Here is a 54647-nt window from a genome sequence, read left to right on the forward strand (position 1 = left end):
CCTGAAGACGCAATCAAGTACCGCAAGGCCGCCTTCACGGTCATGGCTTCGCACTTCGGCCGCCTCGGCCCGATGGTGCAGGGCAAGGTGCCCTTCGATGCCAAGGTCGCCGCCGACAACATCGCGATCGCCACGACCCTGTCGACCCTGCCGTTCGCCGGCTTCGTCCCGGACAGCGACAAGGGCGACACCAAGGCCAAGCCGGAAATCTGGTCCGACCAGGCCAAGTTCAACGCCGCCGCCAAGAAGATGCAGGACGCGATGGCCGCGCTGAACGTCGCCGCCAAGTCCGGCAACGCCGACCAGTTCAAGGCCGCCTTCGGCGACACCGGCAAGACCTGCAAGGGCTGCCACGACGATTTCCGCAAGGAGTGATCGCGACGGGCTCCGGCCCGTTTCGCCTCCTGCACAAGGCCCGTCCTCGACGGGCCTTTTTTCATGGCCGCTGCTCAGCCGGCGCTGCGCAGCACCACCTCGCCCAGCGGGGTGTCGAAGGTGGCCGAGAGGGCCGGCGCCTCGGCGCCGTCCTCGCCCTGCACGCCACGCAGGCGCATGACGTCGCGGGCACGGGCGGGCAGGCCACGCACGGCCAGCCGCCGCAGCCGAACGGGGCTGTCGGGCAGGTGGTCGCAGGGGTGACCGGTCATCCACTGGATCAGCACCGGCACGGCGCCGCCCAGCAGCGTCGTGCCGTCGTCGCGCAGCACGATCTGCCAGCGCAGCGGCGTGGCCGAACCGGGTACCGCACGTTCGGTGGCCACGGTGGTGCCGGGTTGCAGCCCGACGGTGATCAGGCCCCAGCGGTGCATGTCGATCTGCGGCGAGCGGCCGACCCACGCGACCAGCTCGGGCGCGTCGGCCAGCCGCGCCTGCAGCGCCGCGTCGTCGAGCCCGAACCAGCGCGGGCGGGACGGCGGCGGCGCGTCCGGGTCGATGGCGATCAGTTCGAGGCAACACCGCGCGTGGCTCGGCGAGCTGACCTGCAGCAGCCGGTTGTGCGTGCCCATGAAGGCATGCCGGCCGCCTGCGACGGGTTCGGCGCCAAGGCGCTCGGCCAGCCAGCGCGCGCCGCTGTCGAGATCGCGGCAGGCCAGGACCAGGTGATCGGGTTCGACGTGCATGGCCTGCGCTTCAGGTGAGCCGGACGGTGCCGGCGATCAGGCCGCAGACATCGCCGCCGATCCAGACCACGTCGCCGTCGGCACCGCCTTCGGCCTCGACATGGATGCGGCCATCGCGGCCCAGCGCACGACCTTGTCCGGCCACGTAGCGCGTCGGCGCGATGCCCGCGCCGATCAGCCATTGCGCGATGCCGGCGTTCAGGCTGCCGGTGACCGGGTCCTCGGGCACGCCCAGTTCGGGCACGAAGGCGCGCACCTCGAAGTCGAGTTCGCCGCCCGGCGGGTAGGCGCCGACGACGCCCAGTTCCAGGCCACGCATGTGCAGCGGATCGGGCCGCAGCGCGTTCACCGCCGCGGCGTCGTGCAGCAGCGCGGCGATCCAGGGCGGGCCGTTGTCGACCCACTGCACCGCGCGCACCGCCTCGGCCGGCAACTGCAAAGCGGCCAGCACCTGCGCATGCACGGCGGCATCGACAGGACCGCTGCGGCGCAGCGGCGGTGCGGCGAAGGCGAGCCGCGTGCCACCGTCCGCACGCGTCTGGCGGCGGATGCGCACCAGCCCGACGCCGCACTGCTGGACGATCTCGCCGTCACGTTGGGGCACGCCGCCGTGGTCCAGCCAGACCTGGCAGCTGCCCAGCGTCGGGTGGCCGGCGAACGGCAGCTCGCGGCCGGGCGTGAAGATGCGCACCCGGTAGTCGGCCGCCGGATCGGTCGGCGGCAGCAGGAAGGTGGTCTCGCTCAGCTGGGTCCAGCGGGCGAAGGCCTGCATCGTGGCCTCGTCCAGGCCCTCGCCGTCGACGACCACCGCGAGCGGGTTGCCGAGCATCGGCCGGGCGCTGAAGACGTCGACCTGGGCGTAGCGGCGCGTCACGTTCGTCATGGTCTCGGGCTCCTGGCTCAGCGTTCGAGATGGCGGCGCAGCACGCCGCCCAGCAACGACACCGCCGCCTCGATCTGCTCGGGGCTCAGCGTCACGAAGGACAGGCGCACGGTGCGCGCGTCGGCATGGTCGGCATAGAAGGCCGCGCCGGGCACGTAGGCCACGCCGGCCTCGACCGCCTGCGGCAGCAGCGCGATGGCGTCGCAGCCCTCGGGCAGCGTCAGCCAGAAGAACATGCCGCCCTGCGGCTGGCTCCAGCGCGTGCCGGCCGGCAGGTGGCGGACCAGCGCCTGCTGCATCGCGTCGCGCTGGGCCTTGTAGCGGGCCCGCACGGTCGGCAGGTGGCGGTCCAGGAAACCGTCGGCGATGACGGTGTGGACGATGCGCTGGTTGTAGCCCGGCGTGTGCAGGTCGGCGGCCTGCTTGGCCTGCAGCAGCTTCGGGTAGAGCGTCGGCGGCGCCACGACATAGCCCAGCCGCAGGCCGGGCGCCAGCACCTTCGAGAACGAGCCCAGGTAGATCGAGCCGTCGGCCCAGCGGCCGGTCAGCGCGGGCGGCGGCGGCGCGTCATACCAGAGGTCGCCGTAGGGGTTGTCCTCGACCAGCGGCACGCCGGATTGCTGCGCCGCCTCGACCAGCGCGGCGCGGCGGGCCTCGCCCATCACGCGGCCGGTGGGGTTCTGGTAGTTGGGCAACACGTAGAAGAAGCGGCCGGCCGGCGCGTGCATCGACAGCGCACGCAGCGACTCGGGCCGGGCGCCTTCCTCGTCGCTGTCGACCGAGATGAAGCGCGGCTCGAACGGCGAGAAGGCCTGCAGCGCGCCGAGGTAGGTCGGCGTCTCGACGGCCACCGGCGCCCCCGGGTCGACCAGCACCTTGGCGACCAGGTCCAGGCCCTGCTGCGAGCCGGTCGTGATCAGCACCTGGCTGGCCTGCACGTCCATGCCCTGGGTCTTCAGGTGGTGGGCGACCCAGTCGCGCAGCGGGCCGTAGCCCTCGCTGGCGGCGTACTGCAGCGCCTCGCGCGGGTGGTCACGCAGCACGCGCTCGCTGGCCTCGCGCATGGCCTCGATCGGGAAGGCGTCGGGCGACGGCAGACCGCCGGCCAGCGACAGGATGCCCGGCTGCTCGGTGACCTTCAGGATCTCGCGGATGACCGACGGGTTGAGCCGTGCGGCGCGCTGCGCCAGGTGCCAGGGCGGGGTCGGGAGGGACGTGTTCGTGGTCATGGCGAGCTCCGGCGAGCCGGGTTCCGTGGTGGGGACGAGATCAGGGGCGGGATTGTCAGCGCGACGGTGTGGCGGCCCGCACCGGCGCGCGCTTGCCGATCAGCACCAGCGCCATCACCGCCAGCGCGTAGCCGAGCGTGACGGCATCGAGCGGCTCGCCGAGCACCGGCACGGCCATCAGCAGCGCGAGGAAGGGCTGCACCAGCTGCACCTGGCTGACCCGCACCATGCCGCCGAGCACCAGCGCGCGGTACCAGGCGAAGAAGCCGAGCCACATCGAGAAGACGCTCAGGTAACCCAGGGCGGCCCAGGATGCGGCGCGGGCCGGCGCCTCGGGCCAGGCCAGCAGCGCGGCGGGCAGCGTCAGCGGCAGCGAACAGGCCAGCACCCAGCCGATGACCTGTTCGGCCGGCCGACGCGCCGACAGCTGCGCGCCCGACACATAGCCCATGGCCGCGCTGGCCACCGCCAGCAGCAGCCACAGGTCGGCCAGCACCAGCGTGCCGCCGCCGGCCTGCCACGCGAAGGACAGCACCAGCGCGCAACCGCCGACCGCGCAGAGCCAGAAGGCCGGCGAAGGGCGCTGGCGCAGCCGGAACGCGGCCAGCGCAGCGGTCGCCAGCGGCAGCACGCCGGTGATGACGGCGGCGTGCATCGCCGGCACCTGGCGCAGCGCCAGCGCGATGAACAGCGGGAAGCCCAGCACGGTGCCCAGCGCGCTGACGGCCAGCGGCGCCCATTCCTCGCGACGCGGCCGGCTCGCGCCCTGCCAGCGCAACCACGCCGCGCTCAGCAGGCCGGCACCGGCGGCACGCGCGGCGGTGACGAAGAACGGCGGCAGCTGCGGCGCGTCCTGCGGGCCGACCGCCAGCCGGGTCATCGGGAAGGTCAGCGCGAAGATCAGCACGCCCAGCAGGCCCAGCCACAGGCCGCGGGTCTCGTCGTGTCGGGTGGGGGTGTTCATGTCGTCGCCCTCAGCCACGCAGCGCGCCACCGAGCGCCAGCCACAGCGCAGTCAGCGCCAGCAGCGTCGCCATCGCCCGGTTGAAGACCAGCAGCCGCCGGCCCTGCGCCAGCCAGTGCCGCAGCAACGCGCCGACCAGCGCATAGCTGAAGTTGCTGGCGAAGGCGTAGAACATCATCGTCGGCACGACCACCAGCAGGCGCTCGCCGAGCGGCCCGGGCAGCACCCAGCCGGCGCTGACGGTCAGCGCCGCCATCCACGCCTTGATGTTGACGAACTGCAGCGCGACGCCCTCGCGGAAGCCGACGTCGAGCTGCGCGGCATCGGCCTCGGACATCTGGCGCGAGCGCCACAGCCGCGACGCCAGCAGCACCATGTAGCCCAGCCCGATCGCCTGGATCGCCCAGCCCAGCGGCGGCCAGGCCCGCACCGCGCCGGCCACGCCCAGGCTGGCCCCGAGCAGCAGCAGCAGCCAGCCGACCGGCACCGCCAGCACGAAACGCATCGCGCGGCGCAGCCCCAGGTTGGCCGCCAAGGCGGTCGACAGCGTGGTGTTCGGGCCGGGGGTGAAGGCCATCGCCGTGATCATCGCCAGCAGCGCAAGGTAGTCGGCAAGCGGCATGGCGAACTCGGGTTGGGGCGACAGGGTGGAAGGCATGCGCCACAGTCTAGGCGCGACGAACGACACACAAGCAGTACAGTTGGACCGATCACAGCGGTGATCTGTATGGCCGATCCTGGCGATACACCCCATCCGCCGGAGCCTGGACATGACCACCGCACTGCCATTGTCGGCCGCGCCCCTGACCCGCCACAGCGGCCAGACCCTGAGCGAACAGCTCGCCGGCCAGGTGGCCGAACGGATCCGCCAGCGCCTGCTGGCCCCCGGCGCGCGCCTGCCGTCGGTGCGCGACGCGGCGCGCCGACACGGCGTCAGCCCGCACACCGTCGTCGCGGCCTACGACCAGCTGCTGGCGCAAGGCCTGGTCGAGGCCCGCAAGCAGCGCGGCTTCTTCGTGCGCGGCCCGCAGGCCGATCCGGCGGCCGCCCGCAGCGGTCCGGCGGTGGCGGGGTCCGGTGCGGCCGGCGAGCCTGGGGCGTCCGGCCCGGCCGGCCCGCAGGTCGCCCCGATCGACGCGACCGCGCTGATCCGCGGCATGTTCCAGGCCAGCGGCGGCAAGCCCGGCCCCGGCCTCGGCACCCTGCCCGCCGCCTGGCTGGACCTGCCGCTGCTGCATGGCGCCCTGCGCCGCGTGATGGCCGATGACCGCCACGCCGGCGCGGCCGCCTCGTCGCTGCTCTATGGCGAGGCGGCCGGCGACCGGCGCCTGCGCGAGGCGCTGTCGCACCGCCTGCAGGACCTGGGCATCCCGGCCGCGCCGGAGCGCATCGTCACCGCCGTCGGCGCGACCCATGCGCTGGAGCTGATCTCGCGCACCCTGCTCGCCCCCGGCGACGCGGTGCTGATCGACGACCCGGGCTGGGCGGTCGAATCGGCCCGCCTGTCGCGACAGGGCCTGCGCCTGCTGCCGGTGCCGCGCGGCGCCGACGGCCCCGATCTGGACGTGATGGACGCGCTGGCCCGCGAGCATCGGCCGCGCCTGTACGTGACGGTGTCGGTGCTGCACAACCCGACCGGCCACACGCTGGGCCTGAACACGGCGCACCGGCTGCTGCAGCTGGCGCAGGCGCACGATTTCCTGATCGCCGAGGACGACACCTACGCCTACCTCGCGCCGCCCCACGCGCCCCGGCTGGCCGCCCTGGACGGCCTGCAGCGCACGATCTACGTCAGCGGCTTCTCGAAGATCCTGGCGCCGAGCTGGCGGGTCGGCTACCTGGCCGCGCCGGCCGGGCTGGTCGACCGGCTGGTCGACACCAAGATGCTGGGCACGCTGACCAGTCCGGCGCTGTTCGAGCAGGCCGTGGCGATCTGCCTCGAACAGGGCCTGCTGCGCCGCCACGCCGAGCGGGTCGGCACCTTGCTGGCCGCCGCCCGGACCCGCAGCGTGCGGCTGGCCGAGTCAGCCGGCTGCCGCTTCCTGACGCCGCCGCAAGGCCTGTTCGGCTGGGTCGAGACCGGCGTGGACACCGAACGGCTGGCCTTGCCGCTGCTCGACGCCGGCTGGCTGATCGCGCCGGGCACGCTGTTCCACGCCAACCGGCGTCCGAGCACCGCCATGCGCATCAACTTCGCCAGCTCGCAGGACAGCGCGTTCTGGAAAGCCTTCTCGGCCGCGCGCATGAAAAACGCCGGCTCGAAGCCGGCGTGATCGTGGGGGGAAGTCGGCCGACGCGCGTTCAGGCGTGTTCGACCAGCGCCTTGCGCATCTTCTTCATCGCGGCCACCTCGATCTGGCGGATGCGCTCGGCGCTGACGCCGTATTCGGCCGCCAGCTCGTGCAGCGTCATGCCGCCGGAGCCGTCGTCGTTCACCTGCAGCCAGCGCTGCTCGACGATGCGACGGCTGCGGGCGTCGAGCACGTCCAGCGCGCGGATCAGGCCAGGGCCGGCCAGCTCGTCGCGGTGACGGGCTTCGAGCGCACGGGTCGGCTCCTGGCGCTCGTCGGCGAGGTAGGCGATCGGCGCGTAGCTCTCGTCGTCCTCGTTCGCACCCGGCTCCAGCGCGACGTCGCCGCCGGCGAAGCGGGCCTCCATCTCGATGACCTCCTCGCGCTTGACGTTGAGTTCACGCGCGACGGTGTCGATCTCGGCGTCGGTCAGGGTGGTGCGGTGGGTCGAACCGTCCTGCGCCTCGGCGGCCTCGCCCTTGAGCTGGCGCTTCATCGAACGCAGGTTGAAGAACAGCTTGCGCTGCGCCTTGGTGGTCGCGAGCTTCACGACGCGCCAGTTCTTCAGGATGTACTCGTGGATCTCGGCCTTGATCCAGTGCATCGCGTAGCTGACCAGACGCACGCCCTGTTCCGGGTCGAAGCGCTTGACGGCCTTCATCAGGCCGACGTTGCCTTCCTGGATCAGGTCGCCTTGCGGCAGGCCGTAGCCGACGTACTGGCGCGCCACCGAGACGACCAGCCGCAGGTGCGACAGGACGAGTCGACCGGCGGCTTCGACGTTCTGCTCGTCGCGCAGCTGGCGGGCGAAGCGCACTTCTTCCTCCGGCGTCAGCAGCGGCAGCCGGTTGACGGCGCTGATGTAGGCATCGAGGTTGCCAAGCGACGGCAGCAGCGACCACGGATCGCGGACGATGACGGCGTTGCTGGCAGTGGAAGCAGACAGGTTCATGGTGGACATAGACGGGTCTGGGCTCCTGGAGTTCCTCGATGTTAGCAGTCGCACCCCGAGAGTGCTAAGCGCCGGACTTCGTCCCTTCCGGCCGAAAATGAACAAGCCATGACCACCGGAGCCTCCACCGTGAACAAGGTCTCGCCGCACCGATCCGCTGCCCTGCAGGCCCTGATGGACCGCGAGCGCGCCGCCTATGTCGCGCGACAGCCGCGGTCGAGGGCGCAGGCCGCGCGCGCGGCCGCTCACCTGATGTTCGGCGTGCCGCTGCACTGGATGCAGGACTGGGGCACGCCCTTCCCGCTGCAGATCGACCGGGCCGAGGGCGCCCGCGTGGTCGACCTGGACGGCCACGAGCGCGCCGACTTCTGCCTGGGCGACACCGGCGCGATGTTCGGCCACGCGCCGCCGGCGGTCGTGCAGGCGCTGGCACGCCAGGCCGCGCGTGGCAGCACGGCGATGCTGGCCGGCGAGGACGCGGCCGTCGTCGGCGAGCTGCTGGCCGCCCGGTTCGGCCTGCCGCAATGGCAGTTCGCGATGAGCGCCAGCGACGCCAACCGCTACGTCATCCGCTGGCTGCGCGCGGCCAGCGGGCGGCCGAAGGTGCTGGTGTTCGACGGCTGCTACCACGGCACCGTCGACGACGTCTTCGTCGACCTGGTCGACGGCCGGCCGGTGCAGCGCCCGAGCCTGCTCGGTCAGGTCCACGACCTGCGGTTGCACACCGTCGTCGTGCCCTTCAACGACCTCGACGCGCTGGACGCCGCGCTGGCCGGTGGCGACGTCGCCTGCGTGCTGGCCGAGCCGGCGATGACCAACGTCGGCATGGTGCTGCCCGACCCGGGCTACTGGCCGGCCGCGCGCGCGCTGATCCGCCGCGCCGGCACCGCCCTGGTCGCCGACGAGACCCACACGCTCAGCGTCGGCCCGGGCGGCATGGCCGGCGCGATCGGGCTGGACCCGGACGCGCTGGTGGTCGGCAAGGCGATCGGCGCGGGCATGCCCTGCGCGGCCTACGGCTTCAGCGCCGAATGGGCCGAACGGGCGATGCGGGCCAAGCGCGACGCGCCGCCCGGCCATTCCGGCATCGGCACGACCTTGAGCGGCAACCTGCTGGCGATGGCCGCGATGCGCGCCACGCTGGAGACGCTGCTGACCGACGCCGTCTACGCGCCGATGCTGACCCGCTCGGGCGAACTGGCCGCCGGCCTGCGCAGCCTGATCGCCCGCCACGGCCTGCCCTGGTGCGTGACGCAGCTGGGCGCGCGCTGCGAGTTCCAGTTCTGCCCCACGCCACCCCGCAGCGGCGCCGAGGCCGAGGCGGCGATGGACCCGGCGCTGGAGGCGCTGATCCACCTGGCGCTGCTCAACCGCGACGTGCTGATCACGCCCTTCCACAACATGCTGCTGTGCTGCCCGGCCACCGGCGACGACGACGTGCGGCGGCTGCTCGACGGGCTGGACACGATCCTGGCCGAGATCGTGGCCTGATCAACGGCCAGCGCGTTCCTCGTAGGGCTCGACCTTGACGGCGTCGAGGTGGTAGCCGCTGACGCCCATCGCCGACTCGTCGCGCCGGACCTTCAGCGTGCCGCTGGCCCAGACCGGCACCATGCCCTTGATGCCCTTGACCGGCTTGATCGGCTCGACGTGGATGATCTGGTTGGCCGGCGGCGGCGGCGTGTGGATGCAGGCGCCGAAGTAGGGCACCAGCAGGAACTCGCGCAGTTCGCCCTTGCTCTCTTCGAGCGGCACCACGTAGCCGGCGATGCGGATGCTGCGGCCGTCCAGCTCGGGCACCGTCGGCGCCTTGTCCCAGGCCGCGCGCAGCTCGTCCATCAGCGCCTGCGTCTTCGGGTCGCCGTCCATCAGGCCCTGGAAGTTGCGGCCCTTGAAGCCCTTCATCGGGTCCCAGTTCTTGGGCATCAGCGCGTCCCAGGGGAGCTCTTTCGGCGCGTCCTTCGGCTCGGCCGCCAGGCTCCACGGCGACGACACGGCCAGGCCGGTCGCGACGGCGACGTGCAGCAGGTGACGGCGGTTCAGCACGCGGACGTGACTCATGAGGGGGCTCCGGAAAGTCGTGATCTTCGGGGATCGGTGCGGACGTTCAAAGCCGGGGCGAAAGACCATCGGCCAGCGACAGCCGGTAGGCGCGCCAGCCGGGCAGCAGGCTGGCGGTCCAGCCACCCAGCAGCACCGCACCGACCCAGCGCCATTCGTCGGCGGCGGGCCAACCCAGGCTCGGGCGCAGGCCCGTGTGCTGCTGGACCAGGTCGGCGCCCAGCACCAGCAGCAGCGCGCCGGCCAGCAGGCCCAGCACGACGCCGGCCAGCGTGACCAGCGCACCTTCGAGCGCCAGCAGGCCCAGCAGCGTGCGCGGACCGCAGCCGACCGCGCGCAGGATCGCCAGCTCGCGCCGACGCTGCGCCAGCCCGGCCAGGATCACCGCGACCAGCCCCGCCAGGCTGACGACCGAGACCAGCGCGCCGACCGCCAGCAGGCCCCGTTCGCCGATGCCGATGACCTCCCACAGCTCGTCCAGCGCGACGCCGGGCAGCACGGCCAGCAGCGGCTCGGCGCGGTGGTTGGCGATCTGGCGCTGGACCGAGAACACCGCCGCGCGCGACTTCAGCCCGACCAGCACGGCGGTGACGCTGCGTGGCGTCAGGTCCTGCTGCGCCAGCTGGTCGAGCGGTACCGCCATCGACGCGACCGGCACGCCGGCCTGCCAGTCGATGTGCAGCGCCTCGATCGCCTCCAGCGAGACGTGCAGCGAACGGTCGACCGGCGTGCCGGTGGGCGCCAGGATGCCGACCACCTTGAAGGGCTTGTCGGCATGGTCGTTGGCCGCGATGGCGCCGTCGCCGTGGCTCAGCACGACGCGCTGGCCCAGGCCGTAGCCGAGCCGGCGCGCGACCTCCGAACCGATCACGACATCGAACACGCCGTCGATGCCGTCGACGAAGGGCCGGCCCTCGCGCAGCTGCAGCGCCTGTTTCTCGCCGTAGCGGAAACGTTCGAAATAGGCCGCCCGGGTGCCGACGACGGCGTAGCCGCGGTGGCTGTCGCCCAGCGCGATCGGCAGGGTCCAGGCGACGGCGCGGTGCTGTTCGAGCATCTGCACGGATGCCCAGCCGATGTTGTTGGTTGCGCTGCCGATGCGAAAGACCGCATACAGCATCAGCTGGACCGGCCCGGTGCGCGCGCCGACGATCAGGTCGGTGCCCGAGACGGCCTGCGAGAAGTTGTCGCGCACCTCGTGGCGGATCCGCTCGATGCCCACCAGCAGCAGCGTCGACAGCGCGATCGACGCCACCACCAGCGCCAGCACGCCGCGCCGGTTCCAGGCGCTGCGCAGCGCCAGCGAGAACATCGCGGCGTTCATGCCGGATCCTCGGCCAGCAGGTCACCGCCGACGTCCGCGCGGTTGATCAACGTCAGGTCGATCACGCGGTCGAAACGCGGCGCCAGCCGGGCATCGTGGCTGACGAAGACCAGCGTGCTGCCGGCCTCGGCGCAGGCGCCCAGCAGCAGGTCCATGAAGGCGTCGCGACGGGCCTCGTCGAGCGCCGAGGTCGGCTCGTCGGCCAGCACCAGCTCGGGCGCGCCGATCAGCGCGCGGGCGGCGGCCACGCGCTGCTGCTGGCCCACGCTGAGGCGGTCGGCCCGGCGCGTGGCCAGCTCGCCGCGCAGGCCCACGCGGTCGAGCAGCGCGCGGGCGGCGCGTTCACGCGCGCGCGCATCGGCACCGGCCCGGCGCGCCCGCAGCGCCGACAGGCGGCAGGGCAGCAGCACGTTGTCGAGCACCGACAGGTAGGGCAGCAGGTTGAACTGCTGGAACACGATGCCGATGTGATCGGCCCGGCGCCGGTCGCAGGCCGAGGCCGGCAACGCGGCCCAGTCCTGGCCCAGCAGCTCGACCCGTCCGGCGCGGGCGCGCTGCACCCCCGCGATCACCGCCAGCAGCGTGCTCTTGCCGCAGCCGCTGGGACCGCGCACGAAGGCGGTCTGGCCGGCGGGCAGGTCGAGCGTGTCGATGTCGAGCACGTCGCGCGGCTCGCCCGGCCAGCCGTGGCGCAGCGCCGCGATGCGCAACAGTGACGCGGGCGGCGGCGCGGGCGGCGGGATCGGTGCGCCCGTCATTCAGCGGCCCCAGCGCAACACGGTGGCCGGGCGCTTCAGCTCGGCCTTGAACTGGCCTTGCGGACCGGCGATCTGGCCGCTGACGCGGGCGATGCGCGGGGCGGCCTTCAGCAGCCCGTCCAGGTCGAGGCTGCGCAAGGCGACCGGGTTGGCGCACGTCCACGTCCAGGTCGCCTCCAGGTCGGCATGGCCGTCGGATGACGCGGTGCCGCCCGCTTCCAGCACGCCGGGTTCGATCTCGAACGCGCCGGGCGTGCAGCCGGCGGCGGCGTCCGGCCTGAACAGCCCTGCCGGCGTGCGCAGACGGCTCAGCAGCGTCTGCGCGGTCTGCTTCTGGGCGGCGGTGCGGGGCGCGTGTTCGAAGCCCACCAGACTGTCCAGCGGCGCCTCAAGCTGCACGGTCAGCGTGGCGGCCTCGATGCCGATCGACAGGGCGATGGCGCCGTGCTGATGGGCATGGGTCTGCGCCTGCACGGCACCGTGCCAGGCCAGCAGCGGCAGCAGCCAGGTCAGCCCGGCACGCGCGGGTCGTCCGAAGGGTTGATCGGTGACATCGGTCATGTGCGTTCTCCAGGGGTTCCAGGCATCGGGGCGCCGAGTGCCTCGGCCAGGGCGCGGGTGTTGTGCGACATCAGCGCCAGCCAGCTGTCGGCCTCGCCGCCGGGCCGCGTCAGCGCGTCGCCGTGCAGGCGCTTGCGGGCGACCACCGCGCCGCTGTCCTGCGCGATCTGGCGCATCAGGCGCTCGTCGCGCAGCGCGTCGACGAAGACCGCGCGCACGCCGGTCTTGCGCAGCAGCGTGACCAGCCGCGCGACGGCCGCCGCCGAAGGCTCCAGGTCGGCGCCGGACGCGGCCAGCGGCGTGACCATGTCCAGCCCGTAGGACGCCGCGAGATAGGCGTAGCCGCCATGCGGCGTGTAGAAGCGCCGCTGGCCTTCGGGCAGGTCCTGCAGGCGGCGACGCGCGTCGGCATCGACCCGGTCGAGCCGGACCAGGAAATCGGCCAGCCGCTCGCGCAGCAGACCGGCGCGGTCCGGCACGCGGCGCTGCAGCGACTGGCTCAGCAGCTGAGCCACCTGGCGCACCCGCGCCGGGTCGTGCCACAGGTGCGGATCGGGCAGCGGCCCGCGCCGCAGCGGCTCGATCGCGTCGGCCGCCGTGACCATCGGCAGCGACGCCGATGCGGCCTCGCGCAGACGCGGCAACCAGCCCTCGAAGCCCAGGCCGTTGACGAACAGCAGGTCGGCATCGACCAGCCGCCGCGCATCGGCCGGCGTGGGCGAGTAGGCGTGGGTGTCGGCCTCGGGTCCGACCAGCGCGCTGACCTCGGCCTGTGGCGGCGCCAGTTCGCGCACCAGGTCGGCCAGGATCGAGAAGCTGGCGACCAGGCGCAGGGGTCGACCGGATGACGATGCCGCACGGGCCATCGGCAACGACTGCACCGACAGCACAGGCAGCACGGACGCGCCCGCCGCCAGCAGCCATGCGCGACGCGTGCGCCCGGACCGATCGACCGCCGTCATGGCTGCACCGCCGTTCCCAGCGGACCGTAGGCGCGCCGGTTGCGCCAGACGCCGTCGACCCGCCCGAACAGCAGCGAGCCGACATAGGCCAGACCGGCCAGCAGCACGATCGCGGGGCCGGACGGCAGTTCGGCATGGAAGGACAGCAGCAGCCCGCCGACACCGGACAGCGTGCCGATCGCCCAGGCGCCCAGCACCATGCCGGTCAGGCTGCGGCTCCAGAAACGCGCGGCCAGCGCCGGCAGCATCAGCTGGCCGATCGCCATCAACGCACCCAGCGCCTGCAGCGCGCCGACCAGGTGCAGCACCAGCAGCGCCAGCAGCAGCGCGTGGCCCCAGCGGCCGGCCCGCGTGCCGCCCGTGCCTGAACTGGCACGCAGGAAGGCCGGGTCCAGGCTGTCGAACACAAGCACGCGCCAGCCGGCGGCCAGCGCCAGCAGCATCAGGCTGGACAGGGCCGCCAGCGCGAGCAGCGCGGTCGCATCGACCGCCAGCACGCTGCCGAACAGCAGGTGGAGCAGGTCAGGCCCGCCACTGCCGCGCGCCATCAGCAGCACGCCGGCGGCCAGGGCGATCAGGTAGAAGGCCGAGAAGCCGGCGTCCTCATGCTGGCGGGTGTGGCGGCTGGCCAGTCCGGCCACGCAGGCCACCAGCGCCGCGGCGACCAGGCTGCCGGCGGTCATCGCCAGCAGCGACAACCCCGCCAACGCATGGCCCACGGCGGCACCGGGCAGCAGCGCGTGGGCCACGGCCTCGCCCACCAGGCTCATGCGGCGCAGCACCAGCAGGCAGCCGAGCGGCGCGGCGGTCAGGGTCAGCGCCAGCGTGGCAAGCAGCGCGCGGCGCATGAAGCCGTAGTCGGCGAACGGCTCGATCAGCCCGGCACCGGCAAGGCTGAGGCTGGCGGTCTCGATCCAGGTGTTCATCGGCTTGCGGGATCGGCTCAGGCCGCGCAGGGCCAGGGTGACCGCCCGGGCGCGACCTGCGGCGAGCGAGCCCGCACCGGTCCCCAGGATGCGCAGCGCGACACGCCGCTGTCCGGGCCGGTGCCTGGCGGGCCAGGCTGCAGCAGCAGGGCCTCGTCGAACAGCGCGGGCAACGGGTGACGCTCGTGCAGCACGGCCACCACCGTGCGGCCTTGCGCAAGGGCCTGTCGCAGCAGCTCGTCCAGCCGCTCGGCCGAGGCCTGGTCCAGGGCGGTATGGGGCTCATCGAGCAGCAGCAGGTCGGCGTCCTGCAGCCAGACGCGCGCCAGCCGGGCGCGTTGCCACTGCCCGGCCGACAGCTCGGCCAGCGGCACGTCGGCCAGCGCGACGAGGTCGAAGCGCGCCAGCACGGCATCCAGCGCGCGACGCTCGGCCGCACCCATGCCGCGCCACGCGCCCAGGCGCGGCCACAGGCCGGTGGCGACATAGCCGCGCAGGTCGATCGGGAAACGGCGGTCGACCGCATCGGCCTGGGTCAGCTCGGCCAGCCGGCCATCGGCAGGGCGTTCGATGCGCCCGGCGCTGGGCCGCAGACGCCCGGCCAGCGCCGCGAGCAGCGTGCTCTTGCCGATGCCGTTGGGGCCCAGCACGGCCGTGGCGCTGCCGCGCGGGAAACGCCCGGACAGGCCGGCCAGCACGGTCCGGCCGGCAGGGGCCAGCGCCAGCTCGTGCAGCGTCAGGGCCGCAGGCGGAAGGACGGTATGCATGGTCCGCCTCAGGACGACCAGACCACGCCGGCCCACAGCGGCACCAGCACGGCGGCGGCGGCCAGCAGGCGCAGCGCGACGGACCAGTCTGCCGGGTCGGTCCGGACGCGGCCGGCGCGGCTGGCCGTCATGCCGGGGCTCCGGGGACGGGGTCGGCAGCGGCAGGGGCCGCCGCACAGTCGCCGCACAGGCCGTGCAGCGTCAGCTCATGGCGTTCGACGACGAAGCCGGCCGGGGCGATCTGCTCGATCTGGCCGGGGCAGCCGTCGAGCGGGTAGACGCGGTTGCAGCGCTGGCAGTGGAAGTGGTGCAGGTGCGCCTGCACGATCCACTCGTAACGCACCGGCTGGCCGGGCAGTTCGAGCGTGCGCACCCGGGCGTCGACCTGCAGGGCCTTGAGATGGCGGTAGACGGTGGCGATGCCCAGCCCGGGCACCGTCGCCTGCGCGGCGGCCAGCAGCTCGGGCGCCGTCAGCGGCCGACCGGCGGCCAGCAGGCTGGCCTGGACGGCGCCACGCTGTCGCGTGCTGCGGGCACCGGCTGGCCGTTCGGAATGTGCGTGGGCAGGGACATGACCGGAGGACATGCCCAGATGATACGGTCCTCTCAATATTAATGAGAACGCCGTATCAACAGCAGGGGAATCCGCCCGTGGATCGGGCGCGGTCCGGCCTCAGCCCTGCAGCGGGCGCAGCGTCTTGCCCTCGACCTTGACGCGCGCGCCGACGGCCGGGGCGGTGGCCTGTTCGACCGTGCGCAGCTCACCGCCTTCGGTGCGGACCTTGACAACGTAGACCGTCTTGGCCTTGACCTGCTTCTCGACCTCGTGGCCGGCGACAGCACCGCCGATGGCGCCCAGCACCGTCATCGCGGTGCGGCCGTCGCCCTTGCCGAACTGGTTGCCGACGGCACCGCCGACAACGGTGCCGGCGACCGCGCCGACGCCGCTGCCTTCACCCTTGCGCTTGACGGCGGTGACCGACTCGACGACGCCGCAGTCGGCGCAGGCCGGCGCAGCGGACTCCACCCGGTCGGACCGCTCGGCCGGCGCCTTGGCGTTGTGCACGGCCTTGCCGGCCGGCTCGACCGCAGCGGCCTCGACCGGCGCGGCGGGCGACTGGCGGCCAGCGAAGTAGGCACCGCCACCGACGGCGAGCAGCGCGATGACGCCGCCGACGATCCAGCCGGTCGGCAGCGAACGTGCGGCGGGGGCGACGGTGGTGGGGTCGAGGGTCTGGGCCATGAGGGAACTCCGATCTGCAGGAACTTCAAGAAACACAAGTACAGGTGATTGGCTTGCGACGCTGACAAACGCAAGCCAGGACGAAGCAACGGCCGCGATTGAAGCGCGGACGACAAGGGCAGGCCAGAAAGAGGGGGAACAGTTGTAAGCGGCTGTCAATCCGGCATGGCCACACTGACATCACGTCACGCTCATGGCCTGATCCAGCGCAGCCCGTCGCCAGCCGATCGGTCGTCTGATCGCTCTGGGCGACAATTCGCCCCGTCCGCCCGCGCTCGGCGGCCAACCCAGCCCACAGAGGAGCCCCATGAACAAAGCCGAACTGATCGAGAAACTGGCCGCCGACCATGGCCTGACCAAGGCCGCCGCCGGCCGCATCATCGCCACCGTGCTGGACACCGTGGTGACGACCGTCAAGAAGGGTGGCAGCGTCACGCTGCCCGGCTTCGGCACGTTCAAGCAGCACGCGCGCGCAGCCCGCAACGGCGTCAACCCCGGCACCGGCGACAAGATCAAGATCGCCGCCGTCAAGCTGCCCAAGTTCACCCCGGGCACCGCCTTCAAGGCCGCCGTCGACCCGAAGGCCGCCGCCCGCAAGGCCGCCAAGGCAGCAGGCGCCAAGCCGGCCGCGAAGGCACCGGCCAAGAAGGCCGCCGCCAAGAAGAAGTGATCAGCCGGTGATCCGGTGATCCGGACCTGACGGTCCAACGACAAGAGGCCCCGAGGGGCCTCTTGTCGTTTCGGGGCCGTGCGGTTCGGCCCGTGTTGATCGGCCTTCCCGCCGATCAGCCCCGCTTGGTGACCAGCGTCAGGATGTCGTAGCTCGCCACCAGTTCACCGTGCTGGTTGGTCACCTCGACGTCCCACGCCACGACGCCCTGGCCGACGCCCTTGGCATCGGTGCGGTTGCGGTCGATCTTGCGCTTGGCGGTCAGGCGGGCCTGGATCGTGTCGCCGATCGGCACCGGCTTGACGAAGCGCAGCGTGTCCAGGCCGTAGTTGGCCAGCACCGGGCCGGGTGCCGGGCTGACGAACAGGCCGGCGGCGGCCGACAGCACGAAGTAGCCGTGCGCGATGCGCTGGCCGAACTGCGTGTCCTGCGCGGCAATCGCGTCGAAGTGCATGTAGAAATAGTCGCCCGAGACGCCGCCGAAGTTGACGATGTCGGCCTCGGTCACGGTACGCCGGTGCGTCAGCAGGCTCTCGCCGATGCGCAGGTCCTCGAAGTGACGACGGAAGGGGTGCACCTCCGTCTCGATGACCTTGGCACCGCGCACGTGTTCGCCGGTGACGGCCGCCAGCATGGTCGGCGAACCCTGGATCGCCGCGCGCTGCAGGTAGTGCTTGACGGCGCGGATGCCACCCAGTTCCTCGCCGCCGCCGGCCCGGCCCGGGCCGCCGTGCTTGAGCATCGGCAGCGGCGAGCCGTGGCCGGTCGATTCGGCGGCGGCCTCGCGGTCGAGGATCAGCATGCGGCCGTGGTGCGCCGCCACCTGCGGGATCACGCGGGCGGCCACCGCCGGGTCGCGCGTCACCAGCGTGCCGACCAGGCTGCCGCGGCCACGCGCGGCCAGCGCCATCGCCTCGTCGAGGTCGTCGTAGGCCATCAGCGTGCTGACCGGACCGAAGGCCTCGAGGTCATGGACCGCGTCGTGCTGCAGCGGCGCGCGGCTGAGCAGCAGCGTCGGCGCGAAGAAGGCGCCCTCGGCCACGCCCTCGCCTTGCGGCGCGAAGCCGTCGGCGGCGCTGCAGACGGTCTCGGCACCCTGCTGCAACAGGGCGACACGCTCGGCCACGTCGGCCAGCTGCGCATGCGAGGCCAGCGCGCCCATGCGCACGGCGGCCAGCGACGGATCGCCCACCACCGTCTTGGCCAGCCGCGCACGCAGCGCTTGAGCGACCGCATCGAGGTGCTGGCGCGGCACGATCGCGCGGCGGATCGCGGTGCACTTCTGGCCCGCCTTGACGGTCATCTCGCGGGCGACTTCCTTGACGTAGAGGTCGAACTCCTCGTCGTCGGGCGACACGTCCGGGGCCAGGATGGCGCAGTTCAGCGAGTCGGCCTCGGCATTGAACGGGATCGACTGGCGCACGATGTTCGGATGCGTGCGCAGCTTCGCGGCCGTGTCGGCCGAGCCGGTGAACGTGACCACGTCGCGGCCGTCGAGCCGGTCGAGCAGGTCGCCGGTGCCGCCGATCACCAGTTGCATCGCGCCGGGCGGCAGGATGCCGCTGGCATCGACCAGCCGCGCCATCGCCTCGGTCACGTAACTGGTCGCGGTGGCGGGCTTGCCGATGCACGGCATGCCGGCCAGGAAACACGGCGCGAACTTCTCCAGCAGTCCCCAGATGGGGAAGTTGAAGGCGTTGATGTGGACCGCGATGCCCTGGCGCGGCACCAGGATGTGGCTGCCGGCGAAGCGGTTGGTCTTGCCCAGCTGCGTGGCCGGGCCTTCGTGGATCAGGTTGCCCGAGGGCAGCTCGTTGCCGCCCATGCTGGCGTACGAGAACAGCGTGCCGGTGCCGCCCTCGATGTCGATGGCGCTGTCCACGCGCGTGGCGCCGGTGTGGGCCGAGATCGCGTAGAGCGTCTCCTTGTGTTCCAGCAGGTACTTGGCCAGCGCCTTCAGGCGCTGGGCGCGCTGCTGGAAGTCCAGCGCCAGCAGGGCCGGACCGCCGACGCGGCGGGCGAAGTCGACCGCCTCGCCGAAGTCGATCGCATCGGCATGGGTGCGCGCGACCGGCTGGCCGTTGACGGCGCTGCGCAGCACGGCGCCGGGCTCGGCGCCGAACCAGCGTCCGGCGATGTGGCTCTGGAGTTGGACGATCGGGGCAAGGGTCACGGCTTCGGGTCTCCGGAAGGAATGGGGTCGGCAGGTTCGGCGGGATCGACGGTGATCGTCCGCGGTGCAGGCGGCTGCACGCACGGCACGCCCTGGATGAACAGTTCGGCCACGATCGGCGCGAGCGTGGCGTGGCTCAGGCTGCCGTCCGGGCGCAGCCATGTGAAGAGCCAATTGACCATGCCGAACAGCAGCATCGTCAGCGGCTTGACGAGTCCGGCCTCGGACAGCGCCGGCTGCCAGCGCGCGATCGCGCCGGCCAGCCGCGACACCAGCTCGCGCTGGCGCTGCGCCAGCCGGGCCTGCTCGTCGGGTTCGAGGTAACGCACCTCGTCGGTCAGCACGCGCAACGCATCGGCCTGGCCGGCATAGCGGGTGACCAGGCACTCGATCAGCGCGCGCACCAGCGCCCGCTCGGGTGGCTCATCGGCTGAGCCTGCGGGGACGGCGCCGGATTCAGCACCGGCTTCGGCGCCAGATTCAGCCTGGGCGATGACCTCGTCGACGCTCGCATGCAGCGCATCGACCTGCGCATGCGCGATCTCGCGCAGCAGCTGCTGCTTGTCGGCGACGTAGTGGTACAGCGCGGCCTTGGACAGCCCGGCCGCCGCCGCGACCTGGGCCATCGTCGTGCTCGGGTAGCCCTGGGCCGCGAACAGCGCCGCCGCGTGGCCGAGGATGGCCTCGCGCTGGTCGTCGTGGCCGGGGGCGCGGGGACGGGCCATCGTGCGGCAGATCAGCGCGCGTCGAAGCTCAGCACCACGCGCTCGGTCAGCGGGTGGGCCTGGCAGCACAGCACGTGGCCGGCGGCAACCTCGGCCTTGTCGAGCGCGAAGTTGCGCTCCATGCGGACCTCGCCTTCCATCACCTTGGCGCGGCAGGTGCCGCACACGCCGGAGGTGCACGAGAACGGCAGCTCCATGCCGGCCGCGCTGGCGGCATCCAGGATGCTGGGCTGGTCGCGCCGGAACAGGATCTCGCGGCTCAGGCCGTCGCGGATCAGCGTGACGCGCGACTGCTCCGCATCGCCCGGCTGCGGTTCGTGCACCACCGCGCCGACCGGGGTGGCCGCGCCACCGGCCGGCTGCGCGATGCCGAAGCGCTCGATGTGGATGCGCGCCTCGTCGACGCCCGCAGCCAGCAGCGCCGCCTCGGCCTCGTCGTTCATCTGGAACGGCCCGCACACATAGGCGTGGTCGATGCCCGCGGCCGGCACCAGCGCGCCGAGGAACTCGCCGAGCTTGTCGCGGTTCATCAGGCCGTGGTTGATGGCCGAATCCGTTTGTTCGTCGGAGAAGACGTGGTGCAGCACCAGGCGGGTCAGGTAGCGGTTCTTGAGGTCTTCGAGCGCCTCCTTGAACATGGTCGACTGCAGCGAGCGGTTGCCGTAGATCAGCGTGCAGCGGCTGTTCGGCTCGCGCGCCAGCACCGTCTTCAGGATCGACAGGATCGGCGTGATGCCGCTGCCGCCGGCGATGCCGAGATGGTGGCGGCGCGAGGCCGGCTCGATCGGCACGAAGAAACGGCCTTGCGGGGCCATGACCTGCAGCGTGTCGCCGACCTTCAGCTCGGCGTTGATCCAGTTCGAGAACACGCCGCCGCGCACCTTGCGCACGCCCACGCGCAGCAGGCTGTGCTGCTCGACGTCGTCGACGCCCTCGCAGACCGAATACGAGCGGCGCAGGTCCTGGCCGTCGACCGTGTGGCGCAGCGTCAGGTACTGGCCCTGCGTGAAGGCGAAGGTCTCGCGCAGCTCGGGCGGCACCGCGAAGGTGACGACGACGGCCTCGGCGGTGTCGGGCTCGATGGCGCGCACCTGCAGCGGGTGGAACAGAACGCTCATGGTCGGTCCTCGTGAGGAGGCGGATGGACGGGAATGCCGATCAGATCGGCTTGAAATGCTCGAACGGCTCGCGGCAGGCACGGCAGCGCCACAGCGCCTTGCAGGCGGTCGAGCCGAAGGCCGACAGGCGTTCGGTGTCGCGACTGCCGCAGCGCGGGCAGGCCAGCGCCTGCGGCGCACGCGGCACGAACCGCAACACGGCGGTGCCGGGTTCGAGCGGGCCGTGATCGGCCGGACCTGGCGGGGCGATGCCGTAGGCGCGCAGCTTGTCGCGGCCTTCGGCGCTGATCCAGTCGGTGGTCCAGGCCGGGTCGCGCCGCAGCGTCGTGCGGACCGGGCCAAGGCCGGCCTGTTCGAGCGCCTCGCGCACGCTGGCCTCGATGACCTCGGTGGCCGGGCAGCCGGAATAGGTCGGCGTCAGCACGACGTCCAGCCCGCCGCCGCGTGTCTCGTCGGCTTCGAGCACCTCGCGCACGATGCCCAGGTCGATCACCGAGACGGCAGGCACCTCCGGGTCGGGCACGCCGTGCAGGACCTGCCAGGCCCGGTCGACGCGGCTGGCGAGCGTGCTCACCACGCGCCGCCCGGGTAGGTGCGTTGCAGCACCTGCATCTCGGCCAGCAGCGGGCCCATGTGTTCGCTGTGCAGGCCGCGCTTGCCGGTGCTGCGGAAGGCGGACTCGGCCGGCGCGGCCAGCTGCGCGGCGGCCAGCAGCGCGTTCATCTCGTCCAGCCAGGGCTGGCGCAGTGCGGAGGCGGCCGGGCCGAGGCCGGTGGCCTGGGCGTGCTGGTCGAGCGCGTCGTCCTCGAACAGCTCGGCGGCGTAGCGCCACTGCGCTTCCAGCGCGCGGGCCAGCCGCTGGGCCGATTCGGCCGTGCCGTCGCCCAGGCGCACGACCCAGTCGGCCGCGTGCTGCTGGTGGTAGCGGGCTTCCTTGACGGCCTTGGCGGCGATGGCGGCCAGCTCGCTGTCGGACGAGCCTTGCAGGCGCTCCCACAGCAGCCGCAGCCAGGTCGCCATCATCGCGTTGCGCAGCACGGTGAAGGCGAAGTCGCGGCCACCGCCGGCCATCGCGCCATAGGGGCCGTTGGGCAGCTCGACCAGCGTCGGGTTGAGGTAGTCGCGTTCCTCGCGCAGGAAGGCGAGCTGGTCCTCGTCCAGCGGCGCGGCGCCGGGGGCGGCCGCGAGCTGGCCGGCGCGGGTCAGCAGGCCGCGGGCCTGGCCGATCAGGTCGAGCGACATGTTGGTCAGCGCGATGTCCTCTTCGAGGATGGGCGCATGGCCGCACCACTCGCCCAGCCGCTGGGCCAGGATCAGGCAGGTGTCGCCCAGGCGCAGCACGTATTGCGCGGATGGGTCGGCGGGGCGGGCAATGGAGGCTTGCATGGCGGTCGTCTCGTTCCGGCCGGTCACATGTGGTCCACGGACTTCGGCAGTTGGTAGAAGGTCGGGTGGCGGTAGACCTTGTCTTCCATCGGGTCGAAGTACATGTCCTTGTCGGACGGGTCGCTGGCGACGATGTCGCTGCTGCGCACGACCCAGACGCTGGTGCCTTCCTGGCGCCGCGTGTAGACGTCGCGCGCCAGCTGGATCGCCATCGCGGAGTCGGCCGCGTGCAGGCTGCCGCAGTGCTTGTGGTCCAGGCCGGCCTTGCTGCGGACGAAGACTTCCCACAGCGGCCATTCGTTGGCGGTGGCGGTCTGGGTGGTCGGGGCGTTGGTGTTGCTCATGCGGGGACCTCCGGAAGGTCGATGCGGTCGATCGGTAAGGGCGTCTCGGGCGTCTCGGGCGATGCGGTCAGGGCGGCGCTGAGGCTCAGGCCGCGCGGCCCTGCGCGGCTGCGTCGCGTTCGGCCTGCTTGCGGGCATGGGCCAAGGCGGCCTCGCGCACCCAGGCGCCGTCGTCCCAGGCCCGCACGCGGGTGGCCAGCCGTTCGCGGTTGCACGGGCCGTCGCCGCCAACCACGCGCCAGAACTCGGCCCAGTCGATCGGGCCGTGGTCGTGGTGGCCGCGGGCCTCGTTCCATTTCAGGTCCGGGTCGGGCAGCGTGACGCCCAGCACCTCGGCCTGCGGCACGGTGGCGTCGATGAACTTCTGGCGCAGGTCGTCGTTGGAGACGCGCTTGATGCCCCAGCGCATGCTCTGCGCGCTGTTGGGGCTCTGGTCGTCGGGCGGGCCGAACATCATGATCGACGGCCACCACCAGCGGTTGACCGCGTCCTGGACCATCGCGCGCTGGGCGTCGGTGCCGTCCTTCATCATCGTCAGCAGCGCGTCGTAGCCCTGGCGCTGGTGGAAGGATTCCTCGCGGCAGATGCGCACCATCGCCCGCGCATACGGCGCATACGAGCAGCGGCAGATCGGCACCTGGTTCATGATCGCCGCGCCGTCGACCAGCCAGCCGATCACGCCCACGTCGGCCCACGTCAGCGTGGGGTAGTTGAAGATCGAGCTGTACTTGGCCTTGCCGGTGTGCAGCGCGTCGAGCAGCTGGTCGCGGCTCTGGCCCAGCGTCTCGGCGGCGGCGTAGAGGTAGAGGCCGTGGCCGCCCTCGTCCTGCACCTTGGCCAGCAGGATCGCCTTGCGCTTGAGCGTCGGCGCGCGGCTGATCCAGTTGCCCTCGGGCAGCATGCCGACGATCTCGCTGTGGGCGTGCTGGCTGATCTGGCGAGTCAGCGTCTTTCGGTAGTTCTCGGGCATCCAGTCCTTGGCCTCGATGAAGCCGCCGGCGTCGATGCGCTCGTCGAAACGGGCCTGCAGCGCCACTTCCTCGGCGCTGCGCAGCGCCTTCGGAGCCTCGGCGGCGCCGTCCTTGCCCATCGTGTCCATCGCCTGCGTGTACATGCCTGACCTCGCTCGTTCGTGCCCCCGGCTGAGGGCGTTCATTCATTGACCGTCCGGTCGGTAAATTATTCGAGACTTGACCGGACACTGCAAGATGTAGGGGACAGGGTTTGCCCGCAGACCGGGTCCAGACCCGGGGCGCCGCTATGCTCCCGGCCCATGTTGACCGTGATGAATGCCTGCTGGCGCGCCGCCGCCTACTGTCTGCACCCGCGCGTGATCGTGCTGTCGCTGATGCCCGTGGTGGTGGCCGGCGCGGCCGCCTTCGGCCTCGCGTGGTTCTTCTGGGAGCCCGCGATCGACGCGGTCCGGCTGTGGATCGACAGCATCGCGTGGCTGGCCCCCCTGTCGGGCTGGTTCAACGAGATCAGCGGCGGGCGCTTCCGCAGCGTCATCGGCCCGCTGGTGGTGGTGGCGCTGTCGATCCCGGTGCTGCTGATCGCCTCGCTGCTGCTGGTCTCCGTCTTCATGAGCAGCGCGATCGTCGACCTGGTCGCGCGGCGGCGTTTCCCCGACCTGGCCCGCAAGCGCGGTGGCCACTGGCTGGGCTCGCTGGCCGGCTCGCTGTTCAACACGCTGCTGGCGCTGCTGATGCTGGTCGCGTCGATGCCACTGTGGCTGATCCCGCCGCTGGCGCTGGTGCTGCCGCCGCTGATCTGGGGCTGGCTGGCGATGCGGCTGATGAGCTACGACGCGCTGGCCGACCACGCCAGCCGCGAGGAGCGGGTGCTGCTGATGCACCAGCACCGCCTGCCACTGCTGGCGATCGGCCTGATCACCGGCTACCTGGGCGCGGCGCCGTCGCTGATCTGGGCCACCGGCGCGATGGCGCTGCCGATGATGCCGCTGCTGCTGCCGGCCTTCGTCTGGCTCTACACGCTGGTGTTCGCGTTCGCCTCGGCCTGGTTCGCGCACTACGCGCTGGCCGCGCTGGCCGACCTGCGCACGCGCAGCTTCCCGGAGATCGTGCCGCCCTCGCCTGCGGCGTCTGCCGCATCCAACCCGCGCCCCGTCGACGACCTGCCGCCGCTGCCCGCACTGGCGGCCGATCCGCCGGTCGCGCTGCCGCCGCCCCCTGCCTCCAACCCGAACAGCCCCACGCCCGCACCATGAACTTCGGACTCATCATCGTCGGCGACGAGATCCTCTCCGGCAAGCGCCAAGACAAGCACCTCGCCAAGGTCATCGAGCTGCTGTCGGCACGTGGCCTGGCGCTGGCCTGGTCGCACTACGTCGGCGACGACCCGGCGCGCATCACCGCGATCCTGCGCACCGCGTTCGACAGCGGCGACGTGGTCTTCAGCTGCGGCGGCATCGGCGCCACGCCCGACGACCACACCCGCCAGTGCGCCGCCGCCGCGCTCGGCCGGCCGCTGGCGCTGCACCCCGAGGCACGCGAGCTGATCATGGCCCGCGTGCGCCTGATGGCCGCCGAGAAGGGCTGGCCGGACGATCCGGATCACCCCGACACGGTCCACCGCCTGAACATGGGCGTGTTCCCCGAGGGCGCGACGATCATCGCCAACCCCTACAACCAGATCCCCGGCTTCTCGGTCGGCCACGTCCACTTCGTGCCGGGCTTCCCGGTGATGGCGCACCCGATGATCGAGGCGCTGCTGGACGGCCCCTACGCCCACCTGCACGGCGGCGCTGCCCAGGTCGAGCGTTCGGTGGTCGTCTACGGTTCGATGGAGGCCAGCCTGACGCCGCTGATGATCGAGCTGGAGGCGCGCTTTCCGCCGGTCAAGGTGTTCAGCCTGCCGAGCGTCGACCATCCGGTCCACGGCCGCCACATCGAGCTGGGCGTCAAGGGCCGCGACGGCGAGACGCTGTCGGCCGCCTACGTCGCGCTGATCGACGGCCTGCGACGCTTCGGCGCCGAACTGGGCCCCGAAATGGTGCGACCCTGATTCACCATGTCGGTGCATTTGATTGCCCATTTCTGGTGCGCAATCCGGGCATCCGACACGACCTGCCGCGTGAAGCCGACACCTGGGCGCCGACGGGCATCCGGGCATTGCACCGGACTCGGGCGCGGGCACGCTTTCTGCTAAATTTCCCCGCCGTCTCGGCGCTCGCGCCCAGATCGACCGCACATTACCCCGTCACTTCCATCTCTTCCATCTCGCTAGGAGCCTCCTGATGGCCAAGACCGTCGCCGACGTGATGTCGATGGTGAAGGAAAACGAAGTCAAGTTCGTCGACTTCCGTTTCACCGACACCCGCGGCAAGGAACAACACGTTTCCGTGCCCGTTTCTGCTTTTGACGAAGACAAGTTCACCTCGGGCCACGCCTTCGACGGCTCCTCGATCGCCGGCTGGAAGGGCATCGAAGCGTCGGACATGCAGCTGATGCCCGACCCGAACACCGCCAACATCGACCCCTTCTTCGAAGAGTCGACGCTGATCCTGACCTGCGACGTCATCGATCCGGCCGACGGCAAGCCCTACGAGCGCGACCCGCGCTCGCTGGCCAAGCGCGCCGAGGCCTACATGAAGTCGACCGGCCTGGGCGACACCGCCTACTTCGGTCCGGAACCCGAGTTCTTCGTGTTCGACAGCGTGCGCTGGGGCGCCGACATGTCCGGTTCCTTCTGCTCGATCGAAGCCGAGGAAGCCGCCTGGAACACCGGCAAGGACTACGAGCACGGCAACAAGGGCTTCCGTCCCTCCGTCAAGGGCGGCTACTTCCCGGTGCCCCCGGTCGACAGCGGCCAGGACATGCGCTCGGAGATGTGCCTGATCCTGGAATCGGTCGGCATCCCCGTCGAAGTCCACCACCACGAGGTCGCGAACGCCGGCCAGATGGAGATCGGCACCAAGTTCAGCACGCTGATCCAGCGCGCCGACTGGGTCCAGCTGCAGAAGTACATCATCCACAACGTGGCCGCCGCCTACGGCAAGACCGCCACGTTCATGCCCAAGCCGATCGTCGGCGACAACGGCAGCGGCATGCACGTTCACCAGTCGGTCTGGAAGGACGGCAAGAACCTGTTCGCCGGTGACGGCTACGCCGGCCTGAGCGACTTCGCGCTGTACTACATCGGCGGCATCATCAAGCACGCCCGCGCGCTGAACGCGATCACCAACCCCGGCACCAACAGCTACAAGCGCCTGGTCCCGGGCTACGAAGCCCCGGTGAAGCTGGCCTACTCGGCCAAGAACCGCTCGGCCTCGATCCGCATCCCCTACGTCGCGAACCCGAAGGGCCGTCGCGTCGAGGCGCGTTTCCCGGACCCGCTGATGAACCCGTACCTGGGCTTCGCCGCGCTGCTGATGGCCGGCCTGGACGGCGTCGAGAACAAGATCCACCCGGGCGAAGCCGCCACGAAGGATCTGTACCACCTGCCGCCGGAAGAGGACGCGAAGATCCCGACCGTGTGCTCGAGCCTGGAAATGGCCCTCGAGTACCTGGACAAGGGCCGCGGCTTCCTGACCAAGGGTGGCGTGTTCACCGACTCCTACATCGACGCCTACATCGACCTGAAGATGCAGGAAGTCCAGCGCATGCGCATGACCACGCATCCGATCGAGTTCGACATGTACTACACGCTGTGATGCCGCCCGGCGGCCCTGCGGCCCCGGCAGCTCACGCGCCATGACATGCGCACGGACGGCCCTTCGGGGCCGTCTTTTTTTTGCCCGGATGGCTGGGCGATACTGCCCCGCGATGCCTTCCATGACCCGAATTCGGCCCTCCGTGACCCCCTGGTTCGTGCCCCTGGTGCTGGCCTGCGGGAGCGGCTTTCCCGTCGCGCCGGCGCAGGCCCAGGACCGCTCGGTCTACCGCTGCCCGGGCAACCTCTACACCGACCAGATCAGCGTGCGCGAGGCCGCCGAGCGCGGCTGCAAGACGCTGGAAGGCGCGGCCGTGACCGTCGTGCAGACCCGTCGTCCGGAAGCGCCGAAGGCGGCCGCATCGGGCGGTGCCGCCGCATCCGGCACCGCAGCGGCGCCGGCAGCCCGAAGCGGCGGCAACGAGGGCGCCCGCATCGATCCGGCCGAACAGCGCGCGCGCGACACCGACGCGCGCCGCATCCTCGACGGCGAGCTGCGCCGCGAGGAAGAACGGCTGGCGCAGCTGCAGAAGGACCTGAAGGACGCCGCCACCGCGCCGGCCGAGCGCCAGAACGAGCTGCGGGCCGCCGTCTCGCGCAAGGAAGCGGACGTCGCCGCGATCCGGCGTGAACTCGCCAAGCTGGGAGCAGCCACGCCATGAGCCTTCTGCGCGGACCGGGCTACGACGCCTTCGATCACCTCGCCACCATGGTCGCCGTGCTGCGCGCGGACGGCCGCTGCGTGTTCGTCAACGCGGCCTTCGAGGCCACGCTGGGCCTGCCCCGGCGCACGCTGCAGAAGTCGCGCATCTTCGACTGGTTCATCGACCCCTCGCTGCTGCAGAGCACCTTCCGGTCGGTGGTCGACAACGAATACGCCACCGGCCGGCTGGAAGCCCAGATGCGCCGCAGCGCCACCGGCGGCGAGCCGCTGCCGGTCCACGCGATCCTGACCCAGATCGGCCACGGCGAGCAGGTGCTGCTGGAGCTGGTCGAGATCGAGCAGCAGGCCCGTCAGGACCGCGAGAGCCGCACGCTCGACCAGGCCCGGATGACCAAGGAGCTGATCCGCAACCTGGCCCACGAGATCAAGAACCCGCTGGGCGGGATCCGCGGCGCGGCGCAGCTGCTGGAGATGGAGCTCGACAACAAGTCGCTGACCGAATACACGGGCGTCATCATCCACGAGGCCGACCGGCTGCAGGCCCTGGTCGACCGGCTGCTGGCACCGCACCGGCGGCCGCGCGTGGTCGCCGACGTCAACATCCACGAGGTGCTGGAGCGGGTCCGCTCGCTGGTGCTGGCCGAGCACTCGAAGGGGCTGGAGATCGTGCGCGACTACGACATCTCGCTGCCCGAGTTCCGCGGCGACCGCGAGCAGCTGATCCAGGCGGTCCTCAACATCACGCAGAACGCCGCCCAGGCGCTGGCCGGGGAGATCGCCGACGGCAAGGCGCGCATCGTCTTGCGCACGCGGGCCTCGCGCCAGGTCACGATCGGCCGGACCCGCTATCGACTGGCACTGGACTTGCATATCGAGGACAACGGACCCGGCGTGCCCGCCGAGATCCGCGATCGCATCTTCTTCCCGCTGGTCACCGGACGTGACGGCGGTTCGGGCCTCGGACTGACGCTGGCGCAGGACGTCGTGCAGCAGCACCAGGGCCTGATCGAATGCGAGAGCGAACCGGGGCGCACGGTGTTCAAGATTCAGATCCCTCTGCCGTGACGGGCCTGCGTGGTCCGTCGCCCGGAGTGGCTCAGCCAGGACAGCCCACGCATGAAACCCATCTGGATCGTTGACGACGACCAATCCATCCGCTTCGTTCTGGAGAAGGCCCTGGCGCGCGAGGAGCTGCCGGTGCGCAGCTTCACCAACCCGCGCGACGTGCTGGCCGCGCTCGAGGACGACGAGCCGCAGGTGCTGGTCAGCGACATCCGCATGCCCGGCGGTTCGGGCTTCGACCTGCTCGCCAAGGTCAAGGAGCGCCTGCCCGGCCTGCCGGTCATCATCATGACGGCCTACTCCGACCTGGACAGCGCCGTGTCGGCCTTCCAGGGCGGCGCCTTCGAGTACCTGCCCAAGCCCTTCGACCTGCCCAAGGCGGTCGAGCTGATCCGGCGTGCGGTCGACGAGAGCCAGCGCGAGGAGAGCGTCGACGAACACGCCAGCGAAGTGCCCGAGATGCTCGGCCAGGCGCCGGCGATGCAGGACGTGTTCCGCGCCATCGGCCGCCTCAGCCAGAGCAACGTCACGGTGCTGATCACCGGCGAGTCCGGCGCCGGCAAGGAACTCGTCGCGCGGGCGCTGCACAAGCACAGCCCGCGTCAGGGCGGGCCCTTCGTCGCGATCAACACGGCGGCGATCCCGAAGGACCTGCTCGAGAGCGAGCTGTTCGGCCACGAGCGCGGCGCCTTCACCGGCGCGCAGGCGACCCGGCGCGGGCGCTTCGAGCAGGCCGAGGGCGGCACGCTGTTCCTCGACGAGATCGGCGACATGCCCTTCGACCTGCAGACCCGGCTGCTGCGGGTGCTGTCGGACGGCCAGTTCTACCGCGTCGGTGGCCATGCGCCGCTGAAGTCCAACGTCCGCGTGATCGCGGCAACGCACCAGAACCTGGAAGAACGGGTGCGCGACGGCGCGTTCCGGGAAGACCTGTTCCACCGCCTCAACGTGATCCGGCTGCGCCTGCCGGCGCTGCGTGAGCGGCGCGAGGACATCCCCTCGCTGACCCGCCACTTCCTGCAGCGCAGCGCCAAGGAACTGGGCGTCGAGACCAAGAAGCTGTCGGACGCGGCGATGGCGCTGGTCGTCGGCTTCGAGTTCCCCGGCAACGTGCGCCAGCTGGAGAACCTCTGCCACTGGCTGACGGTGATGGCGCCGGCCCAGACGGTCGACCCGAAGGACCTGCCGCCGGAAGTGCTGGGCGCCCTGCCCTCGCAGGGTCACGGCCTGGGCGGCTTGTCGTCGGCACCGATCGGTCACGGCACGCCGTCCGGCCACGTGGCGGCAACGGTGTCGTCGGTCGAGGCCCATCGCAGCGCCCCGGCGCCGGTGATGCTCGGCAGTGGCTGGCTGGCCGACCTGGAGCAGGAAGCCCGTTCGCTGCTGGAAAGCGGCCAGCCCGAGGTCTGGGACCACCTGACGCGGCTGTTCGAGGGCCGCCTGATCACGACCGCGCTGGCCATCACCAAGGGCCGCCGCATCGAGGCCGCGCACAAGCTCGGCATCGGTCGCAACACCATCACGCGCAAGATCCAGGAACTCGGCCTGGATTGAACGAACGCGAAGAGCGGGGACGGACATCCCCCGGGCACGCAGGGCTGTCCTGAACCGGGGTTGACCTGCCTCAAGCGCCATGGCGTGCGGCTGCCGCACATTCGACCAGAAGCGGTTCGCTGAACCGTCTTGTCGAATCACCCGCTAGCTCATGGTTGTGCAGCTCTTGGACACCACTCCTCCGATCACCCGGGCCCCGCGCGCGGTACACCTGCCCAAGCCCCGGCGTCGCCTCGCGGCCGCGCCGCCGGCACCGGCCGATCCGACGCCGTGGCTGATCGCCTTCGGCGCCCCGCCGCTGGGATCGGGCGAGATCGCGGTGCTGCAGCAGATCGCCATCCGCCGTCCGGTCGCCGCCGGCGAGTCGGTCTTCCGCGACGGCCAGGCCGCACGCACGCTGGTGCTGCTGCTGTCGGGCGACGCGGTGCTCGGCTCACGCGCCGCCGACGGCAGCCTGCGCACCGAACGCAGCGTCGCCGGGCCGTCCTGGCTGGACGGCCACTCGGCCTGGCTGGGCGAACCGCATGCGATGGAGGCGCTGGCGCTGTCGGACGTCGTCGTCGCCGAACTGCCCATCGAGATGCTGCGGCTGCACCTGACCAACATGCCGCTGCTGGGGCTGCGCTTCTGCGCCAACCTGGCCCGCGAGGTTCGCTCGCTGACCGATGCGTCGCGCAACCTGCTGCACAACGACGCGCCGGCCCGTTTCGCGCGCTGGCTGGTGCAGCGCTGTCCCGGTCATGGCGACCGCTGCGAGCTGCGCCTGCAGGAGCGCAAGCGCGACATCGCCCAGCAGCTGGCGATGACGCCCGAGACGCTGTCGCGCCTGATGCGCAGCTTCGAGTCGCGCGGCGTCTTCAGCGTGCGGGGCTACAACGTCACCGTGCACGACCTGGTGGCCCTGCGGCACATGGCCGGCGAGGACCACTGAGCCGCAGCGGCGTCAGTGCGCGTGGCCGTGCGCCACGCCGCTGATCAGCGCGATCAGGCCGATGCCCGCGCCCATCCAGCCCAGCTGCAGCAGGGTGTCGCGCCAGTCCAGCCGCTTCTGCAGCTGCGGGATCAGGTCGGCCACGGCGATGTAGATCAGCGTGCTGGCCGCCACCATCAGCATGTAGGGCAAGGCCGTCTGGAACGGCGCCAGCGCGACATAGCTCAGCACGCCGCCCAGCACCGAGGCCAGCCCGGTGATGCAGTTGAAGACCAGCGCCCGGCGCTTGGTGAAGCCGGCGTGCAGCAGCACGATGAAGGCGCTCAGCTCGTGCGGGATCTCGTGCACGCCGACCGCCAGCGCGGTCAGCCAGCCCAGCGCCGGATCGGCCAGGAAGGCCGCGCCGATCAGCACGCCATCGCAGAAGTTGTGCGTCGCGTCGCCGACCAGCACGCTCCAGCCGCCCCGGCCGGCCTGCTCGGCATCGAAGCCGTGGTGGTGGTGGTGGTGCGGGTCGTCGCCCTCGTGGTGGTGGTTGTGGCGGTAGAGCTCGACCTTCTCCAGCAGGAAGAAGAACAGCAGCCCGCCCAGCAGCGTCGCGAACAGCGCCTGCGGCTCGGCGGCGGCGACGCCCTCGTGGGCCTCGAAGGCCTCCGGCAGGATGTCCAGCAGCGCGGCGGCCAGCATCACCCCGGTCGACAGGCTGACCATGTGCGGCAGCATGCGCGCCAGCAGCGGCAGCGCCAGCCAGCCGGCCAGCAGCACCGACAGCACGCCGCTGGCAAAGGTCGCGATCAGGATGGAGACGAGGATCATCCGGCGGCCTCAGGCGATGCCGTGGCGGCCGAGCCAGTCGACGCAGCGGCGCCAGCCGTCCTGCGCGTCGGCCTGGCGGTAGCTCGGGCGGTAGTCGGCGTGGAAGGCATGCGGCGCCTCCGGGTAGACGACGAACTGCGAGGCCTGCGCGGCCGGCGCCCGAGCCGAAGCGGCCGTCAGCGCGGCCTTCATCTGCTCGACCGCCGTCAGCGGGATGCCGCCGTCCTGACCGCCATACAGGCCCAGCACCGGCGCCTTCAGCTCGGCGGCGATGTCCACCGGATGACGCGGGTTCTGCGGCGTGACCGGCCCGGTCAGCCGGCCATACCAGGCCACCCCCGCCTTCACCGCCGGGTTGTGCGCGGCATAGAGCCAGGTGATGCGGCCGCCCCAGCAGAAGCCGGTGACACCCAGCCGCCGCGTGTCGCCGCCCTGACGCGCGGCCCAGGCCACGCAGGCGTCCAGATCGGCCATGACCTGCGCATCGGGCGTCAGGCGGATCACCTCGGCCATCAGCTTCTCGATCTCGCCGTACGACGACGGATCGCCCTGGCGCACGAACAGCTCGGGCGCGATCGCCAGATAGCCCAGCTTGGCGAAGCGCCGCGCCACGTCGGCGATGTGCTCGTGCACGCCGAAGATCTCGCTGACCACCAGGATCACCGGCAGGCCGGTCTTGCCGGCCGGTGCGGCGCGGTAGGCCGGCAGCGGGAAGCCGCCCACGTCGATCATGACCTCGCCGACCTCCAGCCCGACGCTGTCGGTGCGGACCTCGGTCTGCGCCGTCACCGGCAGCACGGCCGCCGCGAAGCCGGTGCCGATGGCCGTGCGCAGGAAGTCGCGGCGGCTGTCGCTGCCCGCCGGGTCGACGGCGGTGTCAGGAAGGGTGGCGTGTTCGGTCATCTGGCTCTCCCGGCCTGACGTCGCGTCAGGGAAAGCCGGCGATTCTAGGCACCCGTCAACGCCTTGCCAGCAGCGCGGCAACCCCGTCGCGATCGGGCATCGCGTCGATCGCGCCGCGTCCGGTGACGGCCAGCGCCGCCGCCGCGTTGGCCTGCCGCATCGCCTCGGGCAGGCTCAGTCCGCGAGCCAGTGCCGCCGCCAGCGCGCCGGTGCAGGTGTCGCCCGCGCCGATGGTGTCGAGCACCTCGACCGACCAGCCGGGCTCGTGCAGCGGCGCCTGGCCGGGCCGGAACAGCCGCACGCCATCGGCTCCACAGGTCACCATGACCGCGCCGGCACCGCGCCCGAGCAGCTGCTGCGCGGCGGCCTCCAGCGGCGCGTCGTCGCCCAGGCCGGCCAGCGCCAGCAGCTCGCCCTCGTTGGGCGTCATCAGGTCGCACAGGGCCACCAGGCGGTCCGGCAGGGGCCGGGCCGGCGCCGGGTTCAGCACGGTGGTGACGCCGTGGCGACGGGCCAGCGCGAAGGCCGCCTCGGTCGCCTCGATCGGCACCTCGCACGGCGCCATCACGACACGGGCCGCCGCGATCGTCGTGGCGGCCGCCTCGACATGGCGCGGCCCCAGCCCGGCACCGGCGCCAGGGTAGACCGCGATGCTGTTGTCGCCGCCGTCGTAGACCCAGATCTGCGCGACGCCGCTGCGCTCGCCGTCGACCACCTCGACATGGCGCGTGGCGATGCCCTCGCGTTGCCACAGGTCCAGCGCCATGCGGCCGAAGTCGTCGGCGCCAATGCGCGCCAGCACCGCCACGCGGGCACCCTGTCGCGCCGCCGCGACCGAGGCATTGCTGCCCTTGCCGCCCGGGCTGACCTCGAAGGCGCTGGCCATCAGCGTCTCGCCACGGGCCAGCGGACGGGGCACGCGCGAGACCAGGTCGGCGTTCCAGCTGGCCAGGCAGACCACGTCGGCCGCGAGGGTGCCGGTGTCGTTCATCGCGTCGTTCATCGGCTGGCTCATCACTTGACCCCGTAGCCCATCGTCTGCGGCAGCCACAGCACGAGCTGCGGGAACAGCGTCAGCGCCAGCAGCAACAGCAGCAGCATGACGATGAAGGGCCAGCCCTCCTTCATCATTTCGCCGATGGGGATGCCGGTCAGCGCCTTGGTGACGAACAGCAGCATGCCGAAGGGCGGGTGGATCATGCCGATCATCATGTTCAGCACCACCAGCACGCCGAAGTGGACCAGGTCGATGCCCAGCGCGTTGACCGCCGGCAGCAGCATCGGCACGAACACCAGCAGCAGCACCGAGACGTCCAGGAAGCAGCCCAGCACGAGGAACATCACGTTGACCAGCAGCAGGAAGGGCACGCGGCCCAGCTGCATCGCGTCGACCCACTGCGCCATCGCCTGCGGCACGCCTTCGGCGGTGAAGGCGTAGTTCAGCAGGAAGGAGCCGGCGAGGATCATCGTGATGACCGCGCTCGAACGGGCCGACTCCAGCAACACGCCGGCCAGCTGACGCAGGTTCAGCGCGCGGTAGATGACGGTCGACAGGATCAGCGCATGGCAGGCCGCGACGGCCGCCGCCTCGGTCGGCGTGAAGGCACCCGAGTAGATGCCGCCCAGCAGCACCACCGGCATCGACAGCGGCAGGGCGCCGCGGAAGATCACCGCCGGCCATTCGGACCACGGCACCGGGGCCTCGCGCGGCATGTCGCGCCGCACGGCGATGACGTGGACGACGGCCATCATCGACAGCGCCATCAGCACGCCGGGCAGCACGCCGCCCAGGAACAGCGCGCCGACCGAGGCGCCCGACACCAGGCCGTAGATCACCATCGGGATCGACGGCGGGATGATGGGTCCGAGCGTCGCGCTGGCCACCACCACCGCACCCGCGAAGCCGCGGCTGTATTCGGGCTTCCTGAGCATCTGGCGGATCGTCACCAGGCCCGGCCCGGCCGCATCGGCGATGGCGCTGCCGCTCATGCCCGAGAAGATCACGCTGACGAGGATGTCGACCTGCGCGAGACCGCCGCGCATGCGGCCGACCAGGATGCGGCAGAAGTCGAACAGCCGTTCGCTGACGGTGCCGGCGTTCATCAGGTTGGCGGCCAGCACGAACATCGGCACGGCCAGCAGCACATAGCTGTTGTAGAGGCCGTTGCCGATCTGCTCGGCGACCAGTCCGAGGTCCTGCTGCTTGACGCTCAGGTAGGCGATGCCCGAGGCGATCATCGCGAAGCCGATCGGCAGGCGCATCAGCATGCCGCCGAGCAGCACGCCGCCGAGGGCGAGAAGGGCAAGGTTCATGTCGTCCTCAGGCGGAGGGAATGGCAGCGTCGTCGAGGTCCAGCCCGCGCCACGCCCGCACGACGGCGATCGTGCTGCGCACGATCAGCGCGACCATCAGCAGCACGAACGGCGCGAACACCAGCATGAAGGGCACGCCCAGCACCGGCGTGCCTTCACGGGCCATGAAGTGGACGTAGTCCCACGTGGCCGGCAGGGCCCAGGCGCACAGGGCGCCCAGCAGGCCGTGGCCGACGATGCGCAGGACCTGGCGCGTGCGGCGTCCGACCGCGTTCCAGACCAGGTCGAACATGACGTGCTCGCGTTCGGGCACGACCACGGCCGCGCACCACAGGATCACCCAGACGTACAGCATCACCGCGACCTCGTCGGTCCACGGCAGCGGCTTGTGGAAGACGAACCGCGCCACGACCTGGACGATGAAGACCAGGAACAGCGCGGTGAACAGGGCAATGGCGACGCCATCGGCCAGTCGCTTCGGCAGGGTGCGCATCGTGCGGCGTCCGGCGGCTTACTTGGTCGCGTTGATGCGTTCGAGCATGCCCTTGGGCCAGCTCTTGGCCATCTCGCTGGTGGCGTAGGCGGCCTGCACCTGGCGGCGGAAGGCCTCGACGTCCGGCGTCGTCACGGTCAGGCCCTGCTGCTTGAAGAAGTCGATGATGGCGGCCTCCTCCTTGATGCGGTTCTCGTTGTTGAACGCGGCCGCCGCGTTGGCTGCGGCCTGCACCTTCTGCTGCTGGGCCGGCGTCATCGCCTTCCAGGCCTTGTCGGAGATCGCGATGAAGATGCCGTCGACCAGGTGGCTGGTCAGCACGAGCTGCTTGGTGACCTCGTAGAACTTGGCCGCGCGCACGGTCGGCAGCGGGTTGTCCTGGCCGTCGATCGTGCCGGTCTTCAGGCCCAGGTAGACCTCGCCGAAGGCCAGCGGCGTGGCGGTCGCGCCGAGCGCCTCGCCGAGGAACAGCCACTCCTTGCTGCCGGGCATGCGCAGCTTGACGCCCTTCAGGTCGGCCGGCGTCTTGACGTCACGCACGTCGCGCAGGTTGACCTGGCGGGTGCCGAGGTAGATGGGGGTCAGCAGCGTGACGTCCATCTTCTCGGTCGCGAGCTTGAACAGCTCCTGGCCGACCGGACCGGCGAAGACCTTGGCCTGGTGCTGCGGGTCGCGGATCACGTAGCCGGCGGTGAAGATGCTGAACTCCGGCACCTGCTTGGCGATGTCGAAGGCCGAGATCGACGACAGCTCCAGATTGCCGCGCGCCATGGCCGCCGGCTCGGTGCCCTGCTTGAACAGTGTCGCGTTGAGGTTGATCTGGACGTCGAACTCGCCCGGCGCGGACTTGTCGAGCGTGTCCTTGAAGACCGTCCACATCTTGCCGTGCCAGTCGTCCGGCACGGCCGGCGTCGAGATGCGCAGCAGCACCTTGGACTGGGCCTGGGCCAGCGGGCTCAGCAGCGTGCCCAGGCCGATCACGGCGGCGGCGGCAAGGGTCGAGAGGCTGCGGCGGCGCAGCGAGGTGGTGGTCGTCATGGTGGGTCTCCTCGTTGGATCGGGTTCAAGCCGCGTGCGGCTGGAGGTGCGCTTTGTCGTCGGCCAGCGCCGGGCCGTCAATCGGGTCGCTGCGGATGTCCGACCGCTGCCAGCGCGGCCTGCAGGCGCGGCAGGTCCTCGGGCGTCAGCGCCTGCAGCGGCGCGCGCACCGGCAGCCAGCCGAGGTCGTTGTCGCGCAAGGCCAGGATGCCCTTGAAGGCCGGCACCAGCGCATAGCCGCCGAGTGCGCCGAGCAGCGCCTGGACGAAGGCGAGGTCGTCCGGCGTGGTCGCCGCATCCGGCTGGCGAACCAGCCGGTGCACCGTGCGCGGGATGAAGTTGGCCAGCCCGCTGACGGCGCCCGTGCTGCCGCGCCGGCCCAGCTCGGGCAGGTCGGGCTCGTTGCCCACGTGGACCATCAGCTGCGGCCCGAAGGCCTCCAGCAGGCTCAGCGAATGAGCCAGCTGGCACTGGCTGTCCTTGACGCCCACGATGATGTCGGCGTGGCGCGCCAGCAGGGTGCGGATCACGCCATGTGTCAGCCCGATGCCGGCGACCTGGGGGATGTGATAGAGCATCAGGCGCAGCGGCTGCGCCGTGTCCGATGTGGCATCCAGCCCGGCGTGAACCGCCCGAGCCTGCGCGATGACCTGTTCGTAGACCGACACCACGCCCGCGTCGGACATGCCCTTGAAGAAGAACGGCGGCATCAGCATCGTGCCCCAGGCGCCGATGCGGGTGGCGTGGGTGGTCAGCGCGACCAGGTCGGTCAGCGCGCAGGCGCTGGTCGACACCAGCAGGCGCGCAGCCGGGATGCCGCCGGCCACCAGCGCATCGACCGCCGCGATGCGTTCGGCGACGCTGAAGGACGGGCCTTCACCGGTCGTGCCAAACGGCGTCAGACCGCCGCAGCCGGCGTCCAGCAATGCCCGGCCGTGGCGCACGAAGCGGTCGTGGTCGATCGAGCCGTCGGGCTTCAGCGGCGTCAGCATGGCCGGCCAGATGCCGGGCAGGCGGTCGACGGTGGGCGTGGTCATGGGAGGGGTCCTTGGAGAGGTGGAGAGGCGGGCTCAGGCCGAGGGCTCGGTCGATCCGTCGATCGGCAAGGGCGGCCGGGCCAGGCCCAGCACGCGCCGGTGGGCGCTGTCGATGTGATGGCCCAGCCGCGCCAGCACGGCAGCGGCGTCGCGGCGGCGCAGGGCGTCGATGAACCAGAGGTGCTCTTCCATCGCCGGCAGCAGCGCGTCGGCCGACAGCAGCGAGCCTTCGAGCCGGATCAGCCGCACCCGCAGGCTGTTGATGCGGTAGGTCTGCGAGACCAGCGCATTGCCCAGCGCGTCGACCATGCGGTCGTGCAGGCCCCAGTCGACGGCGGTGGCGTCGTTGAGCAGCGCGTCATCGATCGGCCCGCTGCGGGCGCGTTCGACGATCGCGCGATGGGCCGCCTCGACCGCGTCCAGCTCGGCGTCCGAGACCGTCTCGGCGTAGCGCCGCGCGGCCTCCAGCTCGATCAGGCGGCGCAGGCCGAAGGCGTTGTTCACCAGCGTGATGTCGGCCTGCACGATCTGCAGCCCGCGCTGCGGCACGGTGCGCAGCAGGCCTTCGGCCTCCAGCCGCGGGATCAGTTCGCGCACGGCGCCCAGCGGCATGTCGAGCAGTTGCATCAGCTCGCGCTGCGACACGAACTGGCCCGGGCGGATGTTGGCGTCGACGATCTGCTGCTGGAAGTTCTCGTAGGCGCGCTCGCGCAGGGACGTCATGGCGGGCCCTCGCGGGAGGGCGACATGGCGGGTCGGCGCTGGACTGGAATCACACTGACATGTTAGTCAGCAACCAGCAGCCGTCACGCGAGAAAACCCGGACGGCACGGCGCGGTGCCGAGGCAGGCGCTCAGGGGGCGCTGACTAGAATCCGCCGCCAAAGGAGCTGCTGATGGATGCCCACAAGGAACTCGACACGCGCGGTCTGACCTGCCCGCTGCCCATCCTCAAGACCAAGAAGGCCCTGGCCGACATGGCCGCCGGCGAGACGCTGAGGGTGCTGTCGACCGACCCGGGTTCGGTCCGCGACTTCCAGGCCTTCGCCCGCCAGACCGGTCACCTGCTGGTCGAGCAGGAGAACCTGCCGAACAACGAGTTCCTGCACGTGCTGCGGCACCGCTGACGTCGCAGGGCCCGGGCCGAGCGCCGGGCCGCCCCAAACCGGTCGAGGGGCTTGATCTATACCTTGAGGTCGCGCAGGAAACTGCGGAAGCTCTCGCCGACCTCCGGGTGGCCCAGTGCCAGTTCGACGTTGGCCTGCAGGAAGCCTTCCTTGCTGCCGCAGTCGTAGCGCTTGCCCTCGTAGCGGTAGGCAAAGACCTTCTCGCGGCGCAGCAGCGCGGCGATGCCGTCGGTGAGCTGGATCTCGCCGCCCACGCCGCGCGGTTGCGTGGCGATCTCGTGGAACACGCCCGGCGTCAGGATGTAGCGGCCGGCCACGCCCCAGCGCGACGGTGCGGTCTCGGGTGACGGCTTCTCGACGATCTTGGTGATGTCCATCAGCCGGTCGTTGACCAGCGTGCCGGCCACGATGCCGTAGCGCTTGGTGTGTTCGGCCGGCACTTCCTGGACCGCCAGGATCGAGGCGCGCCATTCGTTGAACTGCTCGACCATCTGCGCCAGCACCGGCGGCTGGCCGATCATCAGGTCGTCGGCCAGCAGCACCGCGAAGGGCTCGTTGCCGACCAGGCGCTGGCCGCACAGCACGGCATGGCCCAGGCCCAGCGCCTGAGCCTGGCGCACGTAGATGCATTCCATGTCCTTGGGCTTGACGCTGCGCACGACCTCCAGCAGTTCGAGCTTGCTGGCCTGCTCCAGCGCCACTTCCAGCTCGAAGGTCATGTCGAAGTGGTCCTCGATCGGACGCTTGTGGCGGCCGGTCACGAAGATCATCTCGCGCACCCCGGCGGCATAAGCTTCCTCGACGGCGTACTGGATCAGCGGCTTGTCGACCACCGGCAGCATCTCCTTCGGCTGGGCCTTGGTGGCCGGCAGGAAACGGGTGCCGAGACCGGCCACGGGAAAGATCGCCTTGTTGACTTTCATGTCCTGCCTGAAGGTGTTCATGGGGGTTGACGAGGTCTGGATCTGGACAATCGAAATGATTCTGGCATGCACACATGACCCCCCGGCCCCTGTTCGAGGGGGACTTCCCGGGCCTCCTGCTACCTACCATCGGAAGTCACCAAATACTGCCTGCCTGACCGCCCCCGCGCATGGACCTGCTGATCGCCGAACCGCTCGAAGCCGAGGTGCTGCAATGGCTCGATGCCCGCCATGAGCTGTTCTATGCACCCCGGCTGTCGCAGGACCGGCGGGTCTTCCTGGATGCCCTGTCGCAGGCGCGCGGCGTGCTGCTGCCACCGCACCTGTCGATCGACCAGCGCGTGCTGGCGCAGTCGCCCCGGCTGCGGGTGATCGGGCGCATCGTCGGCGGCCACGAGAACATCGACCTGAGCGCCTGCACCCGTGCCGGCGTCGAGGTGGTGCGCTGCATCGACGCCGCCGCGCCGGCCGAGGCCGAGTTCATCCTCGGGGCGCTGCTGGCGCTGCTGCGGCCGAGTCCGGAGGAGATGGGCCGTGTCGCCGGCCGCGAGCTGGGCACCAGCACGGTCGGCCTGATCGGCATGAACGCCACCGCCCGCACGGTCGCCAGGATGGTCCAGCCGATGGGCACCCGGGTGGTCGGCTACGACCCCTCGCTGCACGCCAGCGACGGCAACTGGCCGCGCTGGGGCATCCAGCCGCTGGGGCTGCGCGAGCTGTTCGAGGTCTGCGACGCGGTCTGCGTCCAGATGACCTACTTCAGCCGCTACCGCGGCCTGCTCGGCGAGCGGGCGCTGGGCGGCGCCAAGACCGGGCAGGTGCTGGTCAGCGTCTCGCCGCTGGAGCTGTTCGACGAGGACGTGCTGGCGCAGGCACTGGGCAGCGGCCAGCTGACCGCCGCCTGGATGGACAACATCAACCCGGTCGCGCTCGAACCCGGCCAGCCGCTGGCCGGCGCCCGCGGCCTGCTGGCCACGCCGCGCCTGGCGGCCTACACGCGCGAAGCCCGGGTGCGCAGCGCCTGGGGGGTCGCCAAGCAGGTCGACGAGGTGCTGCGCACGGCGCCCCAGGCCCCGCGCCCGGGCACGCGCCGCAGCTCCGCAGCGGCCGATTCGGCCCGGCGCGCGGCCGGTGTGGATGCCCACACGGCCACGCCGGCGCCGGGCTTCAGGCCATCCGCGCCAGCTGATCTCGCAGCTTGACCAGCGTGGCGCCGAAGTCGGCCATGCGCTGACGTTCCTGCGCGACCACGGCGGCCGGGGCGCGCGCGACGAAGCTCTCGTTGCCCAGCTTGGCCTCGGCCTTGGCGATCTCGCCGCTCAGGCGGGCGATCTCCTTGCCCAGGCGCTCGCGTTCGGCGGCGATGTCGATCTCGACCTTCAGCGCCAGCCGCACCTCGCCCTGCACCAGCACCGGCGCCATCTGCGTGGCGGCCGCGAAGGCGGCCTCGTCGTCGAAGCGCTGGACATCGCTGACCTTGGCCAGCGCCTTGAGCAGCGGCGCGGCCACGTCGATGAAGGCGGCGTCGCCCAGCGTCATCAGCGGCACGCGTTCGGCCGGTGACAGGCCCATCTCGCTGCGCAGCGCGCGGCAGGCGCCGACCAGGCTCTTGAGCTGAGCCACCCACGCATCGGCCGCCGGGTCGATGCGGTCGGGCTCGGCCTTCGGGTAGGCCGCCGTGACGATGCCGTCGGTCGAGCCCGGCTGCTTGCGGCCGGCCACCGGCGCGACCACCTCCCACAGCTCGGCGGTGATGAAGGGCGTGATCGGGTGCAGCAGGCGCAGGATGGTCTCGAGCACCCGGATCAGCGTGCGCCGCGTGGCGCGCGCGCTGGCCTCGTCACCGGCGGCCTTGGCCTCGGCGATCTGGACCTTGGCGATCTCGAGATACCAGTCGCAGTACTCGTCCCAGACGCACTGGTAGATGGCGTTGGCGACCTGGTCGAGCCGGTAGTCGGCATAGCCCTGTTCGACGGCCTGCTCGACACGCTGGATCTCGCTGCTGATCCAGCGGTCGGCCGCGCTGAAGCGCATGTAGCCGTGGGCCGCGCCGCCGACCGCGCACTCGGCCTTGGTGTGCGGCATCAGGCCGCAGTCCTCGCCCTCGGTGTTCATCAGCACGAAGCGGGTGGCGTTCCAGAGCTTGTTGCAGAAGTTCCGGTAGCCCTCGCAGCGCTTGCTGTCGAAGTTGACGCTGCGGCCCAGGCTGGCCATCGCCGCGAAGGTGAAGCGCAGCGCGTCGGCGCCGTAGGCCGGGATGCCGTCCGGGAACTCCTTCTCGGTGGCCTTGCGGACCTTCGGCGCGGTCTCGGGCTTGCGCAGACCCTGCGTGCGCTTGTCGAGCAGCTCGGGCAGGGCGATGCCGTCGATCAGGTCGACCGGATCGAGCACGTTGCCTTCGGACTTGCTCATCTTCTTGCCCTGCGCATCGAGCACCAGGCCGTGGATGTAGACGTGGCGGAACGGCACGCGGCCGGTAAAGTGCTTCGTCATCATGATCATCCGGGCGACCCAGAAGAAGATGATGTCGTAGCCGGTCACCAGCACGCTGCTGGGCAGGAACAGGTCCTGCTCGAGGGTCTGCTCGGGCCAGCCCAGCGTGCTGAAGGGCACCAGCGCGGACGAGTACCAGGTGTCGAGCACGTCCTCGTCGCGGGTCAGCTCGCCGGCATAGCCGGCCGCATCGGCCTTGGCGCGGGCCTCGGCCTCGCTGCGGGCGACGAACAGCTCGCCGCCGCTGCCGTACCACGCCGGGATCTGGTGGCCCCACCAGAGCTGGCGGCTGATGCACCAGTCCTGGATGTTCTTCATCCACTGGTTGTAGGTGTTGACCCAGTTCTCGGGCACGAACTTGACGTCGCCGGAGTCGACCGCCTCGATCGCTTCCTGGGCGATCGACTTGCCGTTGTGGCCCGGCTTGGTCATCGCCACGAACCACTGGTCGGTCAGCATCGGCTCGATGATCTGGCCGGTGCGGGCGCAGCGCGGGACCATCAGCTTGTGCTTCTTGACCTCCACCAGCAGGCCCTGCGCGTCGAGCGTCGCGACGATCTGCTTGCGGGCCACGAAGCGGTCCAGCCCGCGCAGCTCGGCGGGGATCTCGTCGATCGTGTCGACCACCTTCGCGTCGAGCGAGAAGATCGTGATCATCGGCAGGCCGTGACGCAGGCCGACCTGGTAGTCGTTGGTGTCATGGGCCGGCGTGACCTTGACGACGCCGGTGCCGAAGGCCTTGTCGACGTAGTCGTCGGCGATCACCGGCACGAGCCGGCCGGTGATGGGCAGGCGCACCGAACGGCCGATCAGGTGGGCATAACGCTCGTCCTCGGGATGCACCATCACGGCGGTGTCGCCGAGCATCGTCTCAGGCCGCGTGGTGGCCACGACCAGCGACTCGTCGCTGCCGTCGACCGGGTAGCGGATGTGCCACAGCGAGCCGTCCTCCTCCTCGCTCTCGACCTCCAGGTCGGAGACGGCCGACTTCAGGATCGGGTCCCAGCTGACCAGCCGCTTGCCGCGGTAGATCAGGCCTTCCTCGTGCAGCCGCACGAAGGTCTCGGTGACGACCTTCGACAGCTTCTCGTCCATCGTGAAGTACTCATGCGCCCAGCTCACGCTGTCGCCCATGCGGCGCATCTGGCGCGTGATGGTCGAGCCGCTCTGCTCCTTCCATTCCCAGACCCGGGCGACGAAGTTCTTGCGGCCGAGGTCGTGGCGGCTGATGCCCTGGCCCTGCAGCTGGCGCTCCACCACGATCTGCGTGGCGATGCCGGCGTGGTCGGTGCCCGGCACCCACAGCGTGTTGTGGCCGCGCATGCGGTGGTAGCGGGTCAGCGCGTCCATGATGGTCTGGTTGAACGCGTGGCCCATGTGCAGCGTGCCGGTCACGTTGGGCGGCGGCAGCTGGATCGAGAAGCTCGGGCGCGACGCGTCGAGCGTCGGTGCGTAGGCGCCGCTGGCCTCCCAGGCCGGGCCCCACTTGGCTTCGATCGGGGCGGGTTCAAAGGATTTGGTCAGGGCGTCGCTCATGGCTCTTCTGGGGTGGCGGCTCGGGCCGTTCGACGGCGGCGAGTGGTGGGGTCACCACACTCGCGGCCGGGCCGCAGGATCGGAGGGGCGGATTTTATGGAGTGGCGCGCGACCCGCCCGCCAGCACCGTCACGGCCGGCAGGTCCGGGCGGCAGAATGCGGCGCAACCCGCCTGTACCCCCCTTCCCACGGAGCATTCCCATGAGCATCCAGACCGTCGGCATCATCGGCGCCGGCACGATGGGCAACGGCATCGCGCAGGCCTGCGCGGTGGTCGGCCTGAACGTGGTCATGATCGACGTCGCCGAGGCCGCGCTGGCCAAGGGCGTCGCGACCATCGCCGGCAGCCTCGACCGCCTGATCAAGAAGGACAAGCTGACCGCCGCGCAGAAGGATGCGGCGCTGGCGCTGATCACCACGTCCACCGACCATGCCGCGCTGGCCGGCGCGCAGATCGTCATCGAGGCCGCGACCGAGAACGAGGCGCTGAAGGTCAGGATCCTGCAGCAGCTCGACGGCCTGCTGGCGCCCGAGGTGATCGTGGCCAGCAACACCAGCTCGATCTCGATCACCAAGCTGGCCGCCGCGACGCAGCGCGCCGACCGCTTCATCGGCATGCACTTCTTCAACCCGGTGCCGCTGATGGCGCTGGTCGAGATCATCCGCGGCCTGCAGACCAGCGACGCCACGCACGCCGCCGTCAAGGCGCTGGCCGAACGCCTGGGCAAGACGCCGGTCACCGTGAAGAACGCGCCGGGCTTCGTCGTCAACCGCATCCTGGTGCCGATGATCAACGAGGCCTTCTTCGTGCTGGCCGAGGGCATCGCCACGGCCGAGGACATCGACGCGGGCATGAAGCTCGGCACCAACCAGCCGATCGGCCCGCTGGCCCTCGCCGACATGATCGGGCTGGACGTCTGCCTGGCCGTCATGAACGTCTACATGGCCGAATACAACGACAGCAAGTACCGCCCCGCCCCCCTGCTCAAGGAGATGGTCGCGGCCGGCTGGCTGGGCCGCAAGACCGGTCGCGGCGTCTACACCTACTGACCGCACGACCTCGCCGCCACGCGCGCCGCCAGCGATGTCCGTCCCTCCGTCGAGCCAGCCTGCGGGCGTCGTGATGCTCAACCGCCATGCCGATGGCGGGCAGGCACTGGCGCTGCGCCGGCCGATCGAGTCGTGGCTCGCGAAGCACGCGCCGGGTGTCGCGCTGCTGGTGCCCGACAGCCCCGATGCGGCGCTGGCCACGCTGGCGATCCTGGCGGTGCGCACGCGTGTCGTGCTGGTCGGCGGCGACGGCACCTTGCAGCGCATGCTGCCCGCGCTGATGCGCTGCGGCCACCGCGTCGGGCTGATCGCCGCCGGGCGCCACAACGACATCGCCCGCGCCCTCGGCGTCGCCGGCCTGACCTGGCGCGAGGCCCTGCCCTATGCGCTGTACGCGCCAACCGCTGCGGTCGACCTGGGCCAGTACGAGACCGAGTCCGACACGCGCCATTTCGTCGGTCGCCTGAGCGCCGGCCTGGCCGCCCGGCACGACCTGCTGGCCAGCCGCCTGCCGCGCTGGTGGCCGCTGGCCGTGCGCCAGCTCGGCAGCGGACTGGCCGCGCGCGCGACCAGCCAGCCGCAGGCGCTGAAGATCTGGGTCAACGGCCAGCTCGAACACGACGGTCCGGCCTGGAGCGTGTCGGCCTGCAACGCCTCCGGTGCGCTGGGCGGCCTGGAGCCGGCGCCGCACGCGCGGCTGGACGACCACCGGCTCGACACCCTCGTGCTGGCCGAGGCCGGCCCGGGCGTGCTGTGGCGCATGCGGCGCGGCCAGCACGTCCGGCCGCCGCTGGTCAGCCTGCACAACACCCGCAAGCTGCTGGTCGACGCGGCCGAGCCGCTGCCCATCACGATCGACGGCGAGCCTCAGCCGCCCGCCACCCGCTTCAGCGTGCGCGTGCTGCCCCGTGCGCTGCACCTGGTCGGCGCCCACATGCTCGGCGCGCCGACCGCCGAACGTGGCACCGACGGATCGCGCCAGCGCCCGCTCGGCCATGGCCTGCCGCTGGAGCCGGTTGCCACGCCCGCCCCGGTGCCCGAACCGCCGCCGTCGACCTACCCGATGCCGCTGGCCGAGGACGAGGCCCGCACCTGAGTTCAGGTCGGACGCCAGTCCAGGTCGATGCGGCCGTCGACGATGCCGATGCGGCGATCGGCCACCGACGCGAAGCGGCTCTCGTGCGTCACCGCCACCACCGTCTTGCCCATCTCGCGCGTCAGCTCGCGCAGCAGGTCGCGCACGTTGGCGCTGGCGGCCGAATCGAGGTTGCCGGTCGGCTCGTCGGCCAGGATCACCAGCGGGTCGTTGGCCAGCGCCCGGGCAATCGCCACGCGCTGGCGCTGACCGCCCGACAGCTGGCTCGGATGCTTGTGCGCATGGGCCTTCAGCCCGAAGCGGTCGAGCAGCGACAGGCCGCGTTCGACGGCCACCTCGTCACGCAGCCGTCCAAGCTTGCGGATCGGCAGCAGCACGTTGTCGAGCGCGCTGAACTCGGCCAGCAGGAAGTGGAACTGGAAGACGAAGCCGAGCCGCGCCAGCCGCAGGTCGGTGACCGCGTCCTCGTCGAGCGTGTCGGTGCGCTGACCGGCGATCCAGATGCGGCCTTCGCTCGGCACGTCCAGCAGCCCCAGCAGGTAGAGCAGCGACGACTTGCCCGAGCCGCTCGGTCCCATGATGCAGACGAACTCGCCGCGTTCGATGCGCAGGTCCACGCCGTCGATCAGCGTGACCGGCACCTCGCCGTCCAGCCGCTTGTGCAGGCCCTGGGCGGCGATGGCGGCGGTGGTCGGGTCGCCGACGATGTCGCCAACGATGCCGCCGGGCACGGCGCTCATGCCGCCCCCCGCAGGATGTCGACCGGATGGACCCGCCCGGCGCGCCTGGCCGGCAGCCACGAGGCCGCGACGCACGACACCAGCGCGAACGCCGCCGCCAGCAGGAACTGGTCGGCGCCCCACCACAGCGGCAGGTGGACGGTCTCCTGCACGCCCGGCGGCTTGATCTCGACGATGCCCAGCAGCCGCATCAGCCCGATGCCCAGCAGCACGCCGGCGGCACTGCCGAGCAGGCCGACGATCGCGCCTTCGAGCAGGAAGATGCGGCGGATGTCGCGGGCGTGGAAGCCCATCGACTTCATGATCGCGATGTCGCGTGTCTTCTCCATCACGATGGTCGAGATGGTGTTGTAGATGCCGAAGGACGCCACCACCAGGATCGCGGCGACCACGCTGTACATGATCAGGTTGCGCACCAGCAGCAGGCTCAGGAAGTCCTCGGAGGCCTCGATCCACGAGACGCTCGTGTAGCCGGTGGCCGCCTCGATCGCGAGGGCGACGTCGCGGGCGCGGTAGGCGTCGTCGAGCTGGATCACGAAGCGGTTGACCCGGTTCTCGCGCCCCAGCAGGCTCTGCGCGCGCTTGAGCAGCACGAAGGCCTGGCCCTCGTCGTAGCCGGCATTGCCGGTGCGGAAGATGCCCACCACCCGCAGCGTGCGGGCCTGGCCGTCGGCACCGGCCACGCTGATGGCGCTGCCCAGGCGCAGCCCGAACTTGTCGATCAGGCCCTGGCCGACGATCACGCCGTTCGAGTCGGCCGACAGGGCATCCATCGAACCCTGGCGCATCTTCTGCTCCAGCGTGCTGACCTCCTTCATGCGCGCGGGCACCACGCCGCTGAGCGCGACGCCCTGCTGGCGCCCGGCGAAGGTCAGCACCGCCGAGCCCGACAGCACCGGCGCGACCCGCACGCCCGGCAGCGACTCGACCTGCGCCAGCCGTTCGCGCCAGCCGCGAATGCCGCGGGTCTCGCGCTGCGGCTTGACGTGCGCGACCGTCACGGCGGCATCCGGAAAGGCCAGCTCGGCCGGCTGCACCGGCGCGCGGCGGTACTCGTCGTAGACGGTGATGTGCGGGCTGTTGTCGACCAGCCGGCTGAGGAAGTCGGCCTCCGAGCCGCGCATCAGCGACGACACGGCCAGGAAGAACGCCACGCCCAGCACGACGCCGGTCAGCGACACGAGGGTCTGGCGGCGCCGGCTCGTCAGGTGCGCCAGCGCGATGTCGAGGGCGATCGCCATGGGCGGCTGCGACCCCGTCTCAGCGCACCGGCACCGGCGCCGCCGACGGCACGCTGCGCACCTGGCGACCCTCGCGCAGCCCGGCGCCGTGTTCGACCGCCGCGACCACCAGCGTGTCGCCTTCGGCCAGCCCGGCGATGACCTCGGCGCGTTCGCCGCCGGTCACGCCGAGCGTCACCAGCGGGCGTCGCAGCCGGCCCTGGGCATCGACGACCCAGACGGGCACCTGTCGGGTGGAGGCCGGCGCGGGGGCGGTGGCCTCGGATGCGGCAGAAGCGGCGACCGGCGCCGCAACAGGCGCGACCGCCGTCTGCACCGTCGCCGCGCCCTTCTCCGGCGCCAGCCCCGGCACGGTCAGCGCCCGGCTCGGCATCAACAGCACGTCGTCGCGGCGCGAGATGACGATGTTGGCGTCCATCGTCATGCCGGCGCGGGCACCGGCGGCTTCCAGCACGGCCGCCTCGCGCGGGCGGATGCGGACCCGCCAGCTGCGCGCCACCGGGTCACCCTTGGGCGTGATGTCGGCCACCTCGGCCTCGAAGACACGGCCGGGCAGGGCCTCGCTGCGCAGCAGCACGCGCTGGCCGCGCCGGACCCGCACGATGTCTTCCTCGTCGACCTCGGCGGCCACCCGCAGCGGCGCGCAGCAGGCCAGCGTGTAGAGCGTCTGGCCGGCCGCGACGACCTGGCCGGCTTCGCCGTCGCGGCGCAGCACGGTGCCGTCGGCGGGCGCGCGCAGCTCCATGTCGTCGCGCTGGGCCTGGGCGCGGCGCGAGGCGGCCTCGGCGGCGGCGAGTTCGGTCTGGACCCGGTCCAGCTCGGCCTTCGACAGGAACTGGTCCTTGACCAGCGCCTGCGTGCGATCCAGCTGGATCCGGGCCAGCTTCTCGCGCGCGCCCAGCTCCTGCACGGTCTGGTCGAGCTCGACGGCCTGCAGCCGCGCCAGCACCTGGCCGCGCCGGACCTTGGCGCCTTCCTCGACCAGCCACTGCACCAGCCGACCGCCGGTGCGCGGCGCCACCGGCATCTGCACCGTCGGCTCGACCAGGCCGGTGGCGTAGACCGCCTCGACCGCCGGGCCACGTCCGACCCGCGCGGTCGTGACGTCCAGCGGCGAATGGCGCCACCACCACGTCCCGCCGCCCAGCACCGCCGCCATCAGCACGCCGGCGATCAGCCAGCCCTTGTATCGACGCACGTCCAGTCCCCGCTCCGCATGAAGTGCAACACGCATGATGGCATGCAGGATCCGGCCCTCGGCGACACTGGCGACACCGATCGCCGCGAACACGATGAACCTCAAGCAGCTCGAATATTTCGTTCAGGTCGCCGAGCTGGGCAGCTTCAGCAAGGCCGCCGTCGTGCTGGACATCGCCCAGCCGGCGCTGAGCCGCCAGGTGCGCGCGCTCGAGATCGAGCTGCGCGAAACGCTGCTGACCCGCAACGGCCGCGGCGTCGAGATGACCGAGGCCGGCCGGCGCTGGTTCGACCACTGCGTGACCATCCTGCAGCAGGTCGCGCAGGCCCGCGAGGACATGGGCGCCAGCCGCGACGCGCCGGTCGGCCGCGTCAACATCGGCCTGCCGCCGACGATCGGCCGCCAGCTGACGCTGCCGCTGATCGACGCCTTCCGGCGCCGCCTGCCGCAGGCCCGGCTGGCCATCGTCGAGGGCATGTCCACGCACGTCAGCGAATGGATCGCCACCGGCCGCGTCGACCTCGGCCTGCTCTACAACCCCGAGGCCCAGCCGGCGCTGCAGATCAGCCCGCTGCTGCAGGAGTCGCTCTGCCTCGTCAGCCCGTCCGGCCCGGACGCCAGCCGCGCCCCGCTGCCGCTGCGCGAGCTGGCCGGCTACGACCTCGTCCTGCCCGAGCGCCAGCACGTCATCCGCCGCCTGCTCGACAGCCAGGCGACGCTGGCGGGGCTGCAACTGTCGATCGCCTGGGAGGTCTCCAGCATCGCCGCCATCATCGACCTGGTCGCCGCCGGCCACGGCCACGCCGTGCTGACCGCCAGCGCCGTGCAGGCCAGCGGCCAGGCCGACCGCCTGACCGTGCGGGCGCTGGTCGACCCGGGCCTGAGCAGCGTCCTCTGCCTCGCCGTCCCCGCCCACAAGCGCCCCAGCGCCCTGGTCCGCCACAGCTGCCAGGTGCTGCGCGAACTGGTCACGAGCCTGCCGCAGAACGAGGCGGCGGGGTCGTTGCCGGGGTGATGGGACGGCGCTGCGGGCGCCGCGCCTCAACCAGACAGGGTGCGCAGGCGCGCCAGCACGATCGATGACCGATCCGGGTCCGCCAGCAGCCCCGGCAACACGTTCGCGAAATCCGGGTCAGCGAGCAACTGACGAAATGCTTCGGCGATGGCCTGGCGCAGATCGGCGGGGGCCGAGGCAACCTCGGTCAGCAGCTGCTCGCGGCCGTCGACGATGTTGAGCACGTCCTCCAGATCGTGACTGGTCAGGAAATCACCTCCCCCTCGGCTCGCAAAGGCCACCAGCTTGGTCGCCACGAAGGCCTCTGCCCGGGCGACCCGGATCGCGAGGCCGTCACCCAGGTCCACCCCCATGGCCGTCCGCTCCGTGTAGGCATACCAGGGGTTGGTGAAGCCCAGCACGTCCGGCTCGACCGGCATGAGGTCGAACATCACCCCGGACGGCCGATGCACCCAACGGCAGATCACGTCGCCGCTGGCGTCGGGCATGAAGCCGCAGGTCGACAACCTCGCCTCGATGAGGTGAAACGTGGCGCGTCCGGCGTCCACGATGGCGTCCACGTCCCGGGTCGCCCGGACACTGCTGGCCAGCGGATCGGTGATCAGCAGACCTGCGACGGCGCCGCCCAGGAAGACCACTTGCTCACGCAGTTCGCCCAGCGCCGAGGCGATCTGGCGCAGGTCGGGCAGGTTGGGGTCATCGGCTCGCATCGAGCGCCTCGGTCTCCGGGCGCTGCAGGGCATCCGTCATCAGTCCTGCTGCCAGCTGGCGCTCACGCAAGCGGCCCGCCCGCAAGGCGTCCAGCAAGGACAGCAACCGGTGCAGCGCCGGATCCGCCAGCGCGGCCTGCGGGGCGGTGCGGTAGAGGGGCGACCACGTCGGCCCCTTGGCCGATCCCTTCGGGTCAGCCCAGACGGGCGCCTCGCCCGGCGCCACCTTCAACAGGCTGGCAAGTGGCTCGGCCCCGATCGCGGTCGGAACGCCGCGCTTGACCGGCCCGACGGCGGCGGGCCAGACATAGCGCACGCCATGCAGCACGAACTCCAGCAGATGGGGCCGCACGGGCTCCCATTCGCCCCGCGCCGTGACGACGGCCAGCCCAGCTGCCACCGCGCGCCTGACGCAGGCATGCGACTCCGAAACACTGAGCGACAACGCCTCGCCCAGCGCGGCATACGTCCATCGACGAGATGGATGAGCCGCCACCTTCAGCAGCACGAGCAAGTCTTGAGGCCTGAGTTCCATGACCGGCATTCGCTATTCGGGAATCGCGAATATGGCCCGGTGGTGGGAACTGGTCAAGAGGTGCTGGGCCACGGCCTTGATCTGCTCGATCGGGCAAGGCGCCTCGCAAGGCTTGTGCAGGGCCGTCGCCCACGAAGTACTCCCTAAACACCATCAAAGTCAGATAATTTCTTCCTTATGAAGAAATCCGCCAGTCTCCATCGCCTGCCCTTCGAGGCCGAGGACGTCCTGCTGGCGCTCGCCGCGCGCGTGCGGGTGGTGCGCCGGGCGCGGTCGTTGACGCAGGCGGACCTGGCCGTGAAGGCCGGCATCAGCATGACCACGATGGTGGCCATCGAGAAGGGCGCGCCCACCGTCCAGATGGGCTACTGGCTGTCGACGCTGTGGGCGCTTGACCTGCTGGAAGGGCTTGCTGCGCAGCTGGCAACGCTCGGGCGCGAAGACGGCGACGTGGCGTTGCTGGAGGCGCAGTTGCCCCAGCGGGTTCGGGGGCCGCGATGACCCGCAAGCCGGTCTGGGTGTGGCTGCCCGGCCAGTACGAGCCCGTCCGCTGCGGTGAGTTCTCGCTTGACCAGGGCGTCGGCCGCTTCATCTACGACCCGACCTACCGCGCCCGGTCGGATGCGGTGGCGCTCGATCCGATGAACCTGCCGTTCACGCGATCGAGCCGAGGCGCCACCGAAACCCGGCAAGGCGGGCTGTTCGGCGTCCTGCGAGACGCCAGCCCGGAAGGCTTCGGGCTGGCCCTGCTCGAACAGATGCGCGGCCAGTCGCTCGATGACGTGCTGGTCCGGCTGGAACTCGCCGAAGGCGACGCCGTCGGCGCCCTGGCCGTCTGCGAGGACATCGCGCCGAAGCTGGCCTTTGCAGCGCCCGGCTCGGGGCTGCTGCTCGACACCCTGGCCGCGCTGCCGCCGGAACGGCCGAGCAGCCAGGCGGCCCGCACGGTCAAGGACCTGGCCGGCACCAGCCTGGGCGGCGAACGTCCCAAGCTCACGGTCCTGCATCGGGGTCAACTGTGGATCGCCAAGCTGCAGGATCGAGGCGACCCGCCCCATGCACCGCTGCGCGAGTTCGTCAGCATGCGCCTCGCACGACGGTGTGGCATCCGGACCGCCGAGGTCGAGTTCCTGCAGGTCGGCGGGCGCGAGCTGGTGCTGGTGCGCCGATTCGACCGATCGATCGACGACGCCGGGCGGACCACGCGACGGCTCTATGCCAGCGCCCACACGGTGCTGCGGCTGGACAGCCCGACGCGCGGCGAACGCAGCCGGTCCTATGTGGCCTTTGCGCACGAGCTGCAGCGCTGGTGCGGGCGGTCTGCGGTCGACGTCGTCGCGATGCAGCGCGAGCTGTGGCGGCGCATGGCCTTCAATGCCATCTGCGGCAACGGTGACGACCACCCGCGCAACCATGGCGTGATCTTCCAGGACGGCCAGTGGCGCCTGGCCGATGCCTTCGACATCGCCCCGTACACCACCTTCTCGGGCACCCTGGCCATGGCGGTGACACGCGATGGAAACATGGCCGCGACGACGGCCAACATGCTCAGGGACTGCGAACGGTTCGGCTATCCGGCCGAAGAAGGCCGGCGCTACATCGAGGACTGCCGGGACGAAATCGCCCGATCCTGGCCCTTGGAAGTCCAGGCCTGCGGCCTGCCTGCAGAGGACCTGCCGGTGCCGTCGATGACGTGGCTGGGCAGCTAGCTAACCATGCCATCCCGCTATACCTGCTAGTCCCCAACCCCCCGTTGCCGGCATGGCTGCAGGTTCCCACAATCGCGCCACGCTGAACCGGGGTCGGACGATCGCCGGGGCGGCCCGTGAAACCTGCACCCCGGAGCACCGCGATGATCATCGACGTCCATGGCCACTACACGACCGCGCCGGCTGCCCTCGGCGCCTGGCGTGATCTGCAGATTGCGGCGCTGAAGGACCCGAGCAAGACGCCCGATCCGTCGTCGCTGAAGATCAGCGACGACGAGCTGCGCGAGTCGATCGAGACCAACCAGCTCAAGCTGATGAAGCAGCGCGGCAGCGACCTGACGATCTTCAGCCCGCGGGCCAGCTTCATGGCGCATCACATCGGCGACTTCCAGACCTCGTCGACCTGGGCGGCGATCTGCAACGAGCTGTGCTTCCGGGTCAGCGAGCTGTTCCCGGACCACTTCATCGGCGCGGCGATGCTGCCGCAGTCGCCCGGCGTGGACCCGGCCAGCTGCATCCCCGAGCTGGAGCGCTGCGTCAAGGACTACGGCTTCGTGGGCATCAACCTGAACCCCGATCCGTCCGGCGGCCACTGGACCAGCCCGCCGCTGACCGACCGGCACTGGTACCCCGTCTACGAGAAGATGGTCGAGCACGACATCCCCGCCATGATCCACGTGAGCACGAGCTGCAACGCGTGTTTCCACACCACCGGGGCGCACTACCTCAACGCCGACACGACGGCCTTCATGCAGTGCCTGACGGGCGACCTGTTCAAGGACTTCCCGACGCTGAAGTTCCTGATCCCGCACGGCGGCGGCGCGGTGCCCTACCACTGGGGCCGTTTCCGCGGCCTGGCCCAGGAGCTGAAGAAGCCGCTGCTGGACGAGCACCTGCTCAACAACATCTTCTTCGACACCTGCGTCTACCACCAGCCCGGCATCGACCTGCTGACCGACGTGATCCCGGTGAAGAACATCCTGTTCGCCAGCGAAATGATCGGCGCGGTGCGTGGCATCGACCCGACCACCGGCCACTACTACGACGACACGAAGCGCTACGTCGAGGCGACCGCCAACCTCAGCGACGAGGAACGCCACCTGGTGTTCGAAGGCAATGCCCGCCGCGTGTTCTCGCGCCTCGACGCCGCCCTGAAGGCCAAGGGCCTCTGAGCCCCACAAGGAGACATGACCATGTACGAACTCGGAGTCGTCTACCGCAACATCACCCGCGCCGACCGCGCCGCTGCAGACGGTCTGGCCGCGCTGGGCTCGGCCACGGTGCACGAGGCGATGGGCCGTGTCGGCCTGTTGAAGCCCTACATGCGGCCGATCT

Annotated in this window: 58 protein-coding genes (2 of these 58 cut by a window edge); 20 read left to right on the plus strand and 38 right to left on the minus strand. The window is 71.2% G+C overall.

The genetic code is table 11. The annotated features are described in order from the left end of the window. A protein-coding gene (locus ACWA7K_RS15965; protein ID WP_456162386.1) for a c-type cytochrome crosses the window boundary here: on the plus strand, positions 1-375 show its 3' portion. 78 nt of this gene lie to the left of the window's left edge; the window shows 375 of its 453 coding nt (coding positions 79-453); its start codon lies off the left edge, out of view; it ends in the stop codon at positions 373-375. A 74-nt stretch (positions 376-449) separates the two neighbouring features. Here the strand turns inward: ACWA7K_RS15965 and ACWA7K_RS15970 are convergent, their stop codons facing one another. The 5 genes from ACWA7K_RS15970 to ACWA7K_RS15990 are packed head-to-tail and all read right to left on the minus strand — an operon-like array spanning position 450 to position 4819. Next, entirely contained in the window at positions 450-1121 is a 672-nt protein-coding gene (locus ACWA7K_RS15970; protein WP_456162387.1) for a VOC family protein, read from the minus strand. Positions 1122-1131: 10 nt separating this feature from the next. Further along, positions 1132-2004 carry a PhzF family phenazine biosynthesis protein gene (locus tag ACWA7K_RS15975; protein WP_456162388.1) on the minus strand — a complete coding sequence of 291 codons (873 nt, stop codon included), beginning with the start codon at positions 2002-2004 and terminating at the stop codon, positions 1132-1134. Between the two features lie 17 nt (positions 2005-2021). After that, positions 2022-3233: an aminotransferase-like domain-containing protein gene (locus ACWA7K_RS15980; protein WP_456162389.1), complete on the minus strand. Its 1212-nt coding sequence runs from the start codon at positions 3231-3233 to the stop codon at positions 2022-2024. Between the two features lie 55 nt (positions 3234-3288). After that, on the minus strand, positions 3289-4197 hold the full coding sequence (locus ACWA7K_RS15985) for a DMT family transporter (RefSeq protein WP_456162390.1): 909 nt from the start codon (positions 4195-4197) through the stop codon (positions 3289-3291). A gap of 10 nt (positions 4198-4207) precedes the next feature. Continuing rightward, positions 4208-4819: a LysE family translocator gene (locus tag ACWA7K_RS15990; RefSeq protein WP_456162391.1), complete on the minus strand. Its 612-nt coding sequence runs from the start codon at positions 4817-4819 to the stop codon at positions 4208-4210. Between the two features lie 148 nt (positions 4820-4967). On the opposite strand from ACWA7K_RS15990, the gene ACWA7K_RS15995 reads away from it, so the two are divergent. Then, positions 4968-6470, plus strand: coding sequence for an aminotransferase-like domain-containing protein (locus ACWA7K_RS15995; protein WP_456162392.1), 1503 nt, complete (start codon positions 4968-4970; stop codon positions 6468-6470). A 28-nt stretch (positions 6471-6498) separates the two neighbouring features. Here ACWA7K_RS15995 and rpoH read toward each other — a convergent pair whose 3' ends face one another. Next, positions 6499-7449, minus strand: a complete 951-nt coding sequence (gene rpoH / locus ACWA7K_RS16000) for an RNA polymerase sigma factor RpoH (RefSeq protein ID WP_456162393.1) — start codon at positions 7447-7449, stop codon at positions 6499-6501. 99 nt (positions 7450-7548) lie between these two features. Here rpoH and ACWA7K_RS16005 point away from each other — a divergent pair, with 99 nt between their 5' ends. Continuing rightward, on the plus strand, positions 7549-8931 hold the full coding sequence (locus ACWA7K_RS16005; RefSeq protein ID WP_456210192.1) for an aspartate aminotransferase family protein: 1383 nt from the start codon (positions 7549-7551) through the stop codon (positions 8929-8931). On the opposite strand, the gene ACWA7K_RS16010 is transcribed toward ACWA7K_RS16005, so the two are convergent. From ACWA7K_RS16010 to ACWA7K_RS16055, 10 genes are all read right to left on the minus strand, one after another. Further along, on the minus strand, positions 8932-9501 hold the full coding sequence (locus ACWA7K_RS16010) for a DUF3299 domain-containing protein (protein WP_456162395.1): 570 nt from the start codon (positions 9499-9501) through the stop codon (positions 8932-8934). 46 nt (positions 9502-9547) lie between these two features. Further along, positions 9548-10825, minus strand: coding sequence for an ABC transporter permease (locus ACWA7K_RS16015; RefSeq protein ID WP_456162396.1), 1278 nt, complete (start codon positions 10823-10825; stop codon positions 9548-9550). Further along, positions 10822-11583 (minus strand): ABC transporter ATP-binding protein, encoded by a 762-nt coding sequence (locus ACWA7K_RS16020; protein WP_456162397.1) that lies wholly within the window; start codon positions 11581-11583, stop codon positions 10822-10824. Before ACWA7K_RS16020 ends, ACWA7K_RS16015 begins: the two co-directional genes overlap by 4 nt. After that, positions 11584-12144 carry a ZrgA family zinc uptake protein gene (locus tag ACWA7K_RS16025; RefSeq protein ID WP_456162398.1) on the minus strand — a complete coding sequence of 187 codons (561 nt, stop codon included), beginning with the start codon at positions 12142-12144 and terminating at the stop codon, positions 11584-11586. Beyond that, positions 12141-13106: a metal ABC transporter solute-binding protein, Zn/Mn family gene (locus tag ACWA7K_RS16030; RefSeq protein ID WP_456162399.1), complete on the minus strand. Its 966-nt coding sequence runs from the start codon at positions 13104-13106 to the stop codon at positions 12141-12143. Before ACWA7K_RS16030 ends, ACWA7K_RS16025 begins: the two co-directional genes overlap by 4 nt. Then, positions 13103-14032 carry a metal ABC transporter permease gene (locus tag ACWA7K_RS16035; protein WP_456162400.1) on the minus strand — a complete coding sequence of 310 codons (930 nt, stop codon included), beginning with the start codon at positions 14030-14032 and terminating at the stop codon, positions 13103-13105. Before ACWA7K_RS16035 ends, ACWA7K_RS16030 begins: the two co-directional genes overlap by 4 nt. Positions 14033-14049: 17 nt before the next feature. After that, complete coding sequence (locus ACWA7K_RS16040) at positions 14050-14799, minus strand: metal ABC transporter ATP-binding protein (protein ID WP_456162401.1); 750 nt, start codon at positions 14797-14799, stop codon at positions 14050-14052. An 8-nt stretch (positions 14800-14807) separates the two neighbouring features. After that, complete coding sequence (locus ACWA7K_RS16045; protein WP_456162402.1) at positions 14808-14930, minus strand: hypothetical protein; 123 nt, start codon at positions 14928-14930, stop codon at positions 14808-14810. Then, complete coding sequence (locus ACWA7K_RS16050; RefSeq protein WP_456162403.1) at positions 14927-15385, minus strand: Fur family transcriptional regulator; 459 nt, start codon at positions 15383-15385, stop codon at positions 14927-14929. The genes ACWA7K_RS16045 and ACWA7K_RS16050 overlap by 4 nt, the downstream gene beginning before the upstream one ends. A gap of 87 nt (positions 15386-15472) precedes the next feature. Further along, complete coding sequence (locus ACWA7K_RS16055) at positions 15473-16042, minus strand: glycine zipper 2TM domain-containing protein (protein WP_456162404.1); 570 nt, start codon at positions 16040-16042, stop codon at positions 15473-15475. Positions 16043-16349: 307 nt separating this feature from the next. On the opposite strand from ACWA7K_RS16055, the gene ACWA7K_RS16060 reads away from it, so the two are divergent. Next, positions 16350-16712, plus strand: coding sequence for an HU family DNA-binding protein (locus ACWA7K_RS16060; protein WP_456162405.1), 363 nt, complete (start codon positions 16350-16352; stop codon positions 16710-16712). 115 nt (positions 16713-16827) lie between these two features. Here the strand turns inward: ACWA7K_RS16060 and paaZ are convergent, their stop codons facing one another. The 7 genes from paaZ to paaA all read right to left on the minus strand — a co-directional run bounded on the left by paaZ (position 16828) and on the right by paaA (position 23572). Continuing rightward, entirely contained in the window at positions 16828-18870 is a 2043-nt protein-coding gene (gene paaZ / locus ACWA7K_RS16065) for a phenylacetic acid degradation bifunctional protein PaaZ (RefSeq protein WP_456168838.1), read from the minus strand. 11 nt (positions 18871-18881) lie between these two features. Beyond that, on the minus strand, positions 18882-19610 hold the full coding sequence (locus ACWA7K_RS16070) for a TetR family transcriptional regulator (RefSeq protein WP_456162406.1): 729 nt from the start codon (positions 19608-19610) through the stop codon (positions 18882-18884). An 11-nt stretch (positions 19611-19621) separates the two neighbouring features. After that, positions 19622-20728, minus strand: a complete 1107-nt coding sequence (gene paaE, locus ACWA7K_RS16075; RefSeq protein ID WP_456162407.1) for a 1,2-phenylacetyl-CoA epoxidase subunit PaaE — start codon at positions 20726-20728, stop codon at positions 19622-19624. Between the two features lie 40 nt (positions 20729-20768). Further along, positions 20769-21302, minus strand: a complete 534-nt coding sequence (gene paaD / locus ACWA7K_RS16080) for a 1,2-phenylacetyl-CoA epoxidase subunit PaaD (RefSeq protein WP_456162408.1) — start codon at positions 21300-21302, stop codon at positions 20769-20771. Beyond that, positions 21299-22114, minus strand: coding sequence for a 1,2-phenylacetyl-CoA epoxidase subunit PaaC (paaC, locus tag ACWA7K_RS16085; RefSeq protein ID WP_456162409.1), 816 nt, complete (start codon positions 22112-22114; stop codon positions 21299-21301). Before paaC ends, paaD begins: the two co-directional genes overlap by 4 nt. A 23-nt stretch (positions 22115-22137) precedes the next feature. Then, positions 22138-22458 (minus strand): 1,2-phenylacetyl-CoA epoxidase subunit PaaB, encoded by a 321-nt coding sequence (paaB, locus tag ACWA7K_RS16090; protein ID WP_456162410.1) that lies wholly within the window; start codon positions 22456-22458, stop codon positions 22138-22140. Between the two features lie 85 nt (positions 22459-22543). Continuing rightward, positions 22544-23572: a 1,2-phenylacetyl-CoA epoxidase subunit PaaA gene (gene paaA, locus ACWA7K_RS16095; RefSeq protein ID WP_456162411.1), complete on the minus strand. Its 1029-nt coding sequence runs from the start codon at positions 23570-23572 to the stop codon at positions 22544-22546. 159 nt (positions 23573-23731) lie between these two features. Between paaA and ACWA7K_RS16100 the strand changes: the two genes are divergently transcribed. From ACWA7K_RS16100 to ACWA7K_RS16130, 7 genes are all read left to right on the plus strand, one after another. Next, positions 23732-24685 (plus strand): EI24 domain-containing protein, encoded by a 954-nt coding sequence (locus tag ACWA7K_RS16100; protein WP_456162412.1) that lies wholly within the window; start codon positions 23732-23734, stop codon positions 24683-24685. Further along, positions 24682-25482, plus strand: a complete 801-nt coding sequence (locus tag ACWA7K_RS16105; RefSeq protein WP_456162413.1) for a competence/damage-inducible protein A — start codon at positions 24682-24684, stop codon at positions 25480-25482. Before ACWA7K_RS16100 ends, ACWA7K_RS16105 begins: the two co-directional genes overlap by 4 nt. Positions 25483-25714: 232 nt before the next feature. Continuing rightward, positions 25715-27130, plus strand: coding sequence for a type I glutamate--ammonia ligase (gene glnA / locus ACWA7K_RS16110; protein WP_456162414.1), 1416 nt, complete (start codon positions 25715-25717; stop codon positions 27128-27130). Positions 27131-27272: 142 nt separating this feature from the next. Then, positions 27273-27791 (plus strand): hypothetical protein, encoded by a 519-nt coding sequence (locus tag ACWA7K_RS16115; protein ID WP_456162415.1) that lies wholly within the window; start codon positions 27273-27275, stop codon positions 27789-27791. Continuing rightward, positions 27788-28858 (plus strand): nitrogen regulation protein NR(II), encoded by a 1071-nt coding sequence (glnL, locus tag ACWA7K_RS16120; RefSeq protein ID WP_456162416.1) that lies wholly within the window; start codon positions 27788-27790, stop codon positions 28856-28858. Before ACWA7K_RS16115 ends, glnL begins: the two co-directional genes overlap by 4 nt. A gap of 51 nt (positions 28859-28909) precedes the next feature. After that, on the plus strand, positions 28910-30409 hold the full coding sequence (gene ntrC, locus ACWA7K_RS16125) for a nitrogen regulation protein NR(I) (RefSeq protein ID WP_456162417.1): 1500 nt from the start codon (positions 28910-28912) through the stop codon (positions 30407-30409). A 166-nt stretch (positions 30410-30575) separates the two neighbouring features. Then, entirely contained in the window at positions 30576-31340 is a 765-nt protein-coding gene (locus ACWA7K_RS16130; RefSeq protein WP_456162418.1) for a Crp/Fnr family transcriptional regulator, read from the plus strand. Between the two features lie 12 nt (positions 31341-31352). On the opposite strand, the gene ACWA7K_RS16135 is transcribed toward ACWA7K_RS16130, so the two are convergent. The 8 genes from ACWA7K_RS16135 to ACWA7K_RS16170 form a co-directional block, all read right to left on the minus strand. Then, positions 31353-32156 carry a ZIP family metal transporter gene (locus ACWA7K_RS16135; RefSeq protein WP_456162419.1) on the minus strand — a complete coding sequence of 268 codons (804 nt, stop codon included), beginning with the start codon at positions 32154-32156 and terminating at the stop codon, positions 31353-31355. Positions 32157-32165: 9 nt separating this feature from the next. Then, positions 32166-33059: a dienelactone hydrolase family protein gene (locus ACWA7K_RS16140; protein ID WP_456162420.1), complete on the minus strand. Its 894-nt coding sequence runs from the start codon at positions 33057-33059 to the stop codon at positions 32166-32168. A 55-nt stretch (positions 33060-33114) separates the two neighbouring features. Next, positions 33115-34074 (minus strand): ribokinase, encoded by a 960-nt coding sequence (locus ACWA7K_RS16145; protein ID WP_456162421.1) that lies wholly within the window; start codon positions 34072-34074, stop codon positions 33115-33117. Beyond that, positions 34074-35372: a TRAP transporter large permease gene (locus tag ACWA7K_RS16150; protein ID WP_456162422.1), complete on the minus strand. Its 1299-nt coding sequence runs from the start codon at positions 35370-35372 to the stop codon at positions 34074-34076. The genes ACWA7K_RS16145 and ACWA7K_RS16150 overlap by 1 nt, the downstream gene beginning before the upstream one ends. Positions 35373-35379: 7 nt before the next feature. After that, on the minus strand, positions 35380-35865 hold the full coding sequence (locus tag ACWA7K_RS16155; protein WP_456162423.1) for a TRAP transporter small permease: 486 nt from the start codon (positions 35863-35865) through the stop codon (positions 35380-35382). Positions 35866-35883: 18 nt separating this feature from the next. Then, a complete protein-coding gene (locus tag ACWA7K_RS16160; RefSeq protein ID WP_456162424.1) occupies positions 35884-36903 on the minus strand; it encodes a sialic acid TRAP transporter substrate-binding protein SiaP in 1020 nt (339 codons plus the stop codon). Positions 36904-36980: 77 nt separating this feature from the next. Further along, the gene (locus ACWA7K_RS16165; RefSeq protein WP_456162425.1) at positions 36981-37940 is read right to left on the minus strand and encodes a dihydrodipicolinate synthase family protein; all 960 of its coding nucleotides are present in this window, start codon (positions 37938-37940) and stop codon (positions 36981-36983) included. 33 nt (positions 37941-37973) lie between these two features. Beyond that, positions 37974-38663, minus strand: a complete 690-nt coding sequence (locus tag ACWA7K_RS16170; protein WP_456162426.1) for a GntR family transcriptional regulator — start codon at positions 38661-38663, stop codon at positions 37974-37976. A gap of 172 nt (positions 38664-38835) precedes the next feature. Here ACWA7K_RS16170 and ACWA7K_RS16175 point away from each other — a divergent pair, with 172 nt between their 5' ends. Continuing rightward, positions 38836-39066, plus strand: a complete 231-nt coding sequence (locus ACWA7K_RS16175) for a sulfurtransferase TusA family protein (RefSeq protein ID WP_456162427.1) — start codon at positions 38836-38838, stop codon at positions 39064-39066. Positions 39067-39122: 56 nt separating this feature from the next. On the opposite strand, the gene galU is transcribed toward ACWA7K_RS16175, so the two are convergent. Beyond that, positions 39123-39989, minus strand: a complete 867-nt coding sequence (gene galU / locus ACWA7K_RS16180; RefSeq protein WP_456162428.1) for a UTP--glucose-1-phosphate uridylyltransferase GalU — start codon at positions 39987-39989, stop codon at positions 39123-39125. Positions 39990-40159: 170 nt separating this feature from the next. Here galU and ACWA7K_RS16185 point away from each other — a divergent pair, with 170 nt between their 5' ends. Further along, positions 40160-41191: an NAD(P)-dependent oxidoreductase gene (locus tag ACWA7K_RS16185; protein WP_456162429.1), complete on the plus strand. Its 1032-nt coding sequence runs from the start codon at positions 40160-40162 to the stop codon at positions 41189-41191. On the opposite strand, the gene ACWA7K_RS16190 is transcribed toward ACWA7K_RS16185, so the two are convergent. After that, complete coding sequence (locus ACWA7K_RS16190; protein WP_456162430.1) at positions 41157-44018, minus strand: valine--tRNA ligase; 2862 nt, start codon at positions 44016-44018, stop codon at positions 41157-41159. The genes ACWA7K_RS16185 and ACWA7K_RS16190 overlap by 35 nt on opposite strands. Positions 44019-44219: 201 nt before the next feature. Here ACWA7K_RS16190 and ACWA7K_RS16195 point away from each other — a divergent pair, with 201 nt between their 5' ends. Together ACWA7K_RS16195 and ACWA7K_RS16200 are read left to right on the plus strand one after the other, a co-directional pair. Then, on the plus strand, positions 44220-45068 hold the full coding sequence (locus ACWA7K_RS16195) for a 3-hydroxybutyryl-CoA dehydrogenase (RefSeq protein WP_456162431.1): 849 nt from the start codon (positions 44220-44222) through the stop codon (positions 45066-45068). Positions 45069-45102: 34 nt separating this feature from the next. After that, entirely contained in the window at positions 45103-46164 is a 1062-nt protein-coding gene (locus ACWA7K_RS16200; protein ID WP_456162432.1) for a diacylglycerol/lipid kinase family protein, read from the plus strand. Positions 46165-46166: 2 nt separating this feature from the next. Here the strand turns inward: ACWA7K_RS16200 and ACWA7K_RS16205 are convergent, their stop codons facing one another. The 3 genes from ACWA7K_RS16205 to ACWA7K_RS16215 are packed head-to-tail and all read right to left on the minus strand — an operon-like array spanning position 46167 to position 49343. Then, positions 46167-46904 carry an ABC transporter ATP-binding protein gene (locus ACWA7K_RS16205; RefSeq protein ID WP_456162433.1) on the minus strand — a complete coding sequence of 246 codons (738 nt, stop codon included), beginning with the start codon at positions 46902-46904 and terminating at the stop codon, positions 46167-46169. Beyond that, entirely contained in the window at positions 46901-48145 is a 1245-nt protein-coding gene (locus tag ACWA7K_RS16210; protein WP_456162434.1) for an ABC transporter permease, read from the minus strand. The genes ACWA7K_RS16205 and ACWA7K_RS16210 overlap by 4 nt, the downstream gene beginning before the upstream one ends. A gap of 19 nt (positions 48146-48164) precedes the next feature. Beyond that, positions 48165-49343, minus strand: coding sequence for an efflux RND transporter periplasmic adaptor subunit (locus ACWA7K_RS16215; RefSeq protein WP_456162435.1), 1179 nt, complete (start codon positions 49341-49343; stop codon positions 48165-48167). Positions 49344-49437: 94 nt separating this feature from the next. On the opposite strand from ACWA7K_RS16215, the gene ACWA7K_RS16220 reads away from it, so the two are divergent. Continuing rightward, positions 49438-50358: a LysR family transcriptional regulator gene (locus ACWA7K_RS16220; protein WP_456162436.1), complete on the plus strand. Its 921-nt coding sequence runs from the start codon at positions 49438-49440 to the stop codon at positions 50356-50358. 26 nt (positions 50359-50384) lie between these two features. On the opposite strand, the gene ACWA7K_RS16225 is transcribed toward ACWA7K_RS16220, so the two are convergent. After that, a complete protein-coding gene (locus ACWA7K_RS16225) occupies positions 50385-51068 on the minus strand; it encodes a hypothetical protein (protein WP_456162437.1) in 684 nt (227 codons plus the stop codon). Beyond that, positions 51055-51582: a hypothetical protein gene (locus tag ACWA7K_RS16230; protein ID WP_456162438.1), complete on the minus strand. Its 528-nt coding sequence runs from the start codon at positions 51580-51582 to the stop codon at positions 51055-51057. Before ACWA7K_RS16230 ends, ACWA7K_RS16225 begins: the two co-directional genes overlap by 14 nt. Positions 51583-51780: 198 nt before the next feature. Between ACWA7K_RS16230 and ACWA7K_RS16235 the strand changes: the two genes are divergently transcribed. The 4 genes from ACWA7K_RS16235 to ligK all read left to right on the plus strand — a co-directional run. After that, on the plus strand, positions 51781-52104 hold the full coding sequence (locus ACWA7K_RS16235; RefSeq protein WP_456162439.1) for a helix-turn-helix domain-containing protein: 324 nt from the start codon (positions 51781-51783) through the stop codon (positions 52102-52104). Further along, on the plus strand, positions 52101-53312 hold the full coding sequence (locus tag ACWA7K_RS16240) for a type II toxin-antitoxin system HipA family toxin (RefSeq protein ID WP_456162440.1): 1212 nt from the start codon (positions 52101-52103) through the stop codon (positions 53310-53312). Before ACWA7K_RS16235 ends, ACWA7K_RS16240 begins: the two co-directional genes overlap by 4 nt. Before the next feature lie 143 nt (positions 53313-53455). After that, positions 53456-54484 (plus strand): amidohydrolase family protein, encoded by a 1029-nt coding sequence (locus tag ACWA7K_RS16245; protein ID WP_456162441.1) that lies wholly within the window; start codon positions 53456-53458, stop codon positions 54482-54484. A 21-nt stretch (positions 54485-54505) separates the two neighbouring features. Beyond that, positions 54506-54647, plus strand: the 5' portion of a protein-coding gene (ligK, locus tag ACWA7K_RS16250; protein ID WP_456162442.1) for a 4-carboxy-4-hydroxy-2-oxoadipate aldolase/oxaloacetate decarboxylase. 542 nt of this gene lie beyond the right edge of the window; the window shows 142 of its 684 coding nt (coding positions 1-142); the start codon lies at positions 54506-54508; its stop codon lies off the right edge, out of view.

It is taken from the genome of Leptothrix mechoopdaensis (SeqCode) (genome assembly GCF_053893855.1).

Coding starts and splice junctions, on each gene's coding strand:
- ACWA7K_RS16035 (WP_456162400.1), bottom strand. CDS start 14,032: ATGAACACCTGGATCGAGACCGCCAGCCTCAGCCTTGCCGGTGCCGGG.
- ACWA7K_RS16060 (WP_456162405.1), top strand. CDS start 16,350: ATGAACAAAGCCGAACTGATCGAGAAACTGGCCGCCGACCATGGCCTG.
- ACWA7K_RS16155 (WP_456162423.1), bottom strand. CDS start 35,865: ATGCGCACCCTGCCGAAGCGACTGGCCGATGGCGTCGCCATTGCCCTG.
- ACWA7K_RS16175 (WP_456162427.1), top strand. CDS start 38,836: ATGGATGCCCACAAGGAACTCGACACGCGCGGTCTGACCTGCCCGCTG.
- ACWA7K_RS16145 (WP_456162421.1), bottom strand. CDS start 34,074: ATGAGCCAGCCGATGAACGACGCGATGAACGACACCGGCACCCTCGCG.
- ACWA7K_RS15985 (WP_456162390.1), bottom strand. CDS start 4,197: ATGAACACCCCCACCCGACACGACGAGACCCGCGGCCTGTGGCTGGGC.
- glnL (WP_456162416.1), top strand. CDS start 27,788: ATGAGCCTTCTGCGCGGACCGGGCTACGACGCCTTCGATCACCTCGCC.
- ACWA7K_RS16160 (WP_456162424.1), bottom strand. CDS start 36,903: ATGACGACCACCACCTCGCTGCGCCGCCGCAGCCTCTCGACCCTTGCC.
- ACWA7K_RS16245 (WP_456162441.1), top strand. CDS start 53,456: ATGATCATCGACGTCCATGGCCACTACACGACCGCGCCGGCTGCCCTC.
- ACWA7K_RS16105 (WP_456162413.1), top strand. CDS start 24,682: ATGAACTTCGGACTCATCATCGTCGGCGACGAGATCCTCTCCGGCAAG.
- ACWA7K_RS16070 (WP_456162406.1), bottom strand. CDS start 19,610: ATGGCCCGTCCCCGCGCCCCCGGCCACGACGACCAGCGCGAGGCCATC.
- ACWA7K_RS16190 (WP_456162430.1), bottom strand. CDS start 44,018: ATGAGCGACGCCCTGACCAAATCCTTTGAACCCGCCCCGATCGAAGCC.
- ACWA7K_RS16185 (WP_456162429.1), top strand. CDS start 40,160: ATGGACCTGCTGATCGCCGAACCGCTCGAAGCCGAGGTGCTGCAATGG.
- ACWA7K_RS16210 (WP_456162434.1), bottom strand. CDS start 48,145: ATGGCGATCGCCCTCGACATCGCGCTGGCGCACCTGACGAGCCGGCGC.
- ACWA7K_RS16045 (WP_456162402.1), bottom strand. CDS start 14,930: ATGACGGCCAGCCGCGCCGGCCGCGTCCGGACCGACCCGGCAGACTGG.
- paaA (WP_456162411.1), bottom strand. CDS start 23,572: ATGTACACGCAGGCGATGGACACGATGGGCAAGGACGGCGCCGCCGAG.
- ACWA7K_RS16220 (WP_456162436.1), top strand. CDS start 49,438: ATGAACCTCAAGCAGCTCGAATATTTCGTTCAGGTCGCCGAGCTGGGC.
- ACWA7K_RS16165 (WP_456162425.1), bottom strand. CDS start 37,940: ATGACCACGCCCACCGTCGACCGCCTGCCCGGCATCTGGCCGGCCATG.
- ACWA7K_RS16150 (WP_456162422.1), bottom strand. CDS start 35,372: ATGAACCTTGCCCTTCTCGCCCTCGGCGGCGTGCTGCTCGGCGGCATG.
- rpoH (WP_456162393.1), bottom strand. CDS start 7,449: ATGTCCACCATGAACCTGTCTGCTTCCACTGCCAGCAACGCCGTCATC.
- ACWA7K_RS16225 (WP_456162437.1), bottom strand. CDS start 51,068: ATGCGAGCCGATGACCCCAACCTGCCCGACCTGCGCCAGATCGCCTCG.
- ACWA7K_RS15970 (WP_456162387.1), bottom strand. CDS start 1,121: ATGCACGTCGAACCCGATCACCTGGTCCTGGCCTGCCGCGATCTCGAC.
- glnA (WP_456162414.1), top strand. CDS start 25,715: ATGGCCAAGACCGTCGCCGACGTGATGTCGATGGTGAAGGAAAACGAA.
- ACWA7K_RS15980 (WP_456162389.1), bottom strand. CDS start 3,233: ATGACCACGAACACGTCCCTCCCGACCCCGCCCTGGCACCTGGCGCAG.
- ACWA7K_RS16050 (WP_456162403.1), bottom strand. CDS start 15,385: ATGTCCTCCGGTCATGTCCCTGCCCACGCACATTCCGAACGGCCAGCC.
- galU (WP_456162428.1), bottom strand. CDS start 39,989: ATGAAAGTCAACAAGGCGATCTTTCCCGTGGCCGGTCTCGGCACCCGT.
- ACWA7K_RS16235 (WP_456162439.1), top strand. CDS start 51,781: ATGAAGAAATCCGCCAGTCTCCATCGCCTGCCCTTCGAGGCCGAGGAC.
- paaB (WP_456162410.1), bottom strand. CDS start 22,458: ATGAGCAACACCAACGCCCCGACCACCCAGACCGCCACCGCCAACGAA.
- ACWA7K_RS16140 (WP_456162420.1), bottom strand. CDS start 33,059: ATGACCGAACACGCCACCCTTCCTGACACCGCCGTCGACCCGGCGGGC.
- ACWA7K_RS16020 (WP_456162397.1), bottom strand. CDS start 11,583: ATGACGGGCGCACCGATCCCGCCGCCCGCGCCGCCGCCCGCGTCACTG.
- ACWA7K_RS16055 (WP_456162404.1), bottom strand. CDS start 16,042: ATGGCCCAGACCCTCGACCCCACCACCGTCGCCCCCGCCGCACGTTCG.
- ACWA7K_RS16205 (WP_456162433.1), bottom strand. CDS start 46,904: ATGAGCGCCGTGCCCGGCGGCATCGTTGGCGACATCGTCGGCGACCCG.
- ACWA7K_RS16240 (WP_456162440.1), top strand. CDS start 52,101: ATGACCCGCAAGCCGGTCTGGGTGTGGCTGCCCGGCCAGTACGAGCCC.
- ACWA7K_RS16005 (WP_456210192.1), top strand. CDS start 7,549: ATGACCACCGGAGCCTCCACCGTGAACAAGGTCTCGCCGCACCGATCC.
- ACWA7K_RS15975 (WP_456162388.1), bottom strand. CDS start 2,004: ATGACGAACGTGACGCGCCGCTACGCCCAGGTCGACGTCTTCAGCGCC.
- ACWA7K_RS16010 (WP_456162395.1), bottom strand. CDS start 9,501: ATGAGTCACGTCCGCGTGCTGAACCGCCGTCACCTGCTGCACGTCGCC.
- ACWA7K_RS16030 (WP_456162399.1), bottom strand. CDS start 13,106: ATGACGGCGGTCGATCGGTCCGGGCGCACGCGTCGCGCATGGCTGCTG.
- ACWA7K_RS15995 (WP_456162392.1), top strand. CDS start 4,968: ATGACCACCGCACTGCCATTGTCGGCCGCGCCCCTGACCCGCCACAGC.
- paaC (WP_456162409.1), bottom strand. CDS start 22,114: ATGCAAGCCTCCATTGCCCGCCCCGCCGACCCATCCGCGCAATACGTG.
- ACWA7K_RS15990 (WP_456162391.1), bottom strand. CDS start 4,819: ATGCCGCTTGCCGACTACCTTGCGCTGCTGGCGATGATCACGGCGATG.
- ACWA7K_RS16135 (WP_456162419.1), bottom strand. CDS start 32,156: ATGATCCTCGTCTCCATCCTGATCGCGACCTTTGCCAGCGGCGTGCTG.
- ACWA7K_RS16040 (WP_456162401.1), bottom strand. CDS start 14,799: ATGCATACCGTCCTTCCGCCTGCGGCCCTGACGCTGCACGAGCTGGCG.
- ACWA7K_RS16195 (WP_456162431.1), top strand. CDS start 44,220: ATGAGCATCCAGACCGTCGGCATCATCGGCGCCGGCACGATGGGCAAC.
- ACWA7K_RS16100 (WP_456162412.1), top strand. CDS start 23,732: ATGTTGACCGTGATGAATGCCTGCTGGCGCGCCGCCGCCTACTGTCTG.
- ACWA7K_RS16200 (WP_456162432.1), top strand. CDS start 45,103: ATGTCCGTCCCTCCGTCGAGCCAGCCTGCGGGCGTCGTGATGCTCAAC.
- ntrC (WP_456162417.1), top strand. CDS start 28,910: ATGAAACCCATCTGGATCGTTGACGACGACCAATCCATCCGCTTCGTT.
- ACWA7K_RS16170 (WP_456162426.1), bottom strand. CDS start 38,663: ATGACGTCCCTGCGCGAGCGCGCCTACGAGAACTTCCAGCAGCAGATC.
- ACWA7K_RS16015 (WP_456162396.1), bottom strand. CDS start 10,825: ATGAACGCCGCGATGTTCTCGCTGGCGCTGCGCAGCGCCTGGAACCGG.
- paaE (WP_456162407.1), bottom strand. CDS start 20,728: ATGAGCGTTCTGTTCCACCCGCTGCAGGTGCGCGCCATCGAGCCCGAC.
- ACWA7K_RS16025 (WP_456162398.1), bottom strand. CDS start 12,144: ATGACCGATGTCACCGATCAACCCTTCGGACGACCCGCGCGTGCCGGG.